The sequence below is a fragment of the Rhizobium etli CFN 42 genome (genome assembly GCF_000092045.1).
Taxonomy (GTDB): Bacteria; Pseudomonadota; Alphaproteobacteria; order Rhizobiales; family Rhizobiaceae; genus Rhizobium; species Rhizobium etli.
The window spans coordinates 288,117-345,787 of record NC_004041.2 but is presented as its reverse complement, the minus strand read 5'-3'; the positions used below and the strand labels follow the sequence as shown (position 1 = coordinate 345,787).

44 protein-coding genes and 14 pseudogenes (1 of these 58 only partly in view) are annotated in these 57,671 nt (G+C 57.1%); 36 read left to right on the top strand and 22 right to left on the bottom strand.

Features of this window, described 5'->3' with window-relative positions; all coding sequences use genetic code 11:
• Window positions 1-577: 577 nt before the first annotated feature.
• A pseudogene (locus RHE_RS31065) lies at window positions 578-1,596 on the top strand (IS3-like element ISRel21 family transposase); the annotation flags it as partial.
• A gap of 23 nt (window positions 1,597-1,619) precedes the next feature.
• On the opposite strand, the gene RHE_RS31060 reads toward RHE_RS31065, so the two are convergent.
• The 3 genes from RHE_RS31060 to RHE_RS34030 form a co-directional block, all read right to left on the bottom strand.
• The gene (locus tag RHE_RS31060) at window positions 1,620-3,683 is read right to left on the bottom strand and encodes a recombinase family protein (protein ID WP_011053488.1); all 2,064 of its coding nucleotides are present in this window, start codon (window positions 3,681-3,683) and stop codon (window positions 1,620-1,622) included.
• The gene (locus tag RHE_RS31055) at window positions 3,673-3,870 is read right to left on the bottom strand and encodes a hypothetical protein (protein WP_011053487.1); all 198 of its coding nucleotides are present in this window, start codon (window positions 3,868-3,870) and stop codon (window positions 3,673-3,675) included. Before RHE_RS31055 ends, RHE_RS31060 begins: the two co-directional genes overlap by 11 nt.
• A gap of 565 nt (window positions 3,871-4,435) precedes the next feature.
• Window positions 4,436-4,978: a hypothetical protein gene (locus tag RHE_RS34030; RefSeq protein WP_011053486.1), complete on the bottom strand. Its 543-nt coding sequence runs from the start codon at window positions 4,976-4,978 to the stop codon at window positions 4,436-4,438.
• 354 nt (window positions 4,979-5,332) lie between these two features.
• On the opposite strand from RHE_RS34030, the gene RHE_RS31045 reads away from it, so the two are divergent.
• Together RHE_RS31045 and RHE_RS31040 are read left to right on the top strand one after the other, a co-directional pair.
• Window positions 5,333-6,028 (top strand): DUF6875 domain-containing protein, encoded by a 696-nt coding sequence (locus RHE_RS31045; RefSeq protein WP_004677746.1) that lies wholly within the window; start codon window positions 5,333-5,335, stop codon window positions 6,026-6,028.
• An 85-nt stretch (window positions 6,029-6,113) separates the two neighbouring features.
• Complete coding sequence (locus tag RHE_RS31040; protein WP_004677747.1) at window positions 6,114-6,635, top strand: aminoacyl-tRNA deacylase; 522 nt, start codon at window positions 6,114-6,116, stop codon at window positions 6,633-6,635.
• 155 nt (window positions 6,636-6,790) lie between these two features.
• Here the strand turns inward: RHE_RS31040 and RHE_RS31035 are convergent.
• Window positions 6,791-7,240: pseudogene (locus RHE_RS31035) on the bottom strand (IS3 family transposase); the annotation flags it as partial.
• A gap of 100 nt (window positions 7,241-7,340) precedes the next feature.
• On the opposite strand from RHE_RS31035, the gene RHE_RS33160 reads away from it, so the two are divergent.
• Window positions 7,341-8,101 (top strand): IS5-like element ISRel13 family transposase gene (locus RHE_RS33160; RefSeq protein WP_086005067.1). Its coding sequence is split into 2 segments (ribosomal slippage): window positions 7,341-7,668 and window positions 7,668-8,101, totalling 762 coding nucleotides; the frame shifts between segments, so codons are not numbered across the junction.
• 19 nt (window positions 8,102-8,120) lie between these two features.
• Here RHE_RS33160 and RHE_RS31020 read toward each other — a convergent pair.
• Window positions 8,121-8,381: pseudogene (locus RHE_RS31020) on the bottom strand (transposase); the annotation flags it as partial.
• Between the two features lie 900 nt (window positions 8,382-9,281).
• On the opposite strand from RHE_RS31020, the gene RHE_RS31015 reads away from it, so the two are divergent.
• The 3 genes from RHE_RS31015 (at window position 9,282) to RHE_RS32795 (ending at window position 11,796) form a co-directional block, all read left to right on the top strand.
• Window positions 9,282-10,307, top strand: coding sequence for an LLM class flavin-dependent oxidoreductase (locus tag RHE_RS31015; protein WP_011053483.1), 1,026 nt, complete (start codon window positions 9,282-9,284; stop codon window positions 10,305-10,307).
• A gap of 151 nt (window positions 10,308-10,458) precedes the next feature.
• Entirely contained in the window at window positions 10,459-11,367 is a 909-nt protein-coding gene (gene nodD3, locus RHE_RS31010) for a transcriptional regulator NodD3 (protein ID WP_004677763.1), read from the top strand.
• A gap of 81 nt (window positions 11,368-11,448) precedes the next feature.
• A complete protein-coding gene (locus RHE_RS32795) occupies window positions 11,449-11,796 on the top strand; it encodes a hypothetical protein (protein ID WP_011053482.1) in 348 nt (115 codons plus the stop codon).
• Here RHE_RS32795 and nodD2 read toward each other — a convergent pair.
• On the bottom strand, window positions 11,776-12,732 hold the full coding sequence (nodD2, locus tag RHE_RS31005) for a transcriptional regulator NodD2 (protein ID WP_004677768.1): 957 nt from the start codon (window positions 12,730-12,732) through the stop codon (window positions 11,776-11,778). The two genes, RHE_RS32795 and nodD2, sit on opposite strands and share 21 nt — an antisense overlap.
• A gap of 387 nt (window positions 12,733-13,119) precedes the next feature.
• Here nodD2 and RHE_RS34025 point away from each other — a divergent pair.
• Window positions 13,120-13,286 (top strand): annotated as a pseudogene (locus tag RHE_RS34025) (IS3 family transposase); the annotation flags it as partial.
• Window positions 13,287-13,397: 111 nt separating this feature from the next.
• Here the strand turns inward: RHE_RS34025 and RHE_RS30995 are convergent.
• The 3 genes and pseudogenes from RHE_RS30995 to RHE_RS30980 all read right to left on the bottom strand — a co-directional run bounded on the left by RHE_RS30995 (window position 13,398) and on the right by RHE_RS30980 (window position 17,521).
• Window positions 13,398-14,987 (bottom strand): class I tRNA ligase family protein, encoded by a 1,590-nt coding sequence (locus RHE_RS30995; RefSeq protein WP_011053481.1) that lies wholly within the window; start codon window positions 14,985-14,987, stop codon window positions 13,398-13,400.
• Window positions 14,988-15,154: 167 nt separating this feature from the next.
• A pseudogene (locus tag RHE_RS30990) lies at window positions 15,155-16,345 on the bottom strand (IS3 family transposase).
• 261 nt (window positions 16,346-16,606) lie between these two features.
• Window positions 16,607-17,521, bottom strand: coding sequence for a hypothetical protein (locus RHE_RS30980; protein WP_010034735.1), 915 nt, complete (start codon window positions 17,519-17,521; stop codon window positions 16,607-16,609).
• A gap of 937 nt (window positions 17,522-18,458) precedes the next feature.
• On the opposite strand from RHE_RS30980, the gene nodA reads away from it, so the two are divergent.
• A complete protein-coding gene (nodA, locus tag RHE_RS30975) occupies window positions 18,459-19,046 on the top strand; it encodes a nodulation N-acyltransferase NodA (RefSeq protein WP_004679687.1) in 588 nt (195 codons plus the stop codon).
• Window positions 19,047-19,456: 410 nt separating this feature from the next.
• Here nodA and RHE_RS34020 read toward each other — a convergent pair.
• A pseudogene (locus RHE_RS34020) lies at window positions 19,457-19,915 on the bottom strand (GDP-mannose 4,6-dehydratase).
• 231 nt (window positions 19,916-20,146) lie between these two features.
• Between RHE_RS34020 and RHE_RS33150 the strand changes: the two are divergent.
• The 9 genes and pseudogenes from RHE_RS33150 (at window position 20,147) to RHE_RS30915 (ending at window position 28,252) form a co-directional block, all read left to right on the top strand.
• A pseudogene (locus RHE_RS33150) lies at window positions 20,147-21,090 on the top strand (IS630 family transposase).
• 250 nt (window positions 21,091-21,340) lie between these two features.
• Window positions 21,341-22,234 carry a nitrogenase iron protein gene (gene nifH, locus RHE_RS30955; RefSeq protein WP_004675840.1) on the top strand — a complete coding sequence of 298 codons (894 nt, stop codon included), beginning with the start codon at window positions 21,341-21,343 and terminating at the stop codon, window positions 22,232-22,234.
• Between the two features lie 107 nt (window positions 22,235-22,341).
• Complete coding sequence (gene nifD, locus RHE_RS30950; RefSeq protein ID WP_011053477.1) at window positions 22,342-23,832, top strand: nitrogenase molybdenum-iron protein alpha chain; 1,491 nt, start codon at window positions 22,342-22,344, stop codon at window positions 23,830-23,832.
• Between the two features lie 123 nt (window positions 23,833-23,955).
• The gene (nifK, locus tag RHE_RS30945; protein ID WP_004677342.1) at window positions 23,956-25,497 is read left to right on the top strand and encodes a nitrogenase molybdenum-iron protein subunit beta; all 1,542 of its coding nucleotides are present in this window, start codon (window positions 23,956-23,958) and stop codon (window positions 25,495-25,497) included.
• A 58-nt stretch (window positions 25,498-25,555) separates the two neighbouring features.
• Window positions 25,556-25,858, top strand: a pseudogene (locus tag RHE_RS30940) (nitrogenase component 1); the annotation flags it as partial.
• A 33-nt stretch (window positions 25,859-25,891) separates the two neighbouring features.
• The gene (locus RHE_RS30935; protein ID WP_009991126.1) at window positions 25,892-26,380 is read left to right on the top strand and encodes a NifX-associated nitrogen fixation protein; all 489 of its coding nucleotides are present in this window, start codon (window positions 25,892-25,894) and stop codon (window positions 26,378-26,380) included.
• Window positions 26,381-26,404: 24 nt separating this feature from the next.
• Window positions 26,405-26,608, top strand: coding sequence for a CCE_0567 family metalloprotein (locus RHE_RS30930; RefSeq protein ID WP_009991124.1), 204 nt, complete (start codon window positions 26,405-26,407; stop codon window positions 26,606-26,608).
• On the top strand, window positions 26,605-26,922 hold the full coding sequence (gene fdxB, locus RHE_RS30925; RefSeq protein WP_004677870.1) for a ferredoxin III, nif-specific: 318 nt from the start codon (window positions 26,605-26,607) through the stop codon (window positions 26,920-26,922). Before RHE_RS30930 ends, fdxB begins: the two co-directional genes overlap by 4 nt.
• A gap of 874 nt (window positions 26,923-27,796) precedes the next feature.
• Window positions 27,797-28,252 (top strand): phasin, encoded by a 456-nt coding sequence (locus tag RHE_RS30915; protein ID WP_011053475.1) that lies wholly within the window; start codon window positions 27,797-27,799, stop codon window positions 28,250-28,252.
• Between the two features lie 13 nt (window positions 28,253-28,265).
• Here the strand turns inward: RHE_RS30915 and RHE_RS30910 are convergent, their stop codons facing one another.
• Complete coding sequence (locus RHE_RS30910) at window positions 28,266-28,496, bottom strand: NAD(P) transhydrogenase subunit alpha (RefSeq protein ID WP_225880318.1); 231 nt, start codon at window positions 28,494-28,496, stop codon at window positions 28,266-28,268.
• Window positions 28,497-28,974: 478 nt separating this feature from the next.
• On the opposite strand from RHE_RS30910, the gene hemN reads away from it, so the two are divergent.
• Window positions 28,975-30,327, top strand: coding sequence for an oxygen-independent coproporphyrinogen III oxidase (gene hemN / locus RHE_RS30905; protein WP_011053474.1), 1,353 nt, complete (start codon window positions 28,975-28,977; stop codon window positions 30,325-30,327).
• Window positions 30,328-31,292: 965 nt separating this feature from the next.
• On the opposite strand, the gene RHE_RS30900 is transcribed toward hemN, so the two are convergent.
• Together RHE_RS30900 and RHE_RS34015 are read right to left on the bottom strand one after the other, a co-directional pair.
• The gene (locus tag RHE_RS30900) at window positions 31,293-31,736 is read right to left on the bottom strand and encodes a pseudoazurin (protein WP_004674399.1); all 444 of its coding nucleotides are present in this window, start codon (window positions 31,734-31,736) and stop codon (window positions 31,293-31,295) included.
• Window positions 31,737-32,042: 306 nt separating this feature from the next.
• Window positions 32,043-32,760 (bottom strand): annotated as a pseudogene (locus tag RHE_RS34015) (cyclic nucleotide-binding domain-containing protein); the annotation flags it as partial.
• Window positions 32,761-33,001: 241 nt separating this feature from the next.
• Here RHE_RS34015 and ccoN point away from each other — a divergent pair.
• The 10 genes from ccoN (at window position 33,002) to RHE_RS30845 (ending at window position 41,933) form a co-directional block, all read left to right on the top strand.
• Window positions 33,002-34,624 (top strand): cytochrome-c oxidase, cbb3-type subunit I, encoded by a 1,623-nt coding sequence (gene ccoN, locus RHE_RS30890; protein ID WP_004674403.1) that lies wholly within the window; start codon window positions 33,002-33,004, stop codon window positions 34,622-34,624.
• Between the two features lie 8 nt (window positions 34,625-34,632).
• The gene (gene ccoO / locus RHE_RS30885; RefSeq protein ID WP_004674404.1) at window positions 34,633-35,367 is read left to right on the top strand and encodes a cytochrome-c oxidase, cbb3-type subunit II; all 735 of its coding nucleotides are present in this window, start codon (window positions 34,633-34,635) and stop codon (window positions 35,365-35,367) included.
• 8 nt (window positions 35,368-35,375) lie between these two features.
• Window positions 35,376-35,528 (top strand): cbb3-type cytochrome c oxidase subunit 3, encoded by a 153-nt coding sequence (locus RHE_RS30880; protein ID WP_004674411.1) that lies wholly within the window; start codon window positions 35,376-35,378, stop codon window positions 35,526-35,528.
• Between the two features lies 1 nt (window position 35,529).
• Window positions 35,530-36,393, top strand: a complete 864-nt coding sequence (gene ccoP / locus RHE_RS30875; RefSeq protein ID WP_004674413.1) for a cytochrome-c oxidase, cbb3-type subunit III — start codon at window positions 35,530-35,532, stop codon at window positions 36,391-36,393.
• An 11-nt stretch (window positions 36,394-36,404) separates the two neighbouring features.
• The gene (locus tag RHE_RS34810; protein WP_004674416.1) at window positions 36,405-36,590 is read left to right on the top strand and encodes a hypothetical protein; all 186 of its coding nucleotides are present in this window, start codon (window positions 36,405-36,407) and stop codon (window positions 36,588-36,590) included.
• Between the two features lie 167 nt (window positions 36,591-36,757).
• Window positions 36,758-38,332, top strand: a complete 1,575-nt coding sequence (gene ccoG, locus RHE_RS30865) for a cytochrome c oxidase accessory protein CcoG (RefSeq protein WP_011053473.1) — start codon at window positions 36,758-36,760, stop codon at window positions 38,330-38,332.
• Window positions 38,329-38,814, top strand: a complete 486-nt coding sequence (locus RHE_RS30860) for a FixH family protein (protein WP_011053472.1) — start codon at window positions 38,329-38,331, stop codon at window positions 38,812-38,814. Before ccoG ends, RHE_RS30860 begins: the two co-directional genes overlap by 4 nt.
• Window positions 38,811-41,081, top strand: a complete 2,271-nt coding sequence (locus RHE_RS30855) for a cation-translocating P-type ATPase (protein ID WP_011053471.1) — start codon at window positions 38,811-38,813, stop codon at window positions 41,079-41,081. The genes RHE_RS30860 and RHE_RS30855 overlap by 4 nt, the downstream gene beginning before the upstream one ends.
• Window positions 41,078-41,236: a cbb3-type cytochrome oxidase assembly protein CcoS gene (ccoS, locus tag RHE_RS30850; RefSeq protein ID WP_011053470.1), complete on the top strand. Its 159-nt coding sequence runs from the start codon at window positions 41,078-41,080 to the stop codon at window positions 41,234-41,236. Before RHE_RS30855 ends, ccoS begins: the two co-directional genes overlap by 4 nt.
• A gap of 31 nt (window positions 41,237-41,267) precedes the next feature.
• Window positions 41,268-41,933 carry a Crp/Fnr family transcriptional regulator gene (locus RHE_RS30845; protein ID WP_011053469.1) on the top strand — a complete coding sequence of 222 codons (666 nt, stop codon included), beginning with the start codon at window positions 41,268-41,270 and terminating at the stop codon, window positions 41,931-41,933.
• A gap of 275 nt (window positions 41,934-42,208) precedes the next feature.
• Here RHE_RS30845 and RHE_RS30840 read toward each other — a convergent pair.
• Together RHE_RS30840 and RHE_RS30830 are read right to left on the bottom strand one after the other, a co-directional pair.
• A pseudogene (locus RHE_RS30840) lies at window positions 42,209-42,394 on the bottom strand (hypothetical protein); the annotation flags it as partial.
• A 688-nt stretch (window positions 42,395-43,082) separates the two neighbouring features.
• Window positions 43,083-44,069 (bottom strand): nodulation protein NodZ, encoded by a 987-nt coding sequence (locus RHE_RS30830; RefSeq protein WP_010025697.1) that lies wholly within the window; start codon window positions 44,067-44,069, stop codon window positions 43,083-43,085.
• 1,627 nt (window positions 44,070-45,696) lie between these two features.
• Between RHE_RS30830 and nodB the strand changes: the two genes are divergently transcribed.
• From nodB to RHE_RS30795, 7 genes and pseudogenes are all read left to right on the top strand, one after another.
• On the top strand, window positions 45,697-46,356 hold the full coding sequence (nodB, locus tag RHE_RS30825) for a chitooligosaccharide deacetylase NodB (RefSeq protein WP_011053465.1): 660 nt from the start codon (window positions 45,697-45,699) through the stop codon (window positions 46,354-46,356).
• A 7-nt stretch (window positions 46,357-46,363) separates the two neighbouring features.
• Window positions 46,364-47,695, top strand: a complete 1,332-nt coding sequence (gene nodC / locus RHE_RS30820) for a chitooligosaccharide synthase NodC (protein ID WP_011053464.1) — start codon at window positions 46,364-46,366, stop codon at window positions 47,693-47,695.
• A gap of 15 nt (window positions 47,696-47,710) precedes the next feature.
• Window positions 47,711-48,328, top strand: coding sequence for a nodulation methyltransferase NodS (nodS, locus tag RHE_RS30815; protein WP_011053463.1), 618 nt, complete (start codon window positions 47,711-47,713; stop codon window positions 48,326-48,328).
• 35 nt (window positions 48,329-48,363) lie between these two features.
• Window positions 48,364-48,567 (top strand): annotated as a pseudogene (locus RHE_RS30810) (carbamoyltransferase N-terminal domain-containing protein); the annotation flags it as partial.
• Between the two features lie 480 nt (window positions 48,568-49,047).
• On the top strand, window positions 49,048-49,998 hold the full coding sequence (gene nodI / locus RHE_RS30805) for a nodulation factor ABC transporter ATP-binding protein NodI (RefSeq protein ID WP_016737487.1): 951 nt from the start codon (window positions 49,048-49,050) through the stop codon (window positions 49,996-49,998).
• Between the two features lie 3 nt (window positions 49,999-50,001).
• Window positions 50,002-50,790 carry an ABC transporter permease gene (locus tag RHE_RS30800; RefSeq protein WP_011053461.1) on the top strand — a complete coding sequence of 263 codons (789 nt, stop codon included), beginning with the start codon at window positions 50,002-50,004 and terminating at the stop codon, window positions 50,788-50,790.
• Window positions 50,791-50,996: 206 nt separating this feature from the next.
• Window positions 50,997-51,413 (top strand): cupin domain-containing protein, encoded by a 417-nt coding sequence (locus RHE_RS30795; protein WP_010020624.1) that lies wholly within the window; start codon window positions 50,997-50,999, stop codon window positions 51,411-51,413.
• Between the two features lie 352 nt (window positions 51,414-51,765).
• On the opposite strand, the gene nodD1 is transcribed toward RHE_RS30795, so the two are convergent.
• The 7 genes and pseudogenes from nodD1 to RHE_RS30755 all read right to left on the bottom strand — a co-directional run.
• The gene (gene nodD1, locus RHE_RS30790; protein ID WP_029532439.1) at window positions 51,766-52,704 is read right to left on the bottom strand and encodes a transcriptional regulator NodD1; all 939 of its coding nucleotides are present in this window, start codon (window positions 52,702-52,704) and stop codon (window positions 51,766-51,768) included.
• 168 nt (window positions 52,705-52,872) lie between these two features.
• Window positions 52,873-53,205: a nodulation protein NolE gene (gene nolE, locus RHE_RS30785; RefSeq protein WP_010022281.1), complete on the bottom strand. Its 333-nt coding sequence runs from the start codon at window positions 53,203-53,205 to the stop codon at window positions 52,873-52,875.
• A 388-nt stretch (window positions 53,206-53,593) separates the two neighbouring features.
• Window positions 53,594-54,269: pseudogene (istB, locus tag RHE_RS33135) on the bottom strand (IS21-like element helper ATPase IstB); the annotation flags it as partial.
• A gap of 7 nt (window positions 54,270-54,276) precedes the next feature.
• Window positions 54,277-54,571: pseudogene (locus RHE_RS33130) on the bottom strand (transposase); the annotation flags it as partial.
• Window positions 54,572-55,058: 487 nt separating this feature from the next.
• Window positions 55,059-55,844: pseudogene (locus tag RHE_RS35230) on the bottom strand (IS5 family transposase).
• Between the two features lie 59 nt (window positions 55,845-55,903).
• Window positions 55,904-56,299 carry an FkbM family methyltransferase gene (locus tag RHE_RS30760; RefSeq protein ID WP_011053455.1) on the bottom strand — a complete coding sequence of 132 codons (396 nt, stop codon included), beginning with the start codon at window positions 56,297-56,299 and terminating at the stop codon, window positions 55,904-55,906.
• Between the two features lie 194 nt (window positions 56,300-56,493).
• A protein-coding gene (locus tag RHE_RS30755; protein WP_011053454.1) for a carbamoyltransferase family protein crosses the window boundary here: on the bottom strand, window positions 56,494-57,671 show its 3' portion. It continues 880 nt past the right edge of the window; 1,178 of the gene's 2,058 nt are visible here — the last part of the coding sequence; its start codon lies beyond the right edge, outside the window; its stop codon occupies window positions 56,494-56,496.

Here is a 57,671-nt window from a genome sequence, read left to right as displayed (position 1 = left end):
GATCTTTTACTTGACACATCCGGCCATAGCATCTGCCAATAGGGACAAGGCCACGCCCTGGTAAACGTGAAATACGGCAGGATGCTAGGCCTTCAGGCCTACAGCCAGGTCTCGGATCGATACGGGTCGATCCGTCTGTCGTCCTCGTCGATCAGACGCTTGAGCCATTCCAGCGCCGCGATGGCGGACCCGATGTGCTGCATTGTTCCGGAATTCGAGCAGGCTCAGCAGCCTCGGCAACATGCGTGGATAATGAAATGCCGTAGGAGGAACGTGGCACCGCCTGGGCTCGCTGCTTAGGAACCGCCAGTCTCGTATTTGCGGACCAGAGCCGAAAGTATCGCCTGTTCGGCAATTTCGGCACCGCTCCGTCGAGGGCCTTGATCGCGGACCCGGCGATGCGAGCCAAAAGGCGCTCCTCGCTGGCCCCTTTTCAATTTCTTGGCGATCGAGGCGACGACCCTACGTTCCCATTCGCCACCATCTTGTGCACTTTGATCTGAACCCTTCAAACTGGACCAGTTTTGGTTAGAGTTTTCCGGTGCATTTTCCTGGCTGGGAAAGGGACCAGAAGACGATGAAAGCGTCGCAGTTTTCGGACGCTCAGAAGGCGTTCATTCTGAAGCAAGGTGATGAAGGCGTGTCGGTTGCTGAAATCTGCAGGAAGGCGGGGATCAGCCAGGCGACTTATTTCAACTGGAAGAAAAAATACGCGGGCATGCTGCCACCGGAGATGAAGAGGCTGAAACAGCTCGAGGACGAGAATTCGCGCCTGAAGAAGATCGTCGCGGATCTGACGCTGGACCGCGAGATGTTGCAGGATGTCATCCGCCGAAAGCTCTAAGGCCTGCTCGGAAGCGGGAGATGGTGAAAGGCATGTGCTGCGATTGGGCGATCTCGATCCGACGTGCTTGTGGAGCGTTGAACTTCGATCGATCAACTCACCACTATACCTCTCGCCGTGCTGATCAGGCCGGTCTGGAACGTCGTATTCGCGAGATCTGCGAGATCCGTGTGCGGTACGGCTATCGCCGCGTGCATGTGCTGTTGGAACGCGAGGGTTGGGGCACCAACATCAAGCGAACCTACCGCATTTACAGGGACTTGGGGCTACAGTTGCGGAACAAGACACCGAAGCGGGGGGTAAAAGCCAAGCTTCGCGAGGATCGGCACATGGCCGTCGGACCCAACGACGTCTGGGCGATGGACTTCGTTCACGACCAACTCGCAACGGGTAAGAAACTGCGCGTGCTGACGGTGGTCGACACCTTCTCGCGCTACGTGCCGGTGCTTGATCCACGTCATAGCTATAGAGGCGAAGACGTTGTGCAAACCCTTGAACGGGTGTGCCAAAAAGCCGGCTATCCGAAAACGATCCGTGTCGACCAAGGGACCGAGTTCGTGTCGCGCGACTTGGACCTGTGGGCCTATTCCAAGGGTGTGACGTTGGACTTCTCACGCCCCGGCAAGCCGACTGATAATGCTTTCATCGAAGCGTTCAATGGCCGCTTCCGTGCAGAATGCCTGAACCAGCATTGGTTCCTGACCCTTGCGGATGCCCGCGAAAAGATGGAGGATTGGCGTAGATACTACAATCCTGTTTCATAACTCCCATCTTCCTATGTCATCGAAAGGAATAGATTTTCCTGATCTGGAGGCGATCCCGCGGGGTGGCGAGGGTTCTTCCGTACACGATCGAGAATCTGACGTGCTTGCGGGGTCGCGAGTTTGGAACGGCTGAAGATCCATGGGCCATCGGGTAGCGGATGAGCCCCCTTAATATCGCCAGCCTCGGCCGCCAGACGCAGCGTCTTTGGCGATATCCCGAGTAACTTCGCCGCACCGCCCAGATTAAGCCATGGCTCAACCCCGTCGATCTGCGGACGGAAGACCGGAATCTTGCGATATGACCTCAGCGCGGTGACCCGCTCCCGTGTCCAGCGATTGCCATTGCCGGTCGTCAGTCCGTTGCGATTGAGGACACCGGCAATCACATCATCATTGGCGATCAAGACGAGCTGTTTCACAGCGTCGACAATGTCGTCAGGGGTCGCATTTCTTTGGCCACGGTGTCGCTTCGGCAGGCGCAGTTCGGTGTGGACGCCTCCAACCCAATGAATGACGAGGACGATCTCAGAGGTTCCATCATCGAGATCGGCGACCACTTCATTGATGAGCGTGCGCACGATGCGCTTCTTCAGCCTTGCATCGGTTGTCGGCGCCGTCCAGACGGCGCGAAGGTTTCCCGCAAGTGCGGTTACCTGTGATGCGGACATGGGGAACGGATGCGGCGTAACTGTCCGATGTTTGGCAATCTTGGCCTCGATCTCACCGACGCCAGTCAGCGCCTTGTTCCAGCGTGCTTCCAGCTCCGACGTCACCAGCCTATTCTCCGGATCAGCCGCGTCATATTGCCGGAATGCCCGGTCGGCTACATAGCGTGCTGCCTCGAGGTCGCGCATCAGGGCATCCTGAACCTGATCGCGTTGGTTGGCCATATTGCGTTCCGCCTCGACGGCGGCGGCAATGGCTCCTGGCTCGACCACGCCGAGAAGTGCCTCTTCGATCGCGTCATCGACCCGCAGACCGCCGAAGGCGATGCAACGTGGTTCGCCGTTGTCGAGCAACCCTCGCCAACAGGAATAGCGCGGGATGTTATGGTTGGCTCCTGTGTAACGAACCGTCAGCTTCCGGCCGCACCTTTTGCAGCGGAACAGGCCGGCAAGCAGAGCGCCGCCATGCTTCGGCGCTCCATGATGGCGACTGGCCGGTACATTGTCGCTGACCATCTTGCGGATCTCCTCCGCCCGTTCCCAACTGATGTAACCTTCGTGCGCATCCGGGATCAGCGCCAGCCATTCATCACGCGCCTTGCGGCGAATTCCAGATCGGCCATCGTATCCTGGTACGGAACGACTCTTACCATAAGCATAAGCGCCGCCGTAGATCGGGTTCGCAATCATCCGGTGGATGGTGGCATAATTTGGCCTGCGCCAGATGACGTCACCGTTGGCGCACCTGACGGGCAGGTCCAATCCCTGCTCAAGGAACCATAGCAAGGCCTGCCGGGCACTCCCGAGTTCGGTGACCTTGTCGAAGACGAGTGCGATGGCTTCCTGGATGCGCCGATTGGGATCCTTCTCGATCCTGTCACCGGCCTTTACGAAGCCGGCCGGAACAGTGACGACGAGTTCACCGCGGCGAGCCTTCTCATAGCGGGCGGAAAGGGAACGCTGACGCAAGAGATCGAGTTCATACTCGTTGAGGCTGCCCTTCAAACCCAAGAGCAGGCGGTCGTTGCCCTGGCGGGGCGCATAAACTGCTTCCTGGTCGACCAGGACGGTATCGACAACGCGGCACATCTCGATGAGTTGCTGCCAATCGCGGCTGTTCCGGGCGAAGCGCGATACCTCACGCGCGGCCACGGCGCCTACCTTGCCAAGGCAGACTTCCGCCACCATCCGATCAAATCCAGCGCGGGTCACGCCGCCGGCGGCCGAACGACCAAGGTCGTCATCCACCGTCTCTATATGTGACCATCCAAGCGCTGCCAGACGGTCGCGCATGGCGTACTGGAGGGCGCTGCTCTCTCGATTGTGCAGAACCTGGTGAGCCGAGGACTGCCGAACATAGAGGATGGCCTTCCGCTCCAGATGATGCGGCGCGATCTTCTCATGCATCATGACCGGCCTCCTTCTGTTGGCAGGCATGTCCGCACTTTGCGTGATCGACGAACAGCCGCACGATGAGCACCGTCAACGCTTGGCGGGTCTCCTCCGGCAACTCCGACCATTGCGGCGTCCCTGCCGTCTTCCCCCGCTGCGGGGCCGAGAACAGATCGAACTGGCATGTCATGGGCTGGCGAGGCATGAACATCTCTCCGACTCGTTTCGTGAGAGACCAATGCTGCGCCCATTACCGAAGATTGCGATGAGGCATCAGCGTCCTTCAGCAATCTTGCCAAAGAATGCAGGCTTGCGAGATCGACGTGCGGGACCGCCAGGCTGCGCCAACAACCACTCACTGATCGGTCGAACATCCACGACGGGACCTCAAGAAGTCGACCAGAAGAAGAACCAGAAAGGCTGCAGCGGAAAATATGCGTCCCTTTAGACACCGCCTCATGCACGTGAACAAGCCGTCCGGACCAGGGATGCCACGGATACAGAAGCTCGCGAACCTCGGTCCCGTGGGTGTTCTGTCGTCGTGTTGTACAATGAGGAAAGACCTCATGCCGCCGAACTTCCCGCGCAGTTTCTTGGCCGAAACGACGATACAGCCGCTCCCCCTAGCAGCGCCTGCACCGGCCGTCAGGCCGGTTAAGCGAAGCGGGTTACCTCGATGAAGCTTGTTTACGGAGGAAACATTTGATTGATGAAAGGATAAACGCGCGCGAGACCGGCTTCTTACTTTTGCTTTCCCACAATAAAACTCGCTAAAATTTCCTGGCTTTTCGATCGACTCTCTTTTGAGAGGAACCCACAGGTGCCCCAGAAGACGCTGGCGATTTATCAATAGATGAAGAACTTGCCGTTGCCATCCCTTCCTCAGGAAGCGTAGCTACTTGAGCGGCACTGTCAATCGCTCTACGGCAGTCATCAAGGAAGTCAGCTATATATTCATTGACATAGACAACCAACGGCTCCTTTGGAACAACAATCAGACGCCGTTTGTCCGTTTTATCCCGAGTGATGTCGATGAACCCACGCAAATGCGCTGCCTCGACATACTTTTGGCAAACAGTCTGGTTTTTGAAAGGCAGATAGCGACACGCCTGCATCTTCGTCATGGGTTTGTTATTGGCGTCCATATGATATACTTTAAGCATCAATCCAAGAATATTCCTCAGGAATAGTTTTTCTTCGGAATTTTCGCTAAAGAGATCTGACAAAAACGAGTCAATTTTCTCAAGCTTATGCTTTACGCCGACGTCGATCTGTTCTGGCGTATATATTTTTCTTCGTGTTGTCTTCGCCACGGCCACGCCTCTGCGCAATGGGTCGTTCTGTTTTCACCCAAAGCCTGTTACCGGATCCCATCGCGGCGACATTTATCATATGTATGTCTTCATAACTACGACGAATATAAGAATTTGCGGGCGGTCGTGAGACTAACCTTCATCGTGCACGAGCCCCCGCTCTTGTTTTCACATCCATTTAAAAAAACAGTTACACAAGTGTAACTACGAGTGCTATCAAAAATTCGGGAGCTTCGCTTCCGATGGAAGGTCGGTCTCTTGATTGGCCCCCGACCAGCTCGCCCGCCGCCCGAGCTGGCATGCAAGAGCCCGACCTTCCGTTTTGCACGTGGCTTTTCGAACCAGGGATCCGAAATGAATAAAGAGATTTGGAAAGATTACAGCCAACCTTTCGGGACGATTGGTCCATTGATGACAGTGGGCGAAATTCTGGAAAAGAATATTGATGCGGGATACAACGCCTATGATGAGTATGCAAACGCAGCTCTTCAGAAATTTGCTCGGTATGCCTCAGAATTCCTCTCCAATCCACATCCTCATTTAGGTCGGGACGGGAGCGTTTGCCCTTTCGTTCCCGAGGCTCTGACGAAGGGGCTTTTACGGGTTGCCGCGTCGCAAGCTGTTGCAGTTGACGAAATCGAAAACGATTTGGCGCGTATGCTCGCCGTCTTCAGCCAGATGAAACCCGTAAAGTCCTTCAACGATCGAACGGGCGACTGGATCTATAAGGCCATTATCATTGCCCTTCCTGGAATACAGGATGAAGGAGAGATCATCAGGATTGGTCAACTGCAAAAACGGCTGAAGCCCGACTTCATTCAGGAAGGTTTCATGATCGGTGAATTTTATCCAGGTTGCCCGGAGCCCGGTTTGCACAACAGGATGTTTCGACCGCTCGACACAACGGTTCCAGCCTTGGCTATTCGGCATATCACCAAATATGATGCTCCTTTCATGCTCGATAGCGATAAGTGCCTGGAGGCTTACTTCAGTATTTTTGGGAACGAGGGTCGCCGCCGCATTAGGCAGCTTTTGGAGCGAACCGCCTGAAACTTACTCGCAAGAGGGCTGTACTCGCAGTCGCTGAAACAGCTATCCTCGATCGTCCTACCAGGTGAACCGGAAGGAAACGACTATGTTGGACGTTCATCCGAACGTACTTGCTGAACTGCACCAGATCGGAGCGTCGACGGTACGATTGTGGCGCTATAGTGAGTTCGCCACCCCTATTACATCTCCTTCCGATTTAGCCTCTGCTATCGGCGTTCCCGTGGGGCGCGTTGCAAAGACGATGATTATTGCCGAGCAGAAAGCGAACGATGTGATGCGCCGGTCTCATCCTGCGCGCCACCTTTGTGCCGTTTTGCTGCCATCACCTTCAAAGATTGACATGAAAGCGGTTGCTGGCACGTATGGATGGAAACGAGCCGAGCTTGCTCAGAAAGAACAGGTACTCGATCTCTTCGGCTACCCGTCAGGAAGCGTATCACCATTCGGTCTCCAGAAGATCGCTGTACTGATCGACACCGCCCTTTTTTCTTATCCTACCGTAGTCACAGGTGCGGGCAAGGTTGGAGTCGAGCTTGAGATCGACACAAGCATGCTTTGGAAGATCGGGCAGCCGTTACAGACGCGTGGACGGGCCAGTCAAACCTAACGCCTCGTCACCTTTCATAGAGATGCCGTGAGGTAGGTTATTTCTTCGGGAAAGGAAATGCGGTTCCACGTAACGGCGCCTCGATTAGAGAATGAGGGTTCAATACGTATGTTGCGTAATCGGACTCATAGTGCGCACTATAACGAAAATCGTCACACCCGTCCCAACGTCTGCACGACATCTTCACCTCGATAGCTGTGAGGCGGATCAAGCGCGGGAACATAGCGTGAGAAGGTGGCGACCACCGTCAGGACCCGCAGTTTCTTTCCGGTTGCGAGCTGGTCGTGCACGAAGTCCATCGCCCACACGTCATTTGGTCCGACAGCCATTTGCCGATCCTCGCGAAGTTTCGCCTTAACACGGCGCTTCCGAGTCTTATTCCGCAGCTGCAGTCCCAAGTCCCTGTAAATGCGATAGGTTCGCTTGATGTTGGTGCCCCAACCCTCGCGTTCCAAAAGCACATGCACGCGACGATAGCCGTAGCGCACCCGCGCTTACAGGTCTAGACCGGCCTCGGCGCGGCGAGAGATGTAGTGATCGGTCGACCGATCGAAGTTCAACGCGCCACAGGCACGCCGGATCGAGATCGCCCAATCGCGGCACATGACACCACCTCCCGCTACCCCTCAGGCCTTAGGCGGTGTGGACTCTTGGGATTCCCAAGGCTGAGCAAATCAGATTCAAGACTGTCTTTTGGAGGCAGTCATGGGTGTTTTGGATCGTCTGATCCTTCGGGACGAGCAGTGGGAGCGGATATCGCACCACATCATTGGTGACGAGCGCACACGCGGTTCGTCCGGCCGCGACAACCGCATGTTTATGGAAGCGGTGCTTTGGATTGTGCGAACGGGCTCGCCCTGGCGCGATCTGCCAGAAGTGTTCGGCGAGTGGAACAGTGTCTTCCGTCGTTTCAGCCGCTGGAGCCGGAAGGGCATCTGGTGGCGCATATTCGAGGCGATGGCGGACGATCCAGACTTCGAGTACTTGATTGTTGATTCCACCATCATCCGCGCCCATCAGCACGCTGCCGGCGCAAAAAAGGGGCTGAAGATCAAGCCCTTGGCCGCTCCCGCGGCGGATTGAGCACCAAGATCCACATGGCCGTGCGGGGTCTCGGTTGCCCGGTCCGCTTCACATTGACCGCAGGCCAGAAGGGCGATGCGCCGCAAGCCGACGCCCTGATCGAGGGCCTACCCGCCGACATCATCATGGCCGATACCGCCTATGACAGCAATCACCTGCGCAATGCCATCGCCGATAAGGGCGCCGTGGCAGTGATCCCCAACAATCCTTCGAGTGCGCGAAAATACCCGCTCGACAAACATCTCTATGCTCAGCGACACCTGATCGAATGCTGCTTTTCTAAACTCAAGCAGTTCAGAAGGGTCGCGACGCGCTTCGAGAAAACCGCCGAAAACTACCTCGCCGTCGTCACTATCGCGGCGACAATGCTATGGATCAGATAACTGTCCACACGACCTAGAGCTTTCGGCGGATGGCGTCCTGCAGCATCTCACGGTCCAACGTCAGATCCGCGACGATCTTCTTCAATCGCGAATTCCCGTCCTCAAGCTGCTTGCGCCTCTTCATCTCTGGCGGCAACATGCCGGCGTACTTTTTCTTCCAGTTGAAGTAAGTCGTCTGACTGATCCCCGCCTTGCGACAAATCTCCGCGATCGAGACGCCCTCATCACCCTGCTTCAAAATGAACGCCTTCTGAGCGTCCGAAAACTGCGATGCCTTCATCGTGTTCCGTTCCTTTTCCCAGCCAGGAAAATGCACCGGAAAACTCTAACCAAAATTGGTCCAGTTTGAAGGGTTGAGAGCAATTTCCCTATCGTAAAACCTGTGATCCTATGAAGTTAAGATGGGGAATGTTAAGGACATACAACAGCGTGCACGAAAGACGCGGAAGCCAACTGCGTCACATCTATTTCTGGTATCGGCGCTGTTGCGCTGCGGCCAAAACCGCACTGGCTCCTGATCCTTCCACCTTCGGAAGGGGCCGTGATCTCGCCTGGGTCGACCGTATGCTAGTTCGATCAGCAACCCTTTGACGGTGAAGATTCCTGGTTATTCACCTGGTGGATCAATGCCATACAAACAATCAATTTTACGAAGCCATGGGATGTTATTAAACACCTCGATTATGAATTGGGGACCCCATGATGTTGCTCCACCGAGAGCAGCCGAGGGCAAGGTCACAGACCTGGCCGGTAAATGGAGACGAACATGGCCAACGTGGAACTGCAGAAGGCGCTCTCGTCTGCCAATCAAGCGCCGAGACATAGCTCTGGGTCCTTTCTTCGCCTACTGCAGGAGCCTCGTCGCATTAAACCGAATACCAGCTTTAACACATTTGGGTCGCCACAAAAGCTGAACAACCACTATCCGATCTTGCCAATCCTTGGCTTCTCAAAAGTGAACGGAGCTGTGGGTATGCGAGATGGGGTGTTACCCACCGCGAAGTCATACATGAATACGAATGATTCAATGTCATTTCAACGTGAGCATTATGATTAGCTCATCGGCGTCAGCATCGTTTTTTAGAACCAGCAGCTTTTCGATGATTCCTGGCGAAAGACATCGGGGCCACCCTCCGGTCTTGGTCACCGAAAATTCGCCGCCAAACTTGGAGACATTTAAATGACAAACTCTCTTCCCGCAAAGCTGATGGTTGGTATCTTCGACCATTTGGACGAAGACGGAAGGGAGATTGGGCGCCAGTATGAAGATCGGATGAAGTTGGCAGAGGTCTGCGATCGCCTTGGCTTTTATGGATATCACGTCGCAGAGCACCACTGTACTCCCCACGGCAGAGGACCTTCGCCGAATCTATTTCTAGCAAGCGTAGCTCAGCGCACGCAGCATCTTCGTCTCGGTCCTTTGGTTATGCTGTTGAACCTTTATCATCCGTTACGTGCGTTTGAAGAAATTTGCATGCTGGATCATCTGAGCGGTGGCAGGCTCGAGTTGGGCATGGGGCGCGGCTCCTTACCAATCGAATGGAGCTTTTTCGGTATTGATGAGGAGGTGGCGACATCGCGCTATCTCGAAGCCAGCGAGATCGTCATCCAAGCGATGAAGGAAGGAGCTCAGGCTCTTTCCTACAAAGGCGACCACTTTGAACTAGACAAAGTCCCGTTGATGTTGCGGCCACACCAACGTCCTCAGCCTCCGAGATGGATTACAACCAGTCGTCCTGAGGTTGCGCGCTGGGCGGCTGAGAACGATACAAATCTTGCCTGCGGGGGCCCTGCTTCTGCTGTTCGCCAGATCACTGATGCCTACCGAGCACACGAGAGACGTACCGCCGGGGGCAGGAAACGGGCGCCGTTCCTTGGGTTGGTCCGAATGGTGGTGGCCGGCAGCACGACGAAGCATGCCATTTCGCTCGCGGCCCCGGCTTATCAACGGTGGCTTCGGAGCTTTAGGTTTCTGTACGAGATTAACGGGATACAGACTCCTCAGAACCTCCCGCCGGATTTTGATGCAGCAGTAGACTGTCAGTTGTGCGTAGTTGGTACTGCTGCTTCAGTTAGGCAAGATCTTCTCGATCATGTCGAGGAAGCAGGTGCTAATTATCTTCTTTGCCAGCTGGCGTTTGGTGATTTGCCATTGGAGGCTTCCTATTACACTGCAACGAGCGTTCACTCTGGAGTTATGGCTTAATCTGGACTGGCCTCAGGTTGCTTTCCGATCACAGAGATTAAGTCTCTGTGGCCGCGCCCTCAAATCGATTGAGGAGCGTCAAGGCGAATTCAGCCATCGCCGTAGGAACAGCCATTGTGGAATGGGCTGCACTATTGGATAGTTAAAAGATATGCGATTTAAGGGCCTCGATCTAAATCTCCTTGTCGCGCTCGATGCACTAATGATTGAGCGCAACCTTACTGCGGCGGCACGTAGCATTAATCTGAGCCAGCCCGCAATGAGTGCAGCTGTCCGCCGGCTCCGCTCCTATTTCCGCGATGAACTATTTACGATGCGTGGTCGTGAGTTCGTTCCAACTCCGCGTGCGGAAGACCTCGCGCCTGCGATTCGTGAGGCTTTACAGCATATTCGGCTCAATATCATACCCTGGGATAAATTTACTCCTGATCAATCAGATCGTCATTTCCGAGTAAGCTTATGCGATTTCGTTACAGTTGTTCTTTTTCAGAAGATACTGGAGCGTCTTGCGCGGGAAGCACCCGGCATTAGTTTTGACTTGCTGCCTCTTACTGACAATCCAGACGAGCTTTTGCGACGCGGCGACGTAGACTTCCTTATTAGCCCACCGCTATTCATGTCGAGCGCGCACCCTAAGATAGATCTATTTCAGGAACGACTGACTTGCGTCGGCTGCAGTAATAACAAACAACTTGAGGAAGCCCTTACTGCCGAGGAGTATTCTTCAATGGGGCACGCGGTAGTTAGGTTCGGTCGGACGCAGCAGCCTACCATAGAAGATTGCTTCTTGCAGGAGCATGGCCTCAAGAGGCGGGTCGAAGTCGTTGTTTCAAGCTTTAGCATGATCCCCGCCGCCCTAATGGGCACCGATCGCATCGCAACCGTTCCGTTACGACTAGTTGGGCTTTTTGAGGACACGATACCATTGCGGATGACTGCGCCCCCGATAGCGCTGCCGACATTCACCGAGGCAGTCCAATGGCCGGTACTTCACGACAAAGATCCGGCAAATATCTGGATGCGAGATATAATGGTTCAGGAGGCAGCGCGATTGCCGTGACCATCCTGAAACCTAGGAAGCTGGGCTGCATTGGGAGCGACGACCCGCGACGCGGCCGATTAGCTGAAGACGGCACCACCTGTGAGTGACCCGCAGGCCATTTTATCGACGAAGCTGAGCGCTACGCCCGTCGCCGATCGGCCGCCCTTCGGACGATTGCGCGACGTGCTGTCTAGCACCTTCGGCGGCAAATCGAAGGGTGCTGGGGGACCACAATTGCTCCGCACCGCAACCCGCCGCTACCGCCGCAAATACAGCAACCTAAAACCGTCGGAGCGAACTCAAAACTGGATAAAACTTGGGGGCAAGGTCAGCGGCCTTCCCCGGATGGATACCTTTGAAAAGCCTCTTTGGTGGCTGTTGAACTTATTCGGGCTCGGGCGGATCTTACTCAAGCAGGAACCTTGGTCAGGAACCGGATTGTTGTAGCAACCCATGTATTTTAGGTGCGTTGGAGGACATCATACGGGAAGCTTCCTCAACCAATATCTCCCTGAACCAGATGCTCCCTGGATCGGCATTATGGAGCGCTGGCCATTGAACAGCTTCTGTGAAGACGGGGAGCGGTAACGGAAGGTTGATGATCCGCAAAGGGAAAGTACTTTCGTAATGCTCGACTAAGCGAAGCGGTAGGTTAGCTATGCGGTTCGTGCCACGCAGGACTGGTGGTATTAAGCTAAACCCTTGCACGACGACCTCCACCCGCCTCTGAATACCATTCTCGAGCAAGAACCAGCCCTCGACCGATGGCTTCAAAAAGCGCCCAAACGCGGCAGCGACGTGTCCCGTGGAGACATATTGCTCGATCGTCAGCGCTGAAGGTAGGTCCACATTTGTCGAACAGGCTACACATACAAACTTCTCTGTGAACAGTTTTGCGCTCGGGTGTGCTCCCGAGAGAAAAAATTCAGGCACGATGAGGAAGTCGACGTCACCGCGGCTAAGCATCTCGTACGGATCACTATCCAAAGGCAGCAACTCAAAGCTGACTGCGGGCGCTTCTCGAGCAACTCGCTCAATGATTTTATTGAAGTATATCAGCATCATGAAATCGGACAGAACTATTCTAAAGCATCTGTCAGACTTCGACGGGTTAAACGGCTCCCAAGAGATGATTGAGCATTGTACCTGCAAGAGAGTTTCACGCACTGCCGAGGCAAGTCCTTCGGCACGGGGCGTCAGCCGAAGTTCTCGACCATTCATTGTAAACAATTCGTCGCGGAAATAGTCCCGAAGCCTACCAATGGCGGCACTCATTGCTGGTTGACTTAGATTGATACTACGTGCGGCAGCCGTTAGGTTGCGCTCGGTCGTGAGCGCATCCAATGCAACGAGCAGGTTTAGATCAAGGCCCTTGAAACGCATCTTTAGTCACATCCAAACAACGGATATTTTATATCCAAACAATCGATTTTTCCAGTACAGAACCTTCCAGCATAGATCCAATGAAGGTTCGTCAAAAAGGCTTAGGTTAGTTTGGTGATCAATTAAGTAGGCCGCATAGTTACGATAGACGTTATAGTTGCAGATAATCCACTTTAAATATCGAATGGCACCTTAGCAATAGGCGATGTGGAGCGGCGTCACCGAGCGACATGAAATGCTAGTGAACGGATGGGCGGAAGTAGGTTCATCATATCGCGATACCGGAGAGGCTTTGCCGTACGCTGGCTATCGACTGGCGGGCTCCTTCTGTTTGGAAGCATGTTCAAGATATTGGTGGCGTGCCAGTAATTTGTGATGAAAAGATCAACGCGCCTGAAGGCGCTTGAGGAAGAGAACGCCACACTGAAGAGACTGCTCGCCGAGCAGATCCTGGATACGGCCCCACTTCCCGAGCTCCTTAAAAAATAGAAAGGCCCGCCGCCAAGCGCGACGCCGTCGCACGCCAGAAAGCCGTCGTGGGCCTTTCGGAACGAAGTAGGTCGCCCGACTGCCGCCTTGCGTTCTCCGCTATCGAGATGCCGTCATCCGGTCGGCGTCCGCGTTACTCGCCTCGGGATCGTCAAAGCGGTTGCCGTCATTAAAAGCTAAGAATTCGGCCGGACTTGCCTAAATCGTCTTTCATAAGCCTCTATGAAGGCTTCCGGAATCGGGTCGCTAAACAATGGGAAATCAACCGGTTTGCGTAAGCCGGTGCTTGGCCGGATAGTGCCGCCATCGAGCCCCGGCCGCCATCCGGCTCCGAAAAAGAAAGCACCATACCGCGCCGCAAGCATCGGGGTCACAGGATTAAGAAGGCTTAGAAATACGGAAACTTCCGCTGCGCTGACTGAGGTATCTGCCCTTGAAAAAGACGCAACGTCGAAAAAGGCGTCTATGGCGTCCATGGCATCCCAGACGCGCAAGTCCTGCACCGCTTCGGAATATCGTTTAACATTGTGGTTCTGCTCGACTGTCAGCTTGTCGGCCGTCAGCGTCTCGTTACATCCGGCGTACTTGCGCAAAGCCGTTTCGAAAGCACGAATTCTAGCCGCGGTCTGAAGCAGCCCCTCGATCAGAAAATCGTTGTCGTTTGCGCCAAATGGCTTGGCGATGCTAGCCAAATAGTAGCGCAGCACGTTCGTGTCGATATCTGCTGCCACCTCGTCAGCCCACACAGCGTGGTCACGGCTAGTAGAAAATTTCGCGCCTTCGAGCTTATAAAAGTCCTGAATTGCATGGTTGTATGGAATCGCATAACCGCGCGAGAACAAACTAGCAGTAACGCCGATCGTGTAATAAAACCGGTTATCCTGACCCATGAAGAATACGAGTCTCGTGCTCGCGTTGCGCATAGTGTCATCGAGATCTGCGCCATTTTGCTTGCAGAGGCGTTCGATTCCTGTCTCATAGCACCACAATCCTTCAAACCAAGTCATTAAAGTTTGGCCTGCCACCTCCACCGGGGAGTTCAAAGTCACACCACGGTCGAAATGCCGCGACATCGGCAATGCCATCAGTTTTGACCGTAGCCAGTCAAGTTCTTTGCGCTTTATGGATTCCGGCCATCCGCTCGCCTCAATGGCGTGATCGAGCCCCGGAGCAAATTTTTCAAGCTCAAAATGAACCTGTCGAATCGGGCGCAAGATAAGGCTCTGGCCGCATGTCGTGTGAATCGGGTTGCGTAGTAGATTGTGTTGCAGCGCCGAGCCGCAATCTTCGCAAAGGTTACTATCTGTTGGCGCGTTACAAGCTGGACACTCTCCGACCGCGAGTGAGTCTGCGGCGAACTCTTCGCACGTCCCGCAATACAGTTGCTCTCCGTCGCGCAGCTCAACGTAGCCGGACGCTCTTAGTTGGTCGTAGATCGCCAAGCTGCGGTCTTTGTGGTCTTCGCTTGAAGTCCTTACAAATACGTCCGGTTCAATATCAACTGACCGCAGACACTGCAGAATTTCTTCAATGTGCATGTGTGCGACGTCATCAACCGGCCTGCCAAGCTTTCGGGCTTTCACCAGCGTGTAAGTGCCATGTTCGTCCGCACCTGTCACGTGATAGGCCGCGTTGCCTACCATGCGGTGGTAGCGTACGAACACGTCGGCGAGAAGGTACACGCCACCTATATGCCCAAGATGCAGCTTGCCGTTCGGGCACGGCGGCGCCGAGCAGGCAAAAAAAGTATGTTGGTTTGCTCTCAATTCAATCCCACCATATCGAAAGGAACTTTAAGCTGGTTTGAGGGCTGCTATTTTTGATCGCGTGTTTTTGGTGCGGCGCTATATAGACCATCGTGTCCCCACTGACTGCGGAGGTTTCTCCATCGGATTGAAACACGCCGCTGCCCGAGTGACCTGCCACGGTACTTTCACCCAGCAGCGACTAGAGCCCCGGCGGTTTTGAGTACGCCAAGTGGCGCGGTGTGAGCAACCGGCGGAAACGCGAAGCTTTCATCTTGCGCAGCGTTGGAGCCGGTTGCGGCGATGGTCCCGGCAAAGTCTGCCGGGGTTTTGTATCCAAGCGATGAGTGCGGCCGGAAATGGTTGTAATCGTCCGCCCATTCAGCAATGGCGCTGCGGGCATGATCGAGGCCGAAGAACAGGCTTTCATTGAGTAACTCGTCGCGCATCCGACCGTTGAAACTCTCGACATAGCCGTTCTGCATCGGCTTTCCCGGCGCGATGTAGTGCCACTCGACCTTGTGATCCTTCGACCAGGCAAGGATGGCATTCGACGTTAGTTCGGTGCCGTTGTCGGAGACAATCATTCCTGGCTTGCCGCGTCGTTCGATCAGCGTCGTCAGTTCTCGGGCGACACGTCGACCGGAGATGGATGTGTCCGGGATCGCCGCCAGGCATTCGCGCGTTACGTCATCGACGATGTTGAGCACGCGAAACCTCCTTCCGCAAGCGAACTGGTCGTGCACGAAGTCTAGCGACCAGCGGGCATTGGCCTTCGCCTCGACCAGAAATCGGAGCACGCGTGCGGACAGCACGGCGTCTGGCTTTCCGCTTGCGAACGGAAAGACCTTCCTCGCGATAGAGCCGGTAGATGCGATTGACGCCGGACGGCTCTCCGTCCCGCCGAAGCAGGACGAACAGTCGCCGGTAGCCGAAACGCCGTCGCTCATTGGCGAGGTCGCGCAGCTTCGCTCGCAATTCTACCTCCGGCGGTCGGCAGGACCGATATCGCACCATCTTCCGATCCGCAGATATAATCTGGCAGGCCCGCCGTTCCGAAAGACCCATGACGGTCTTCAGATGCGCGACGGCGTCGCGTTTGGCGGCAGGCCCTACCATTTTTTTGCAAGAAGCTCGCGAAGTGCGGCTGCATCCAGCATCTGTTCGGCCAGCAGCTTCTTCAGTCTCGCGTTCTCGTCTTCAAGCGCCTTCAGCCGCTTCGCCTCGGAGACTTCCATGCCGCCGTATTTGGCTTTCCAATTATAAAATGTTGCTTCTGAAATTCCGTGCTTGCGGCAGAGGTCGGCCACCTTCGCGCCAGCCTCCTGCTCCTTCAGCACCGCAATAATCTGCTCTTCCGTAAATCTCTGCTTCTTCATTCATCCGTCCTTTAATGGGCCGGACTCTAATCCATTCTGGAGGAAATTCGCAGTGGCAGGTCATTTGGTCTCGATGTTGCACAAGGAGCCAATTCCAGCGGCCACGAAGTACTTGGTATGCACCCGTGGGAACAACATGGGCGCTTCAATTGAACGGAAACTCAAATTTATGGCTGGCTCTGACAAATTACGGACGATCAGCGATAGTTCGGGTCTCCAGCGGGATTGCAGCATGAGGCCGGCAGTCAATACCAAAGGACATTACTGCGACTTCGCCGAATGCCGGTAATAGACATCCGCCAGAATGTGGTGGTCATGGCGGTAGACTTCGGCCATGATATTATAGAGGCTTGGATCGTGAGCCTCGAAATCTTCTGATGTGGCAATGGTGAGATTGCCTCGGCTGTAAGCCAAGTTCGTATTGAACCAAAATCGCGTGCCCTCGGCCCAATACTCATCGACGTTGTTCTCCATATAGGAACACGCCCAGAGGCCTTTCTCGTAGGCGTGCGAATAGGCACGTTCAACTCGTGCAACGAGATCAGGATCTACCGTGCGCAGCGCGTTGAAAATATTATGTGAGAATTCGTGAACAAGAATGTTCCCGCCGTAATACCGCGTGCCCGGCACGCCCATCAAATTCTCCACAGCTCCCGTCGTGTAGAGCCCGCCCATGCCGCGCGCCCTTTGTGCCCAGTAGTCTCGGGCAGTCATCTTGCCGATCGTGTTGGCGTAATCCCGCCGCTCGTCAGGGGTGAGACGTGGATCATCGGGAAGAGGCTTCTTCCAATCCCGCTGCTCGGGAATATCAGTCGTCGTCTCGTCAATTGCCATGACGCCCACCCGCGCTCCAGCCTGGATTAAAGCATCGCGGACATCACGGCGTTCTGACAACATGTAGAGGACAATGTCACGTGAGATCAATAGTGCCGTGTCTGGAACCTTGTTTGACGAAATAATAGGTATGCCCGCTGCGTCAGCATATTTGGCATAAAATGGATCCAGATTGAGTGATGTCGGTGGGCTGCGAACTATGAAAGTCTCGAAACTCGATACATCAGCCGCGGACAAAGGCGAGTCAGATAAGACATTCTCAGCGCCGCCGAGTCTGCCTGCGGATGCAGCAAGAAGGTACCCACCGCACAACACCATCCCCATCGAGCATACATCCATCATCGTGACCTCTCGTTAACGGCTGTCTTTCGTGAGACGACGCAACAACCGTGCCAGTCACTAAGTATTTCCTCGGGGGCTCATCGGCGCCGCCGGCTCTGTACCAGACCATGTGCGTGACGATCGGCATCCGGTGACCAGGGTATGACGATCACCTCATACCGTTATCTAGGAGAAAATTGCGATCTCGCGGCCGCCTCGCCAGTCCTGGGAGGCGTTTGCTGTGTCCGGGGTCCTAAAAGCTTGCACCGGAAACGCACTGATCTGCGAATCCATTCCTGTACCCATCATCTTCTCCCGAGGTCGGGATCGCCAGGCAAGTATGTCCTCTGGCAATCTTCGCCGATACCCAGCGTGCCGGTCCATGGGCTGCGATAGCCAAAGCGAACCAGGGCGTTTTGCGAGGGGAACCCCTTTCAGATTCAACAGGAGAATGCTGCTGCCTATCGCCGCGTCCCATTTTGTGTGGAATCAGACTGTCGCAAACCGAACATTCCGAAAAAACCCCTCCGCCAGGTCGGGTCGTTCGACGACTTTCGACGCCGGGATAGACCAGCCCGGTTCCGCCGATGGTTCTAATGTGATCTCGACAATTTGCCTGATTATCGCCGAAAACGTCTTTGGCTTGCTTCTGCCTGAGTAGCGAGCCTCTCAGTCATGGTCAACTTTTCAGTTCAATGTCCTGGATGCCTGATCAAGATGATCCAGCATGATGGACAAGGCGGCATGTTCACGAAGAAGTTGGAGCCCGGCCGCTTCATCTGGCGTCGGCAGCCGATGGCAGGCCGATTGATTGGAACGCATCCATTGGACGGATGAGTTCCATCCAAACAAATGATTTCACCAGCTTATACCAGTGCCATTAGAAGCGCCCCAACGAGTGCGTATCAAGTAGTTGCTCTGTCGACGCCTGGACAGAGTATTAAGTGGAGGTTTAGGTATGAGCCCTCAGGTGCGGTGGAAAGTGTGCTGGGAAAACGAGTTGGAGCTCTCTGACCACACGGAGCTCGCAGATTTCTTTCGGAAGACCTATGGGCCAACTGGAGCTTACAACGCCCTTCCATTCGAAGGTGCTCGTAGTTGGTCAGGAGCTAGGCCCGAGCTTCGCGTAATAGGCTATGATGCGCACGGTGTGGCCGCTCACATGGGGTTGTTGCGTCGTTTCGTTCGGGTTGGCGAGGTCGATCTACTCGTATGCGAGCTTGGATTGTGGGGCGTGCGTCCAGATCTTGAGGGGTACGGCATTAATTCGATGCGCATTGTTTACCCAGTGCTGCAGCAACTTGGCGTTCGGTTTGCGTTCGGCGGTGTTCGGCAGGCGTTGCGCAACCTTGTTCTCAGGCTCTGCCGAAATGGTCTTGCGACGGTTTTGGAAGGGGTACGCGTGCGATCCACCCTTGCCGATGTTTATCTCAACCTCCCGCCGACGCGCTGTGAAAACGTAATTTTGGTAGTATTCCCAATAGGATGCTCAATGAGTGATTGGCCATCGGGGACCTTGATCGAGCGGAATGGCCCTGAGCTATGAAAGAGCATGGTCCCATAGCTGAAGTTATCCGAAGAGACGGTGGCGGCCCAGTGATCGGTGCGTCTATTTAACCCTCGATGACGGACCGACCCACACGATGACACATCCCGCACCTTTCGATCTGCGAACGCTTAGACGTCAAGCGTGAGATATTCGAGACAAGCAGGACCATCAGGAACATATGCCCCGAAGCCTCGGTACCGCAATCCGGGCACCTGGTGGAAGTATGAACATCATCGGCTAATGCCGTATTTTTGCGCGCTCGCGGGTTCACGATCCGCGCTCCTCGTTCGACCCGCTAACTGACGCCACTGCCGCAGAGCACGGCATCGGAGCCTGCGCACAAGCGCACTGCCGACCATACTGCGATGGCCGACAACCCAGATCTTCTTGTTGGACAAGTCGTACACTCAGAGCTCTTCCCGGCTGTTCAGGGCCTTCCAGTGCTTGACATCCTCGCGCACCATCTCGGCGACGAGCTCCTGAACCGGGGCCTTGTGTTGCCAGCCCAGCTTCTGGCGGGCCTTGGTCGGATCACCGGCAGAAGATCAACTTCCGTCGGGCGGAGGTATCGAGGATCGACTTCAACAAGGCAGGCACCGGACGCGGAGTCGTAGCCAGTCGACGCCGGACGCCTTCCATTCCAAAGTAATGTTCACGTCGGCAAAAGCCCGCTCGAGAAATTGGCCGACACTCGTCGTCTCGCCGGTCGCCAAGACGTGGCCATCCGGTTTGTCCTGCTGCAGCATGCGCGACATGCCCTCGACATACTCACGTGCGTGGCCCCAGTCGTAGCTCCTGGCGCTGTTTTTGGCCAGCTGTCGGGCGCGGCGGGCCTGCGCGATCGAAGTTGGCTTGTTCAGCCACAAGGCGAAGCTCTATCACCTGGGCGCTCGCAGCGTCTCCCGTGCGATACGCCATTTCTCTCTTGGCTACAGGGATGTGCGATTGTCTCCTGTTTTCAAAGCTCTTTGTCCTGCTGATGGTCGCGGTCGCGCTGGCGCGCGGTCGACCTAGACATGTCCTGCGATTGATGAATCGATTGTGAGGTGACGAGAGCGACCGAAGCTGATTCAACATCCACAGCGGAGAAGTGGATGATGGGACAGGCCCTGAGCGATGATCTCCTAATACGGGTTTTGAAAGCGTCTGCGGCGGGCATGTCGGCTCGACAGGCTGCGGCTCGTTTCGGAGTTGGGATTTCGACGGCGATCCGCTGGATTGAAGAGCGAAAGAGGGTGAGTTAACTGCTCTGCCACAGAGCTGGAGACGACCTTCGGCAGTGGATGCACACGAGGAATTCGTTGTCGCGTTGATCAACGAGCGTAGGGATGTGACGCTCGATGAGATGGTTGAGCGCTTGTCCGTCGAGCGGCAGGTGAAGATCAGCCGCAGCGCACTTGGCGCCTGGCTTCGAGGCCGTGGGTGGACCTTTAAAAAAAGACCGCACACGCACTGGAGCAGGACCGACCGGACGTCCTGAAGCGCCGGCGCGCCTGGTTCGATGGTCAATTGGACCTCGATCCGGAGAAACTGATCTTCATCGACGAAACCGGCCTCTCGACCAAGATGTCACGTCTGCGCGGACGTGCATTGCGAGGTGAGCGTTTGCCGTGCCGGCGTGCCGCACGGCCATTGGAAAACAACGACTTTCACCGGTGCGTTGCGCCTCAGCGGAATGACCGCCCCATTCGTCTACGATGGCGCGATGAACGGCAACGTCTTCCTTGCGTATGTCGAACAGGTGCTGGTGCCGCCCCTGGAGATCGGCGACGTCGTCATTATGGATAACCTGCCTGCACACAAGATAGCCGGTGTCCGCGATGCCATCGAACGTGCCGGCGCCAAGCTCATGTTCCTGCCGCCCTATAGTCCGGACTTCAATCCAATCGAGAACGCATTCTCGAAGCTGAAAGCCATGTTGCGAGGCCGAGCCGAGCGAAAGATCGATGCTCTATGGGATGCGGTCGGGGCCTTGATACCGCGCTTCACTGCGGCAGAATGCGCAAACTACCTTAAGGCCGCTGGATATGACCCAGATTGAGCAGGATTTGCTCTAGCGGTGCAAGTGATGCCATCACGACACCGTCTGTCGGCTTTGTCTGATCGGCGACATTAGGTTTGTTTGGCAGTTTCCTGTGGTGGTTCGGAGTAACTTTCTGAAACCCAACAAAAGGATCTTTCCTTTGGCTCGATCGGCCCACATGGCACGGGTTTTGAAGATTGCCATGCGAGGCGGCGCGAGCTGCCTGCCTTTTACTCAGCGATGGATGGAACGAAAGAAGGAAGGCGATATGTCAGATTTGCGTCAAATCGCATTTTACGGCAAAGGGGGGATCGGCAAGTCCACCACCTCCCAAAATACGCTCGCAGCGCTTGTCGACCTCGGGCAGAAGATCCTGATCGTCGGATGCGACCCGAAAGCCGACTCCACCCGGCTGATCCTGAACGCCAAAGCACAGGACACGGTTCTGCATCTGGCAGCGCAGGAAGGTTCGGTGGAAGACCTTGAGCTCGAGGACGTGCTCAAGGCCGGCTACAAAGGCATCAAGTGCGTGGAGTCCGGCGGTCCGGAACCGGGCGTCGGCTGCGCCGGGCGCGGCGTCATCACCTCGATCAATTTCCTTGAAGAGAACGGTGCATATGACGATGTCGACTACGTCTCCTATGACGTGCTCGGCGATGTGGTGTGCGGTGGCTTTGCGATGCCGATCCGTGAGAACAAGGCCCAGGAGATCTACATCGTGATGTCCGGCGAGATGATGGCGCTCTATGCCGCCAACAACATCGCCAAGGGCATCCTGAAATATGCCCATTCCGGCGGCGTGCGGCTCGGCGGCCTGATCTGTAACGAGCGCCAGACGGACCGCGAGCTCGACCTCTCCGAGGCGCTGGCTGCCAGGCTCAATTCCAAGCTCATCCACTTTGTGCCGCGTGACAACATCGTCCAGCACGCCGAGCTCAGGAAGATGACGGTGATCCAGTACGCGCCGGACTCCAAGCAGGCCGGGGAATATCGGGCGCTAGCCGAGAAGATCCATGCCAATTCGGGCCAAGGGACCATTCCGACCCCGATTACCATGGAAGAGCTCGAAGACATGCTGCTCGACTTCGGCATCATGAAGAGCGACGAGCAGATGCTGGCCGAACTACAGGCCAAGGAGTCAGCGGTGGTTGCGGCTCAATAACTGCCGCTGTCGACAGGACGCGCTGGCCCTTGCGCCAGCGCGTCCTTCCAAGAAAGCCGCTTCGGCGACGACGACCTAACCCGAACCTTGAAAGGGGGCAGGGGCCCATGAGCCTTGATTACGAGAATGACAGCGTTTTGCATGAACAGCTCATTGCGGAAGTATTAGCGCAATATCCAGACAAGGCGGCGAAGCGCCGCAAGAAGCACCTCAGCGTCGCAACGAGCGGCGACGAGCCGAAGGCCCTTTCCGAATGCGACGTCAAATCGAACATCAAGTCCATTCCGGGCGTGATGACGATCCGCGGCTGCGCCTATGCCGGTTCCAAAGGCGTGGTATGGGGGCCGGTCAAGGACATGGTCCACATCTCGCACGGGCCGGTCGGTTGCGGTCATTATTCCTGGTCGCAACGCCGCAACTACTACGTCGGCCTGACGGGCATCGACACGTTCGTGACGCTGCAGTTCACCTCAGACTTCCAGGAAAAGGACATCGTGTTCGGCGGCGACAAGAAGCTTGAACAGGTCATCGACGAGATCGAGGAGCTTTTCCCCCTCAACAACGGCATCAGCGTGCAGTCGGAATGCCCGATCGGGCTGATTGGCGACGACATTGAGGCGGTGTCGCGCAAGAAGGCCAAGGAGCACGAAAAGACGATCGTGCCGGTACGCTGCGAGGGCTTCCGCGGCGTCTCGCAATCGCTCGGCCACCACATCGCCAACGACGCCATCCGTGACTGGGTTTTCGACAAGAACGAAGTCGAGTTTGAGACCGGCCCTTACGATGTCAACGTCGTCGGCGACTACAATATCGGTGGCGACGCGTGGGCTACGCGCATTCTATTGGAGGAGGTGGGGCTGCGCGTGGTCGGCAACTGGTCGGGTGATGCCACGCTCGCTGAGGTCGAGCGCGCGCCAAAGGCCAAGCTGAACCTCATCCACTGCTACCGCTCGATGAACTACATCTGTCGGCACATGGAGGAAAAATACGGCATCCCGTGGATGGAATACAATTTCTTTGGTCCGTCCCAGATCGAAACCTCCCTGCGCGAAATAGCCAAGCACTTCGGTCCGGAAATCGTCGACAAGACCGAGGCTGTCATCACCAAGTACCGGCCCCTGGTCGATGCTGTCGTCGACAAGTACCGGCCGCGCCTCGAAGGCAAGACGGTGATGCTCTATGTCGGCGGCCTGCGTCCTCGCCACGTCATCACGGCCTATGAGGACCTCGGCATGCGGATCGTCGGCACCGGCTACGAGTTCGCCCACAACGACGACTATCAGCGCACCGGCCATTATGTGAACAAGGGTACGCTGATCTATGACGACGTGACCGGTTACGAGCTGGAAAAGTTCATCGAAGGCATCCGCCCCGACCTTGTTGGGTCCGGCATTAAAGAGAAGTATCCGGTGCAGAAGATGGGCATCCCCTTCCGCCAGATGCACTCCTGGGATTATTCCGGCCCGTATCACGGCTATGACGGCTTCGCCATATTCGCCCGCGACATGGATCTGGCCATCAATAATCCGGTGTGGGATCTCTACGACGTCCCCTGGAAAAAAGAGGCCGCGCCAGCTGAGGCGGTTGCGGCCGAATGAGAGCCTGGCCTGTCTTGGGAAGGGGCAGGCCAGGCTCTTCCCATCGGACTTGATCCGCACTCGTGACAGATGACATCCCATTGCCGCCACCGGTGCGGCGCGATGAAAAGAAAGGTGCTTACTATGCCGCAGTCGGCGGAAAAAGTTCTCGACCATGCTCCCCTGTTCCGCGAGCCGGAATACAGGCAGATGCTCGCCGAGAAGAAAGCCAATTTCGAATGCCCCCACCCGGATCAGGTCGTTGCCGATCAAAACGACTTCACGAAGACCTGGGAGTATCGCGAAAAGAACCTGGGCCGCGAAGCCCTGGTCGTGAACCCGGCCAAAGCCTGCCAGCCGCTCGGTGCCGTCTTCGCAGCCGCAGGCTTTGAGCAAACGATGTCCTTCGTCCATGGCAGCCAGGGCTGCGTCGCTTATTACCGTTCGCATCTGTCGCGTCACTTCAAGGAGCCTTCATCGGCGGTCTCGTCCTCGATGACGGAGGACGCGGCAGTGTTCGGCGGGTTGAAGAACATGGTCGACGGGCTCGCCAATACATACAAGCTCTACGATCCGAAGATGATCGCCGTCTCGACCACCTGCATGGCCGAAGTCATTGGAGACGACCTCCACGGCTTCATCGAAAACGCAAAGAACGAAGGGTCGGTCCCGCACGACTTCGATGTTCCTTTCGCCCACACGCCTGCCTTCGTCGGCAGCCACGTCGATGGCTATGACGGCATGATCAAGGGCATTCTGGAGAACTTCTGGAAAGGCAACGAGCGGAAGGAGGTTGCTCAAGCCATCAACATCATTCCCGGCTTCGACGGCTTCTGCGTCGGCAACAACCGCGAACTGAAGCGCCTGCTCGACATGATGGGCGTATCCTACATCTTCATCCAGGATGCCTCCGACCAGTTCGACACGCCGTCTGACGGTACGTACCGCATGTATGACGGCGGCACGAAGATCGAGGACTTGAAAACGGCGTTGAATGCCGAAGCGACCCTGTCGCTGCAGCACTATAACACGCGCAAAACGCTGGAATATTGCAAGGAGGTCGGTCAGGTTACGGCTTCGTTCCATTATCCGCTGGGTGTTCAGGCGACCGACGAATTCCTGATGAAGGTCTCGGAGATTACCGGCAAGGAAATTCCTCCGGCAATCGGCCTGGAACGCGGCCGTCTCGTCGACGCTATGGCAGATAGCCAAGCCTGGCTGCACGGGAAGAAATACGCGATCTACGGCGATCCTGACTTCGTCTACGCCGTTGCCCGGTTCGTCTTGGAAACCGGCGGTGAGCCGACCCACTGCCTTGCTACCAACGGCACGTCGGCCTGGGAAGCCGAGATGAAGGCGTTGCTCGCATCCTCGCCCTTCGGCAAGGATGCCCAGGTCTGGGCGGGCAAGGACCTGTGGGCGTTGCGCTCGCTGCTCTTTACCGAGCCGGTTGATCTTATGATCGGCAATTCCTATGGCAAGTATCTCGAGCGCGACACCGGCACCCCATTGATCCGGCTGACCTTTCCGATATTCGACCGGCACCATCACCACCGTTTCCCGCTCATGGGCTACCAGGGCGGCCTGCGCGTCCTGACGACGATCCTCGACAAGATCTTCGACAAGCTCGATCGCGAGACGAGCGAGCCGGGTGTGACGGACTATTCTTACGACCTGACCCGCTAGGAGCGGCGGCGGTCGGCCTTGTGAGGCCGGCCGCCTTCATCTGAACTTGGAGACCGCAATGCCCTTGCTCAATGCTAAAGTCCAGGATGTCTTTGACGAGCCTGCCTGCGAGAAGAACCGCAGCAAGGATTCCAAGGCGCGCAAAAACGGCTGTTCGAAGCCGCTGATCCCCGGGGCGGCAGCCGGCGGATGCGCTTTCGATGGCGCCAAGATCGTGCTGCAGCCGATCACCGACGTCGCGCACCTGATCCATGGGCCTCTCGGCTGTGAGGGCAATTCCTGGGACAACCGCGGATCGGCTTCTTCAGGTCCCACGCTCTGGCGCACGAGCTTCACGGCGCTGACCGAAGCAGGCGCCATTGAAAAGAAGCCTTTCGATGAGGAGGACTAAGAAATGGGTACATTGACAGGAAGTACGAATGGCCCTGCTGTCAACGAAGATGGGGATCTCGCCACCCCTTTTCTCAGATGCCTGATAAGGCTCATCCGCGCTCAGGATGCCCATGGGGCGTGGGAAGGCAAATCGGACACTGACCTGCTGGCCGACTTCATCCTCACCAAGGAGCAGCGCCGTAAGATCCCGATCATAGGCGATCCGGATCCTGATGTGCTGTGGAGGCTACAGAACTTTTACAGTTGCGTGGGGCTTGTGATCGAAGAGTGCACAGGCCTGTTGGCATCGCCGATCATGACGATCGGCCATGAGGGCTTCGGCCGCTTGCTTTTGACGACTGGACGGTTGGTCGTTCTGTCGAAGACCCTGCGCGATGTCCACCGGTTCGGCTTTGAGACGCTAGGCAAGCTCGCCGAGACCGGCACGAAAATGGTCGATGACGCTATTGAAGTTATCGAAACCTATCCCGACGTGGCGCGGGCATCATGAAATCAATTTTCGAGGAAAGAGATCATGTCAGACATTGTGGAGCAGCTGAAAAAGGTCCGCAAGCTGCAGTCCCGCGCCGCCGCTGCGAAGATGGAGTTGCACGATCTTGCCGAGGACCTTCCGATTAATTGGGCTAGAATCAAGACCATTGCAGGAGAGACGTTCGACGCCTTCGCCGAGTTGAACGCTGCGAAGGAAGAGCTCGCTGCATTGGAGAATTCACGATGACTGGCCCTTTCGTCACGCGCGACGGCTCCAGCTGGGTGCCGGAGTACCTGACCTGCATCGATGCTACAACCTGCATCGGCTGTGGCCGATGCTTCAAAGCCTGCTCTCGCGAAGTCATGCACCTCTATGGCGTCGGTGAAGCGGGTGAAATCCTCGGCATCTGCGACGACGAGGAGGAAGACTTCGATGGCGAGCTCAATCGTATGATCATGGTTGTCGATGAGGCCGGCCGCTGCATTGGTTGCGGCGCCTGCGCGCGCGTCTGCCCGAAGAACTGTCAGACCCATGTCGCGGCAGACAAGGTTACTGCGTGATCTCGCGAACAAGTCAACGCTGTTACCTTCAGATCGTTTGTTGTCTCCTGCTGCTCGTCGTCTGCGCAAACGAACGAACGTAGTTACTTCGTGTGGCATTCCATCCACAAAGTTGGCGCTGCGATGGTGGCTAGTTCGTCGCTTCTTTCAATAGGACTTTTTTAAAAGCGCGAAGTGGCGATCGCTGTCTCGTCGCCCTCGGCGATGAACTTATCCGGTTGCCAAGGCAGATGCCCCGCGATTGGATCGCCACAGATCGTGCCGTTCGTGTCCCATGCCTGATCCGCGGATGCGGCGGTTCTAATCAATGGCGGCCGGTGCAAAGAAGGCACTGCAATTGCACGCAATGTCTCGCGCAAGCTGACCGTCGAGGTAAGCACCAGTGCGCAGCTGACGGAGGCACTTGCGGCGAGGACCGCAACGCCACTTTCCACCCCGCAGGCTCAATACGATCCGACACAGGACGATCCTGAGCGCGGTTGAATTACATGCTAATTCCCTTGTCCCCAGCGCAACCGTCGACATTTCTCGCAAATGTCGGGCATCCGCCACTTTTGTCAGGTTTGTCGTGATTGGAACGTTTTGTTCGCCGGTCTCTCCGTCAAATACACATCAACCTGCCCTCAACCCGCCCATTGATAAAAGAAAATCATCTTCTTGGCGCGTCGGAGCAGTTGGCATGGTGTTTGCTGATCCCTGGTTACAAGCGGCAGAAAGCAGTCTGCATGATGCCGGTTCATGAAACGAACGGAACGGAGGCCACCTGACCGTTCGTCATCGGATCCGCGTTCTACCAAGCGGCCATGCATCCGCCGGCGGAAGGGTCAATCCCGATGTCACAGCTTGCAACCAACTCAAAGAGAAGGAAAATGCAATGACCAAGATTTCCGAAAGATCCTTTGAAACGATCGAAAACCCGGGGTCATCGTCGCTCAAGGTGCCAGATCAGTTCGGCGCATCTGTTGAAAAGGGGAACAAGAAGGTGACAGAGGCTTTTTTGAAACTTGCGTCCGGCGCTGAAGCGACACAGAAAATGCTGCCTCCGATCCTCGAAACGACAAGTCTATTCGGCAACGAATTGTGGTGGAAGACGATCGCTGCACTGCAGGCCGACGCCGAGGCCAGCTTCTCACATTTGCAAGCTTTGCTGGGCGCGAATTCGCCGTCGCAGATCCTCGAACAGCAGTCGACCTTTTTCCGCAAGCGCGTTGAGACAAGTTTGCAGCACGCCAAGGAAGTCCGGGTGCTCTCAAGCAGGGCGGTGGAGGAAATCTCAAAGCCGGTCAAGGATGCTTTTGACAAGGTGCTGACGGACCTCAAGGCGACGTAAAACTGAGGAGACCCTAGAAATACCGCGCGGTGATCTGCCCGGTGAAGAAACACCTGAAGTTCGCACTCGCTTCGATGACCGCCCGGTAACCCCGATCTTTCCCATTCATCTTCTGTGCACGGCTGATGCGCGGGACCATGTCTATGGCGCTTATATTCGCGCCCGAATGCAGAGCCCGCTTGAGCAACTCATTGTTGGCTGCGGGATAGAAGAAAGCGATTAGCGTCTTTTCAGGCGACAGCAGGGCGACCTCATTGATCGAGGCGCACCTTGACGATCACGTCGGCGGCCGCGGCGAGGGCCTGTGGAATTGGAAAACGACCACGACTTCCGCGTTTCGGTAGGCTTCGCTCGAGATTCCCGCCGTTAGGCCGGCACCAGTTCCACTGGCGATCAACAAACTATCGCCGGGGGCCAGCGCATGGAGCGAGCCGAAACCGTGGGATGGCTCGACCGGCGACAGCACGCGGACACCAATTTGTTTCACCCGTTTTGCGTATCAGTCATTCTTGCTCATTTCCTTGTGGCACGTCTCTTCGAACAGCCGGGACCGCGGCTCGACCCATGTCAGAACGAGATGTTAGGCGGGTTCGAAAGTGCTGACTTTCACAGCGGACAAAGATCCGGCTGATTCTGGCCTGAGACGTCATCATTGATTTGGGACAAGGAAGCCGGCGCGGCCGGAGATCATAAAGCATCCTGTTTTGAAAAGGGATGCGAAAATGTCTGATGATCTGATCGCCAAATACGGCGATGCGCGGGTTCCGCGTTATACGAGTTACCCGACGGCGGCGGCTTTTTCTGCAGCCGTGGGGCCGGATGAATATGCCGGCAATCTCGCCCATATCGCCGCGGCTGGCCCGGTTTCGGTTTATCTCCACGTCCCGTTCTGCCGTTCGATATGCTGGTACTGCGGCTGCCACACGACCATCACCCGGCAAGACGCTCCGGTCGCCGACTATCTCGACGTGATGAAGGAAGAGATCGAGCTCGTCTCTTTTGCGGCCGGAAACGACGTGCCCGTCAAGTACGTGCATTTCGGCGGCGGCACGCCGTCGGTCATGAAGCCGCAGGAATTTTCGGCTCTAATGGCAAAGCTCAGGAGTGCCTTCACGTTTGAAGCGAAAGCCGGCGTCGCAGTCGAGATCGACCCTCGCACATTGGTCGCCCCCGTGATCGATGCGCTCGCCGAAAACGGCGTCGACCGCGCAAGCCTCGGCGTCCAGAGCTTCGATCCGATCGTGCAGGCCGGTATCAAGCGGCTGCAATCCTTTGAGCAGACGGAAAGGGCGGTCGCCGGGTTGCGCTCAGCAGGCGTCAGCAGCATCAACTTCGACCTAATTTATGGCCTTCCGAAACAGACTGTCCAATCTTGCATCGAGACGGTCCGGCTGGCTGCAGAACTGCGTCCCGAACGTTTCGCCGTTTTCGGTTACGCTCACATACCCGCTTTTAAGAAACATCAGCGCCTGATCGACGAAGCATCGCTGCCGGACGCAAAACAGCGGAACGAGCAGGCGGAAGTGATCGCCGAGGAGCTCCAGAAGGCCGGATATCTGCGCATTGGGCTCGATCATTTTGCACTGCCGAACGATCAGTTGGCGCTCGCCGCGCGCAACAGAACGCTGAGGAGAAACTTCCAGGGCTATACCACGGATGATTGCGATAGCCTGATCGGCCTCGGCGCATCTGCGATCGGGCGGCTGCCGGCCGGCTATATGCAGAACCACGTGCCTCTCGGCCTCTATGCCGAGCGAATTGCCTTCGGGGTGCTGCCGACCGCCAAGGGATATCTTCTCAGCGAGGAGGACAAGCTTCGGGCGAGGGTCATCGAGAGGCTGATGTGCGATTTCGAAGCCGATCTCGGCCAGTTGAGCAGCGGATCGGGTTTCGACACCGGCTTCCTTGTCGAGCGCAACGACCGTCTCGGCGAGCTCATGGCCGACGGCGTCGTGACGATCAGCGGTGAGCGGATTGTCGTATGCGAGGAGGCGCGCTTCATGGTCCGTGCAGTCGCGGCGGCATTCGACGCCTATTTTAGCTCGCACGGGCACACGCACAGCAAGGCAGCCTAGTACTTGTCGCCGGAAGTGTGCATCGGTTCCGGCGACACGAAACGCATCAAAGGCCGCGCGAGAAGACATCGAGTTCCCGTTTCTCGATCGAGGACCCTGCAGTTATCTTCCCAGGAGTCCCGTCGACAACGGCACGTCGAGGAGGATCGACGTCGCAAGTTCGTGTGAAGCAGGGCGGGCGCACTCACAAATACGGTCATCGGGCCGCCCTGTCACAAGTAGATGGGCGCCCGTATCACCGCCTGGACGTCGAGGTCGTTATCGTCGAGCTTTTCGGCTCATTCAAATACAGCTCGATCTCGGCAGGCCCTGGCCCAGGGTATCGTTGGCGACTGACGTCGAACCTTTAAGGTGGCGTGGGCAAGCGCCGGTCCGCAGAGTTGTGCCCATCGCGATTATGGCGGCCGCGCAGGCGCCTGAAGGAGCCTTTTCGCGAGGTGAGCTACCGAGCGCCACATGATCGACGGCTCTCGCCCTCTCACGAACGCGGTTGTTCGAGCACGTCGAAGGACGAGGCAGGGGTCTCCTAGTTGTAGGACTTGCCTGCCGCGGGGATTTCGATCAAACGTTCGACGGCGCCTTCCGTGCAATTCTTGGGTAACCAGAACGAGACCCCGGGTTTTGGCTGGCATCTCCTTCGCGACTGCCGCGCAAAAAAACGACCTCGTTATATTCGTCGTCAGCGAGATTGCCGCCGGGCTAGTGATCTTGCCCACGCGTTCCTTCACAGGTCTGCCGTGCAGATCATAGCTCTTTTCACAGGCCACATTCACTTTCTCGACGGTCCCACCAGGTTTCGGCATCGGCTTTGCCGACAACCGTGTCCGACCACTGCCTTGGACGTCTTGCCTGACAGCGCCTGGCTCTGCTCGATGCTCACTGAGCATCAGCTGCTCCTGGCGAGGCAAACAGCTGCCACGAAAGCCATCGTCATGGGCTGCGCGGTCATCCGCACCTGCTGTGTCTCACTGGGTGATGTTTGTGAGGTCGGCATCGAGCCGCTTGCGCACCATGTTCGGCACCTTTGCAGTCTTGATCGCTTCGAGATTGGGCGGACTGTCACCCACCTGGATCAGGGCAACCATGCCCATGCCGGAATGTGGGGTGCATTTCAGGACATAGACGCCTGGAACATCGAATTTCGCGCGATATAGCTCATTCGGCTTTGACTTGAAGTCGGCAACGCCATCCGGAATGAGGCCTTTGAAGGTTTCGACGTTGTGGCCCTTGTCGGTGGGGATGAAGGTGACGGTGTCGCCGGGGGCGATCTTCAGGAAGCCAGGCTCGAACACCATCGCGCCTTCCGTGCCTTTGTTGAGCATCCGAACCTGGTGGTCGGCCGCCATCAACGGCGCTGCCGAAACAATCAAGGCTGCCGCTGCAGCGATCAGACCGAATTTTAACCGCATTTGCAAGCTCCTTTTCTGCGAGACCCAATCAGCCTCATGAATGTGTCTTAGCAGATGCCGGAATTGGGCTCTTTGACGCCCGTCAAATTCGGGGAAAAAAGGCAGAAGGTCCCAATTTTTGCCTGCTTGCCCAGCGCCCTTGCGAGGGACATGGCAGCCTGCAAGCGATGTAGGAATCACCGAAGGACAAGCACGCTCGGCGAACGTCGGCGCTGCTGAACAGCTTAGGATTGCCGTGACTGAGCTCATATCGCGTCGAGAAGTTCGCGGAGGGCATGAATGTCGATCCCGCGGCTTGTCGCGTGTGTTGAGGTTTACCCTCTGACAGAAATCCTCGGAAAAATCATCAGTGTCGCCCGATAACCGTACCAGCGGGCAAGATTGACGTTCCGCAGGTCGTGCCTGCCCTCGGGAATAACGATGTTGCGCGACGCAAGTTTCGTAACGGTGTGGGCCAGGGTCTCAATGGTCAGGCCGAGATGATCCGCAATGTCTTGACGATTCATGGAAACGCGCAACGGACCTTGGCGGACGCGGGTTGCGCCGGAATGCAAGCTTCACGATGAAGCTGCAGGGGCGCTCCTCGGCGTTCTTCTTCGGCAACAGCACCATCTGTTCATGCGAAGCGGCCGCCTCCTGCCAGAGCAACGAGAGCTAGGTCGAGCGAGCGCATTAGACCGAGCGACTTCCCCGTGGAAACTCATGTGCGATATCCGGCGGATCTTGCATTTCGTGACGGCCTCAGCCGTAAATAGGAAATCGTTTTGCAGCGACGCGCCGTTGAGATCGCCGGCGAATTGAAGAGCGATTATCACCCGACGATCTTTCGCCGATGATACGAAGCAGGCGCACGACACCTTCTTCCACCTGGACAAGATGGTTGCTTATCACCCTCCCACCAAATCGCCTTACCGGCTGCGACGGCCTCGGCCGCCGAGCCTACGAACAGCGAAGAGAGGGATTGGCCGGCATGTATGGCTTCGCGCCCCTTCGCGCCATTGTCGAACGCGTGGTTGTTCTGCACAGCATCTTCATCGCCCCTTGTGGCAGTGGGTGCGGTAGAAAGCAGCTGCGTCACACGGGAGTAAGCGGGCGGTGCCAAAGGGGGAAGTTTGCAACAGAGTGTAACAACGTCGGTTCGTCCACCGCTTCCAGTCCGCTTGTTGATGTAGATCAAGGAGCCGTTCCCGTCTTCGTGACAGTCCTGCCTCGAAATCCGAGAAAGCCGGCCGCGAGGCGGTCGTCTGCGCACTGGAGACGACATCATGAATTACACGACAGAAACGATGGTGATCGCGGTCGCAGCGTTTCTGGCGCTGCTCGCGGCCGCATTCGCGCACGATCATCTGTTTGCAGTCCATATGGGTATACTTTGCCTCTGCCTGGTTGCGGGAACGCTGCTGCTTGTCAGAAACGCAGAGTTTTCGCCGACGGGCCAACAGCGCAAAACAGAGCTTACGGGCTATTGCGACGAGGTAATCCGCTACGGCCTGATCGCTACGGTGTTCTGGGGCGTCGTCGGCTTCCTCGTCGGCGTGATCATCGCGCTGCAGCTCGCCTTTCCCGACCTCAACATCGCGCCCTATTGGAATTTCGGAAGATTGCGGCCGGTTCACACATCGGCGGTGATCTTCGCCTTCGGCGGCAACGCGCTGATCATGACATCCTTCTATGTGGTGCAACGCACCTGTCGCGCGCGTCTCTTCGGAGGAACACTCGCCTGGTTCGTCTTCTGGGGCTACCAGCTGTTCATCGTGATGGCTGCGACCGGCTACGTGATCGGCATCAATCAGTCGCGCGAATATGCCGAGCCCGAATGGTACGTCGACCTGTGGCTTACCATCGTCTGGGTCGCCTATCTGGCCGTCTATCTCGGAACGATCCTGAAGCGCAAAGAGCCGCATATCTACGTGGCAAACTGGTTCTATCTCAGCTTCATAGTCACCATTGCGATGCTGCATGTGGTCAACAACCTCGCTGTTCCGGCGTCGTTCCTCGGCTCCAAGAGCTATTCTCTCTTCTCCGGCGTCCAGGATGCACTCACCCAATGGTGGTACGGCCACAACGCCGTCGGCTTCTTCCTCACCGCCGGCTTCCTGGGGATGATGTACTATTTTGTGCCGAAGCAGGCCAACCGGCCGGTTTATTCCTACCGGCTGTCGATCATCCACTTCTGGGCCCTGATCTTCATGTATATCTGGGCCGGCCCGCATCATCTGCATTACACGGCGCTGCCTGACTGGGCGCAGACGCTCGGAATGGTCTTCTCCGTCATGCTCTGGATGCCCTCCTGGGGCGGCATGATCAACGGTTTGATGACCCTTTCGGGCGCCTGGGACAAAATTCGCACCGACCCGATCATCCGGATGATGATCGTCGCCATCGCATTTTATGGGATGTCGACCTTCGAAGGCCCGATGATGTCGATAAAGGCGGTCAATTCGCTCAGCCACTATACCGAATGGACGATCGGTCACGTGCATTCCGGAGCACTTGGCTGGGTGGGTATGATCACCTTCGGGGCGATATACTACCTGACGCCGAAACTGTGGGGGCGCGAGCGCCTCTACAGCCTGCGGATGGTCAACTGGCACTTCTGGCTCGCGACGCTCGGGATCGTGATCTACGCCGCGGTGCTCTGGGTCGCGGGCATCCAGCAGGGGCTGATGTGGCGAGAATACAATTCCCAGGGCTTCCTCGTCTATTCCTTCGCTGAAACGGTCGCGGCGATGATCCCCTATTACGTGCTGCGTGCCGTCGGCGGAGCACTCTACCTAGCGGGTGGCCTCGTCATGGCCTGGAACGTGTTCATGACGATCCGCGGCCACCTGCGCGACGAAGCGCCAATCCCGACCAGTTTGGTGCCCCAGGCACAGCCTGCCGAGTGAGGTGAGACATGGCATCGTTACTTGATAAACATAAGACCCTCGAGAAGAACGCGACGCTTCTTCTGGTCGGCTCGCTGCTGGTCGTCAGCATTGGCGGCATCGTTGAAATCGCACCGCTGTTCTACCTGCAGAACACGATCGAAAAAGTGGAAGGCATGCGGCCCTACACGCCGCTAGAGCTCGCCGGACGGAACATCTACATCCGTGAAGGCTGCTATCTCTGCCACAGCCAGATGATCCGGCCGTTCCGTGATGAGGTCGAACGTTACGGCCATTATTCGCTCGCCGCGGAATCGATGTACGACCACCCGTTCCAATGGGGATCCAAGCGGACAGGGCCCGATCTGGCCCGCGTCGGGGGGCGTTACTCGAACGAATGGCACGTCCAGCATCTCGCAAATCCGCGGGCCGTGGTGCCGGAATCAATCATGCCGAGCTACGCCTTCCTCGAAGAGAAGGAGGTGACGGTCAGGAGTATCGGAGAGGACCTCAAGGCCAATGAGGACGTGGGCGTGCCTTACAGCGACGACATGCTGGCGAATGCCGAGGCCGACATGAGAGCCCAGGCCGATCCGAACGCGGACACGGCGGCTCTACTCAAGCGCTACCCAAATGCGAATGTCGGCGATCTCGACGGCGATCCAACCCGGCTGACCGAGATGGACGCGCTGGTGTCCTACCTGCAGATGCTCGGAACGCTGGTTAATTTCTCGACCTATGACGACGCGACCGGCTACCGGTGAGGTGATCCATGGAAACTTACACTGCAATGAGACACTTCTCCGACAGCTGGGGCCTCCTGGCAATGGCCGCATTCTTCGTCGGCGCGGTCATGCTCACCCTTCGCCCAGGTAGCAAGCAGACGGCCAAAGATGCCGCCGATATTCCCTTGAAGGACGATTGAGATGTCGCAAAAGCATATCGATGAACTGAGCGGCGTCGAAACGACGGGTCATGAATGGGACGGCATCCAAGAGCTCAACAATCCCATGCCGCGCTGGTGGATCTGGACCTTCTACGTGACGATCCTCTGGGCGATCGGCTACGCCATCGCTTACCCGGCCATCCCGATGATCACTTCCGCCACTAACGGCTATCTCGGTTATTCAACGCGCGCCGAGCTGCAGCAGGACCTCAATCTCGCTAAGTCATCGCAGACGGAGTTCCATGACCTGATCGCTGCCAAGACAGTGGAGGAGATCGACGCGGATCCTGCTCTTCGTAAATTCGCGATCGCTGGCGGCGCATCCGCTTTCAAGGTGAACTGCGCGCCCTGCCATGGATCGGGAGCGAGCGGCGGTCCGGGGTTTCCGAATCTCAACGACGACGACTGGCTGTGGGGCGGGGATCTGAATGCCATCCAGGCCACGATCTCTCATGGCATCCGCTTCGACGGCGATACGGATAGCCATTCCTCCGAAATGCCGCCCTTTGCCGGTGTTCTGGAGCCCATCCAGATGAAGCAGGTCGCCGCCTTTGTCTGGGGGCTGACCAATACGCCCTCGGATGTCGGTCTGGCGGCGGCCGGAAAACAGGTTTTCTTCGACAATTGCGCCCCATGTCACGGCGAGGACGCCAAAGGAAAGGTGGAAATGGGTGCGCCGGATCTCGCCGACGCAATCTGGCTGAAGTCGCGGGGTGAAGACGCCATCCTTCGTCAGGTTGCCTCTCCCAAACATGGCGTAATGCCTGCCTGGGCAGCGCGCCTGGGGGACACAACGGTAAACGAGCTTACTATTTTCGTTCATGCGCTCGGCGGCGGCACGTAAGGAGAAGAGACATGACAGCCCACGACCGCAATCCGATCCTCCCTCTCTACGGCGCGCCGCGTGCTGTTATCCGATCGCGTGTCTCAGCCCGCGCCCAACAGATGCCTGCGTCTTCGGAGCAGGACGACCCTGCAAAAATCGGCAATTCGATGGTGAGTTTGATCTGCCTCAAAGACCACAAGCAGACGAGCCGATAGTTTCAGCTCCTGTGGAGGACGTCCCAGCGGTTTCTCCGCCGCTGTCCTCCGGCCACGCCCTTACTCTGGGGCGTGGCCTTTTCGCTTCTGCACGGTCGTTCTTGATCTGCATCAAGGAACGGATCCGCCACGGCTGGGAAAAGAGTGGTGAAAATCGGACAGGTCCTATGAATCTCTATACCCGCCCTAATCTAAATGACATTGACCACGTTCGCGTCGAACCCGTCAACGCCCGGCGCAACCGCCAGCCTCTCTATGCGCCGCGCAAGAAGATCTTTCCGAAACGAGCCGAAGGGCCCTTTCGCCGGTTCAAATGGGTCTTGATGCTGCTCACGCTTGGCACCTATTACCTCGCGCCGTGGATTCGCTGGGACCGCGGTCCCTATGCGCCCAATCAGGCAATCCTCGTCGACCTCGCCTCGCGGCGCTTCTTCTTTTTCTTCATCGAGATCTGGCCGCAGGAATTCTACTATGTGGCGGGCCTGCTCGTCATGGCGGGCTTCGGCCTCTTTCTCCTCACCGCCGCTGTCGGCCGCGCCTGGTGTGGCTATGCCTGTCCGCAGACCGTCTGGGTCGATCTCTTTCTCGTCGTCGAACGCGCTGTCGAAGGCGACCGAAACGCTCGGATGAAGCTCGATGCCGACCCCTTCACTTTCGACAAGCTCAGGAAGCGGGTGATCAAGCACGCGATCTGGCTGCTGATCGCCATCGCCACGGGCGGAGCATGGATCTTCTATTTTGCCGACGCGCCGAGCCTGGCGGCTTCACTGTTTGACGGCAGCGCTCCTGCCGCTGCGTATGCCACGATCGCCACCCTGACCGCGACGACCTATGTGCTTGGCGGCCTCATGCGCGAACAGACATGCACCTATATGTGTCCGTGGCCGCGCATTCAGGGCGCGATGCTGGATGAGAATTCGCTTGTTGTCACCTACAACGACTGGCGGGGCGAGCAGCGGTCGCGCCATGGCAAGAAGGCTCAGGGTCTGCCGGTGGGCGATTGCGTGGACTGCAATGCCTGCGTCGCCGTCTGCCCGATGGGGATCGACATCCGCGACGGCCAGCAGATGGAATGCATCACATGCGCCCTCTGCATCGACGCCTGTGGCGGCGTCATGGACAAGCTCGGGAAGCCACACGGCCTGATCGCCTATGCGACGCTCAAGGAATATTCGAGCAACATGTCGCTTGCTACTGACGGAGGACGGACAGCCATCCAGCCCTCCAATGTCCGAAACGACGACGGAAGCTTCATGCCAGCTGTCCGGAATTTCGACTGGCGCATCATCTTCCGCCGAAGAATTGTCTTCTACGGTGTCGTCTGGGCATCGATCGGCGTCGCCATGGTCGTCCATCTCGCCTTACGCGATCGGCTCAGGCTCAACGTTATCCACGACCGGAACCCTCAATATGTTCTGGAAAGCGACGGCTCCATCCGAAACGGCTACACGCTGCATGTCCTCAACATGGTGCCGAAGCCGCGGGACGTGACCATCACCCTCGTCGGGCTGGAGGGGGGCACAATGCGCATTCCCGAGTTCGGCGGGCAGGATGCCCGCAGCTTCACCGCTCACGTCGAACCCGACGCGGCCACGACGCTCAAGGTCTTCGTCACGCGCGCCCCAGACGGGGCAGAGATCAACGAATTCCTCTTCGTCATCGAAGATATAGGTCAAGACGCAGGTCAAGCCGACCGGGCGAGCTATCGCGCGGCGTTCAACGCGCCGGGAGACGTGAAATGAAGACTTCTACTCAGGGCTTTACCGGCTTGCACGTGCTGCTTGCCACCTCGGCATTCTTCGCCGTAGTGATCGCCGTAAACGCCACCATGGCCTTCTATGCTGCGTCCAGCTGGAGTGGCATCGTCGTGGAAAACACCTATGTGGCCAGCCAGGAATTCAACACCAGGGCGGCAGCGATGAAGGCAATGGCCGCCTCCGGCGTCGAGGGCGCGCTCGTCGTTAAGGGCAGCCAAATCCGTTACGACATCCACGACCAGGCCGGCACGCCTGCGATCATCGATGATGTCACGCTGAACTTCAAACGGCCCGTCGGCGATCATGAGGATTTCCGCGTGACGCTCCGGAAGACGGGCGAAGGGCGGTTCGAAGCCGATCACCAGGTTGTCGCCGGCGACTGGATCGTCGAGGCCATATCGAGAATGAACGGGGCGGTCGTCATGCATGAGGCCAAACGCTTCGACACCGCGGAGTTCCGCCAATGACCTGCTGCTCGATGGATGCGGAAAGCGTTCTCGGCCTCAGCGCGACATCCGCCAGCGCCGAGGAGGTATGCCTTGCAAGCCACCCGCTCGGGGCTGGGTTACGCCAGGTCGACCTCAGCGTGCCCGACGTCCACTGTGGCGACTGCATATTGACCCTCGAAAAAGCGCTGTCGGCGCTTGCGTTCGTCAGGAAAGCCCGGGTCAATCTCACCGCCAGGCGTGTCACCTGCGTCTATCAGGAAGAGATCGAGGCGAAGGCGACCGATCCCTCCGAAATCCTCGCCGCGATCACCTTGGCCGGATACCGCGCCCATCTCATCACGTCGACAGCACCCGAAACCGACAGGATCCGGAACCAGCTACTGCTGGCGATTGGAGTTTCCGGCTTTGCGGCCGCCAACATCATGATGCTCTCGGTGTCGGTATGGTCGGGCGCCGATGCGGCCACGCGCGACATGTTTCACTGGATCTCGGCGATGATCGCGGCGCCGGCGCTGGTTTATGGTGGACGCTTCTTCTTCAAATCGGCCTGGAGCGGGCTCAAGCGTAGGCGCACCAACATGGATGTTCCGATCTCGCTTGCAGTGACGCTGTCCTATGCGGTCTCCCTATGGGAAACCATGCACCATGGCGAACATGCCTGGTTCGACGCGTCGGTGTCTCTGCTGTTCTTCCTGCTGATCGGCAGAACCCTCGATCATGTGATGCGGGAAAAAGCCCGCGCCGCGATCAACGGGCTTGCCAGACTGGCGCCGCGCGGGGCGCAGCTGATGATGCCGGACGGGTCGCGGCACTACATCCCGGTCGAAGAGATCGCCGTCGGGGATAACATCGCGATTGCCGCCGGCCAACGCATTCCCGTCGATGGCATGATCGTCAGCGGCGAGAGCGATGTTGACCTCTCCATCGTCACCGGTGAAAGCAGCACGGTCGCCGTCGCCGCAGGCAGCGCGCTGAATTCGGGTGCGATGAACCTGACCGGTTCGCTCGTCCTGCGGGCGACCAAAGTGGCAAGGGATTCGCTTCTTTCCGAGATCATCGGCCTGATGGAAGCGGCCGAGGGCGGCAGGGCTCGTTATCGCCGGGTCGCCGATCGCGCCGCAGCACTTTATTCTCCCGCCGTGCACCTGTTGGCGCTGGCCTCCTTTCTCGCCTGGGGCTTGCTTGGGGGCGATTGGAAACAGGCCATGCTGGTCGCGGTCGCGGTGCTGATCATCACATGCCCCTGCGCATTGGGCCTTGCTGTACCGGTGGTCCAGGTGGTCGCCGCCGGCGAACTTTTCCGCAGGGGCATCGTGGTGAAGGACGGTTCGGCGCTCGAAAGACTGGCCGACGCGGACATCGTGGCCTTCGACAAGACCGGCACCCTGACGATGGGCCGGCCCCGCCTCGTCCGAATCGACTCGATCGCGGGCAATAGAGCCATCGTTTGCGCAATGGCGGCGCATTCACGGCATCCGCTTTCCCAGGGTCTGGTGCGGGACATAGACATCTCTTACCCCTTCGCCTTCGACAGGGTCACGGAAATCGCCGGCGGGGGGCTGGAAGCCTGGCAAGGAGCGGACTTCTATCGGCTCGGCAACCGGGCCTTTGCCTGCGGAACCGGGCTCACGCCCGCGGGCGATACTCCGTTTTCGGAGGTGGTCCTGTCGAAAAACGGCGTCGATCTCGCCCGTTTCCTGTTTGACGACACGCTTCGTCCGGGCGCCGCGGAGACTTTCCGCCAGCTCGCTGCAGCCGGTATCGAAACGTTGATAGTATCCGGCGACAGGCAGGCCGTCGTCGACAACACAGCGCGGGCTCTCGGTATCGGCAAAGCTCTGGGCGACCTGGGGCCGAAACAGAAGGTCGAGGAACTCCAGAGGCTGGGCGCCGAGGGCTATCGCGTGCTCATGGTCGGCGACGGGATCAACGACGCACCGGCGCTGGCCGCCGCGCAGGTCTCGATGGCGCCTGCAACCGCATCCGACGTCGGCAGGCAAGCCGCCGACCTTATCTTCTTCAACGATCGTCTCGATGCCGTTCCTGAGGCAATCGCCGTTGCACGAAGATCCGCCAGCCTCATTCGCCAGAACTTTGCTCTCGCCATCGGTTACAACGTGCTTGCGGTACCGATCGCAATCGCCGGCCTGGCAACGCCGCTGATAGCGGCGGTGGCCATGTCGACTTCGTCGATCATCGTCGTGACGAATGCGCTGCGATTAAATGCCTTCGGCCTACGGAGCGAGCCGCTTGCCGGCGGACGTGCGGAAGTTGAAACCGCATGAACATGCTGATCTATCTGATGCCGATCGCACTGCTGATGGGGGGAATGGGTCTCCTGGCGTTCCTCTGGTCGCTGACGAGCCGCCAGTACGAGGACCTTGAAGGAGCAGCTTGGCGAATCCTCGTCGAGGACGAAACCGATTGCAAAAGACCTTGAACCGCTCACGGCCGAAACGAAAGGAAGATCGATGCTATCGAGACATCCCATACTTTTGCGATCTGACCTGTTTCACGGCCTGGACAAAGCAAGGATAGAAGAACTGGCCGACACGGCTCAGTTCCAGATCTTCGCACCGGACGAGCGGATCATCGCCGAGGGCCAGCAGGCGTCGTTCGTCTATTGCGTGATGCGCGGCTTCGTGCGACTTTCGAAGTCGGAATCCGCGGGGCGCCAGGCAGATATCTGCATCTGCGAACCGGGTGAGACGTTCGGTGAATATCTCCTGTCGGCAGGCGGCTCCTACACCTACAGCGCATGGTCCGCCGACGGCGCAGAGGTCGCGTTGTTCGACCTTGTGGAGTTGCGGGCGCTTGCCGACCGGGACCCCGTCATGCGTCGCAACGTCATGCGCATCATGGCCCGGCATCTGCTCGGTGCCATGGATTGCATAGCGGGAGACCGGCTGCACACGGCTGCACAGCGTGTTGCGAATTACCTCGTCAGCCGCTGCCCGGCCTCAGCATCGCAGGCCACCTTTCGCCTGCCTTACCGGAAAAGAATTCTGGCCGGCAAACTCGGGGTTGCGCCCGAAGCCCTTTCGCGGGCTTTCGCTGCCCTCGGTCCTGCAGGGGTCGAAGTCAGAGGCAGGGTCGTCGTGGTTGACAGCGTCGATCTGCTGCGGAAGGCGTGCTGACCTCGGGGCAGGGCGATAACCGCGCCGGAATTCGACAACCGTCAATATGGCGATCGCTTGCTCCGTTATGGCCAGGCGCAAAAAAGCACCAGGACGGATTGTTTTTGTGATCTCGACTGTCTTCATCGCTTGCTTCAGGCCTTGTCCGCATCAACGGTGGCGCTGACGACACATGCGGATACCGTCGGACTGGCGGGCTTAATAGGGAAGTGCAGACGAACGGGCGCAACGAGCACCAACATGCGACGGAGAGCGTCCGGCGCTATTCTTCGAGGGGCCGTCGCGAGATAACCCATGCTGATGGTGCTTGCGAAGAGGTAGATGAACAGGCCCTTCGCGAGATAATTCTCAAGCGTGCCTGCCGCGGCAAATCCATTTTGCCAAACGAAGAAGCCCACGGCGGATCCAATTGCGAACCCCGTCGCCAAACGCGTGAGTATGAACCTGATCATGCGAGGCATGGCACCACCTCAGACTTAGTCATTACAAATGGCCGGGCAACGGAAATGCTGGCTGGCCAATTGAGTTTTGTCAACGACTGGCGCAAGCCGTCATGCAAGCAGCGGCGGGAGCCGGAGACTACAACAGTGCATCTTCTGTCTTTCGCAGCCGGCGTTATCACGCCTGCGAATGCGTCGAGGCTGAGTGAGTTGCGAGTTGCAAGGACGATGGGCGCTAAGGACCTAGCGCGGCGGCGGCTTCTGTGGTTGCGCGGTTTGCCAGACGTGTCGGGATGCGGGAATAAAGAACGGCACCGGCCACGCCCACGACCGCATAGAGCACGAAATCAGCTTGATGGCGATCTGTCGACCAAGCCCGACGAACGCCCTCGCATCAGGCAGGGCGTCGGCTAAGGCGCCGACGAGGCTGTGGCGCGCGAACGTCCTCATCCCATCGGAATCGCCGACGTGCGAGCTTGCTATGCCAATGGTGCGGGTCGAGCGCACGGTGCCGTTTCCATTCACCGAAGGCGCCCAATAGCTACCCTTCACAACAATGATCCGGCAAGCCTTTGGACGCGCGAGACGCTAGGAGAAGATGCGCCCCGGCCTTGTCTCGTCGGGTGCTGCGCCCACATCGCGATCCAGTGAACACCTCTCCTCAATCCTGCGAGGGCGCCGAGAATTTGTTCAGCGGAGTGCCGGTTCATCAAGCCGGCTCATGCTCGGACGATTCATCAGTCAAGATCAAGCGAGTCGGATTTTTCAAGTCGAACTCAATAACACGTGGCACGAAGAGACGGGCATAGCGCGTAAAGGCGCTGGTCGGCGGAAAGCGAATTACCGTATCGCATCGGGCGAGAAGGTACATCTCTGTAAGAGCAGAGATACCACCGTCCACTCCCAGCGATGCACTGTGTAATGGCCCGGCCTGGGCCGCCTGGAAGCATTTCGGGATAGTGATTAGATCGGGGAACACACCGAGTAAATGGTCCCGTACCTGCGCGCTGTCCGTACACAAGAAAACCATCACAGGGCGTCGATGCGGTAGCGCTTTGGCCTTCTCGATGGCAGTGCACACCTGGCGTAAGGCCAACTCCGGATCGGCCCAGTAGGGCGTATGGTCCATTATATCTTCGCCATTGCCATGCCGTACGTGCACACCGATGATACTGCGCCCCTTGAAGTGCTCCTGATAGATGGCGTGAATACGAGCCTGAATTTCAGGTCTAAGGTTGAGGCTCTGAAATATCTGGCGTTCGGCAGCTTGGTCGCACCGCCACATTAAACAGGCATCACAGACTACCGTGTTGGCATCAGTATCGTCCTGGGCTTGAAGAAGCTCGGTCAGTTCGTCACGTTCCCGGAAAATTTGCTCATCGGGGCGGTAAACGCTCTCGATTGAGGGCTTGTTCCACCATGATGGGAAGAACGGTCCCGGAAATGAGAACTGGTTGATCTGGTCATCGCAAATAACCCGTACGCCAGCAATATCTTGAATCGGCTCGAAGAACACCGTAAAAGCGTTCGTGAAGGGTTGATTGAGATAGCAGGAGCCACGCCAATCGATGGCCAGCGTCCGCCCCGTTCGCTGTGCATAGCGCCAAGCTGCCGCCAGCGACCAGAGACAATCACCGAAACCAGTCCGCCGTCGAGAAACAACATACCGATCCCTCTTCAGGTCGCCAGCGAGCATGTTCGTTGCCTTGTTCTGGAAAAGCGCATCGGCTTAAATCCTGCTGAAATTTTGCATATCAATTCCCGGACCTGCATCAACGCTCGTGATTCTCGCCAATTTTATGCATGACCCTTCGTCGCACAGATTTACCATTTTACGCCAGACTGGAAGTTGCGGCGCCATACGCCTTTTCAGTCCGGGCATTGAAGCCGCCGCATAGCCCTCCGTCATCGTTCAGTCGTTTATCTCGCACCCGATCCAACCCATCGGCATCGCACTTGGCTCGGAGCGAGAGGCCGGAGCTTACGTTGCGGTACGGCTCATGTTGGCGCGCTTCGCCGATTCATCGAGGGTGGCGCCGATCTAGCCAATTCCCGTCCTTTCCCGCTACCTGATCTCTATTTCATGCGTCTTCTGGAGCATCCTGGGGAATCCGTAAAATCGATTGTTTGGATAATCTCCATCCGCTTGATGGATAAGTGTGGCCACCATTGCGTCACGGCTGCCACCGTGGCGGCGATGCTGGCGAGTCTCACAACTGCGGCTCGCTGGACAAGCAGTCGATGATCGTGCCGCGGCCCAGGTTGTTGATTCAGACGAGCTCGGTTACCTCCACTTGGAGGCCCATCGCGCCCGTTTGTTTTCCAAATGTGTTCCGCGCTACGACAACAGCTCGATCCATAGTCGCGTGGTCGTCACAGCATTATTGGACCGCCTGCTTTCACCTCTCGACGGTGGTCACCATCCGGGCGACAGTTATCGGCTTAGCCAAAAGCGACGCTCCGACCGTCTGCGGAAGATTGGGGCCAGTGCTCGGATCTAACGAAACGCAAACCGATGGGGTCCGTTCTTCAATTCGGCAAGTGGGACTAGTTCCTCGAGTCGTTTGACAGCCATAGCCGATCAATTCTATCCGGCGCTTTCAGGCTTCCGGAAGGTTTCAATCTGCTCCGGAGCTTTACCCAGAGTAGGTTAGAAAGCCGCCAATGCCGAGCCATGATAAGTTCGTCAAGGGAGCGACGACGGAAATCCGGCGTCAGCCACGACAACAGGCTCGGTCCGTTAGCAGGAACTGTGGCTCGAATTTTATCTATGGCGTGGATGGGTATCATCCAAACAATCGATTTTACGAATTGAATGGCATGATCCATTAGACGAGCATCTTGACGGAAATCAAGTCGTCGATGGCGCGCCAGTGGTGTAGAGGGGTCAAATGTGTGGCTTTGGAATGTAATGCTAGCATAAGCGTTCGATCAGCCCATTGCATCATCTTGCAATCGTCGATAGGTCGGGGTTCGCGACCAATCGTCACTTTGATCGCAAGATCGATCGTTTTGGCAAATCGGCAAAGATTATGAGGCCTTTGCATGCGATTTACGTGCGTTGGGAACCGTTGCGGAAAAGGAATCGCAACTCCGACCATGTCGAGGGAATTTACATTCGCACTCGGTACAGTCCGCAACGAGCCGCGTATTGACAGATTCAAACGAGGCGGTCTGGTGACCGCTATTTTGGGAAACGGCGTACGCTACACGCTGCCACACGCGCGTTTCGACCTGCGTCCACGCGCGGCGTCATCATCCTACCTTTGGGCGGCCGGTCTCCGAATGGCCACCAGGATAATTTACCGGAAAGGACGAGAGCAATGACGCACCTCGATTGCTCGTGCGAAGTGCACGGTGAGCGCGATGACGGCACTGGTCGTCACAGCGTTTATTTGACGTTCGACGACGGTCCGCATCCATTTTGTACACCGGAGATTCTCGATATTCTGGCTGAACACCGGGTGCCGGCAACATTCTTCGTCATCGGCGAGTTCCTGGCCGATCAATCGAAATTGATCCAGCGAATGATTGCAGAGGGGCATGAAGTCGCCAACCACACAATGACGCATCCAGACCTGTCTGACTGCGAACCCGACGAGGTGCAACGTCAGATACTCGAGACAAACAGAGCCATAAAAATGGCGTCGCCTCAGGCGGTGGTGCGGCACATCCGAGCTCCTTACGGCATCTGGACCGAAGAAGTGCTCAAGGCTTCGGCGAATGCGGAACTCACTGCCGTGCACTGGTCGGTAGATCCGCGAGACTGGTCTCTTCCCGGGGCCGACGCCATTGTTAATGATGTGCTGCAGTCTGTCCGGCCGGGGTCAATCGTGCTCTTGCACGACGGTTGTCCCTCCAGTGAAATGCAGCAAGGAGCTGACCACAGTCTGCGCCACCAGACTATCATGGCGTTATCTAGCATAATTCCAGCTTTGCATGATCGCGGCTTTGTATTTCGCTCGCTTCCTCGGGAGTTCTGAAGATCCGATGGATATGCTTGACACAACCAGCACTGTCGCCGTCTCGCTTTATGCACTTCTCTCGACTGCATATAAAAGCATGCAGGCCGTTTATTCTCTGCCGACCGATGTTTCATTGGCGTCCCACGGCTTGGGCGGCTTTGACGAGCTGCCCAGCGTAGATGTCATCGTGCCAAGCTTCAACGAGGATCCCCGCACGCTTTCGGAGTGCCTGGCTTCTATTGCGGGTCAGGAATACGGGGGAAGGCTGCAGGTTTACCTAGTTGATGACGGTTCCGAAAATCGCGAGGCTTTGCGACTTGTGCACGAGGCCTTCGCGCGAGACCCCAGATTCAATATTCTCCTGCTTCCCCAGAATGTCGGCAAACGGAAGGCACAGATCGCTGCGATACGCCGCTCTGCTGGAGATATGGTGTTAAACGTCGACTCCGACACGATCCTCGCATCTGATGTCATCAGGAAGCTCGTGCCTAAAATGCAAGATGCGGCTGTCGGCGCGGCCATGGGACAGTTGACGGCCCGCAACCGAAACGACAGTTGGCTGACCCGTTTGATCGACATGGAGTACTGGCTGGCTTGCAACGAGGAGCGTGCGGCACAAGCTCGCTTCGGTGCCGTTATGTGCTGCTGCGGTCCATGTGTTATGTACCGTCGCTCTGCGCTCGCTTCGCTGCTTGACCAGTACGAGTCACAGTATTTTCGGGGAAAGCCAAGCGATTTCGGTGAGGATCGGCATCTCACCATTCTCATGCTGAAGGCAGGCTTTCGAACAGAGTACGTGCCGAGCGCCATCGCAGCGACAGTCGTTCCGAACAAGCTAGGACCGTATCTGCGCCAACAACTACGCTGGGCGCGGAGCACGTTCCGGGACACGTTGCTTGGGCTGCGCCTGCTGCCCAACCTCAATCGCTTCCTTACGCTCGACGTCGTCGGACAGAACCTCGGACCGCTGCTTCTGGCACTATCAGTGCTGACGGGACTCGCACAGCTTGCATTGACGGGCACCGCGCCTTGGTTGGCAGCCCTGATGATTGTGGCCATGACGATGATCCGCTGCAGCGTTGTAGCGCTTCGGGCCCGCCAACTACGGTTCCTCGGATTCTCTCTGCATACATTCATCAATATTTTTCTGCTACTGCCCTTGAAAGCCTACGCGCTGTGCACGCTGAGCAATAGCGACTGGCTGTCGCGCAGCTCTGCTGGCAACTCGAATCAACATCCGACGGCTGATGCACGCACTACAGAATGTTCTGGACATGCGACAGCGCCTCGAAGGCTCAAGCCCGCCCGCCATCCTGCCAGGCGAACGACGTCTGACTGCATGTGCAGCGACGAGTAAGATCTATTTACCGAGGTGAACGAGTTGACACAGAGCGACAATTATCAATTGCTGAATCGGGAACTGGCTGCACCCGATCCATGGGGACTCGACGCCAATCCATTCGAGCGTGAGCGTCACACGCAAATGCTCCGCTTGGCGCTTGCCCAGGGATCCATCTCAAGTGCGCTCGAAGTGGGATGCGCTGCCGGCGCATTTACGGTGCAGCTAGCCCCCCACTGCAAACGGCTCACCGTGATCGATGTTGTGCCTCAGGCTATAGAAAGATCGCGTCGACGCATAAGGGGTTCTCCGCACATCAGCTGGATAGTCTCTGATGTTCAACAGTTTTCACCTGACGAGAGGTTTGATCTGATCGTTGTGGCGGAAGTGCTCTACTACATCGGAGGAATAGCCGAGATGAGAGGGGCTGTTCGGAATTTAGTGCGGATGCTTGCGCCAGATGGATATCTGGTTTTCGGATCGGCGCGCGACGCCAACTGTCGTCGCTGGGGCCACGTTGCTGGTGCTGAGACGATCCTCGGCATGCTGAACGAAACTTTGCTCGAGGTAGAGCGGCTTGAGTGTCGGGGTGAGTCGGTCAACGAAGATTGCTTGCTCGCCTGTTTCCGAAATCCGTTTTCTGCCTCCTAACGGCTCAACCCTCGACGTTCAGACATGGAGACACTATGCGCATCTGTGGTATCAAATTGACCCATGACGGAGCGGACGCGCTTGTCGAGGATGGGTGGCTCGCCTTCTGCGTCGAGCAGGAGAAGCGGGGCAGCAACCCGCGATATGAAACTGTCGACAATCTCGACGCGATTGGCGCCGCTTTGGCGCAACACGGTCCGGATCCACGCGTTCTTGATCAAATCATCATCGACGGCTGGGGTGCAATGCTGAAAGTTCTCTCGAATCCGTCGAGGGCTCCGGTCTCGTTCCAATGACAGGGCATTTCCCTGCAAGAACTATCCTCGTGATAGGTGCCGCGCGGCCACCGCAGCCCGTGGCTCCGCCTCGTGGCGCCGATCTGCCTGGAGGACCCGTGCGCCTTATATAGTCAGCCCTCGAACTCCGGATTGCGAAATGTTGTTTAACCATCAGACCCGGATGAGATGCCAGGACAGAATTCCGGCTGTTGTCCATCTCGATGAATCTGCACGATTTCAGACCATCCCAGGCACTCTCTCCGTGAAGGCGCCGAGCTACTCTTCGAATGTAACAAGCTCAGGGACATTCGGCTGCTCTGCAACACGAGTGCCAATTACCACGGACGAGGCGTTTTCCCGGATTCTGCTGCAGCCCTTTAATGGAGACGCAATGAACACATACGGTGCGATGGACCAGGAAGAACCCAACCAACCGAAGAAATGCCGGTCAACGGCGCCCGACGGTCAGATGAGCGCATGTTCATGACCGCAATAGATTTTTCCGACGTAAGTAAGACATATGGCGACAAGGCCGTGGTCAGCGCGCTATCGTTCCGCGTTTCCCCGGGGGAATGCTTCGGGCTGCTTGGACCGAACGGCGCGGGCAAGAGCACGATCGCACGCATGATCCTTGGCATGACAGCCCCTGATGCGGGGAAGATTACCGTGCTCGGCGTGCCGGTGCCTGCCCAGGCTCGCTTGGCGCGAAAGGGTATCGGCGTGGTGCCGCAATTCGACAACCTTGAGCCTGAATTCACTGTGCGCGAGAATCTGCTGGTCTACAGCCGCTACTTCGGCATGAATACACGCAAAGTCGAGGCGGTCATGTCGTCGCTCCTTGAGTTTGCACGCCTAGAGAGCAAGGTGAATGCGCGTGTGTCTGAACTTTCAGGCGGCATGAAGCGGCGCCTGACGCTAGCGCGTGCGTTGATCAATGACCCGCAGCTACTTGTCATGGACGAGCCGACCACCGGTCTCGACCCGCACGCGCGCCACCTGATCTGGGAGCGCCTGCGTTCCCTGCTTACGCGCGGCAAAACGATCATCTTGACCACCCATTTCATGGAAGAAGCCGAACGGTTATGCGATCGACTCTGCGTACTCGAAGGAGGTCGCAGCATTGCCGAAGGGCGTCCGCATGACCTGATCGATGAACTGATCGGGTGCGAAGTCATTGAGATCTACGGCGGCGATCCGCATGAGTTGGAATCGCTGGTCGGGCCATATGCCGATCGCATCGAAATTAGCGGCGAGACCCTTTTTTGCTATGTGTCCGACCCGGAGCAGGTGCGTGTGCGGTTACGGCAGCGCGCGGGCTTGCGCATTCTGCAGCGTCCGCCGAATCTTGAGGATGTATTTTTGCGGTTGACCGGGCGCGAGATGGAGAAGTGAACGATGGATGAAGGTTGTGCTGCGGCTCTGCCCGCCAACGCTTTTAACTGGATTGCGATATGGCGACGCAACTATCTGGCATGGAAGAAAGTAGCACTTGCGTCAATTGTTGGAAGTCTGGCCGATCCTATGATCTACCTGTTTGGCCTCGGCCTTGGCCTCGGAATTATTGTGGGTCGCGTTGACGGCACAACCTACGTTGCATTCTTGGCGGGCGGCATGGTGGCGACAAGCGCGATGACGTCTGCGACGTTCGAGACGATTTACGCGGCCTTTACGCGAATGCACGCCCAACGCACCTGGGAAGCCATGCTCTACACACAAATGACACTTGGGGACATCATCCTGGGTGAGTTGGCATGGGCAGCGAGCAAGGCATTTCTTGCCGGTACGGGAATCATAATCGTCGCCACCGTGCTAGGCTATGCGACGTGGCCATCAGTCGTCTATGTGCTGCCAATTATCATGCTCACTGGATTTGCATTCGCGAGCCTTGCGATGGTAGTCACGGCGCTTGCGCCCAGTTACGAGTATTTCATTTTTTACCAGACGCTCGTCCTCACACCAATGCTGTTCTTGTGCGGCGCGGTGTTTCCAATCACGCAACTGCCCCAGACTTTTCAGCAGGTAGCGCAGTTCTTGCCTCTAGCGCATGCGATCGACCTCATACGCCCGGCAATGCTTGGGCGCCCCGCGAGCAGCATGGGCCTGCATATAGGCGCGCTTTGCATCTACGCGCTTTTGCCGTTCTTCCTGTCGGCAGCGCTGTTGCGTCGGCGCCTGATGTCTTGACGCCACTCGCCACCACGCCAGGAGGGGTATTGCGATGCAGTGTCTTGAAAAGACCCGCAGAGCTCTGAAGATAATCATCATAGTCCGGGAACAAACGAACCCATGTCGGCGCCGGCGAGACGATGCAGGTTTTTCGCTCTGCAACTGGCCGAACTCGGAAGCAAACACCCTTCAGGAAGATCCGGCGTGTATCAGGAGAAAAGCAAATGAAGGTCATCTCAATCGCTACGGCGCTCTTTGCTCTGGCGTGTCCCGCGAACGCGTTCGAAAACAAAGCGGTCGCGGCTACGCTTATCTTAAGGACCGATCGTACGATTGCCGGTCAGCCCATCATCGTTCCACGGAAGGATGTCGAGGTCATCGCTTCGATTTATGAGATTGCGCCCGGTGCGACGTTACCAATTCATCAGCATCGCTATCAGCGCTATGGCTATGTGCTTTCGGGGGAGATCACGGTCACCAATACAGAATCTGGGAAAGAAAGCATTTTCACGGCAGGGGATTTTATCGTCGAGTCCTGGGGCATATGGCATAAAGGGGCGAACAACGGCACCGAGCCGGTAAAGCTGCTCGTGATCGATCAGGTGGAAAAGGGCAGTGAGAATGTTCTGCCGCAAAAATAAAGACGTTGAGGTATTACCGGAGGGCAATCTGGCGCCACGGCTCGGATGTGGTGAACCCGTCCCATATTAGGGGTTGGTTTGCCGCTCCTTGCTAATGTCGATTGGAGCTGCGTGAACCTTCGACTTGCGTCGTCGACAAACTGTCGAGGAGGTTGTTTCATTGGTCGGCTGAACGGCGGGCGTAGGAGAGCATCTGTCCAGTTCCTCCATACTTGGTCGTCAGTCAGCGCGGCTGTTGGGCCAGCGGCGACAGGATCATCGATCATCCGTGAGACTGTAGCGGCGGCGTTTCAAAGAGGCTCCTCATTCCGACGCCATGAATCACGCCGAACGACAAAACCACGAAAGAATGCTAGGAAATCCTGAGACGTCTCATTACCTCATGGGGCGAAGGCATGCGGGATGCTTCCTGGCATAGCACGTCCCGCATCCAGAGGCTTGCCTGATCACTATTGTGAAGCGCGGGCCATTGGAGGGCCTGTGTGAACGCGGGCAAAGGTAGCGGAAGGTCAGCGATCCGCAGGGGTATTGTCTTTTCGAGCTGCTTGACCAGGCGTAAGGGCATTGTCGCTATGCGCTCGGTCCCTGAAAGCATGAACGGAACCATGCTGAAGCCCTGCACGACTACTTCGACATGTCTCTTAAGCCCGTGCCCAAGCAAACACCATTCCTCGATGGAAGCAGCGTTCCCAAACTTCACCACAACGTGCCCCATCGACATATACCTCTCGAGTGTAAGTTGCTCCGAGAGTAGCTTGTTCGAGCGGCAGCCCACGCACACGAGGGTCTCCTCGAATAACGCCACCTTAGGATGTGCGCGCGACATGAGCAATTCCGGAAAGATGAGAAAATCGGCGTCACCGCGCCGCAAGTAATCATCGTAGTTATCGGCGATCGGCAGCAACTCGAAGCTGACGGCGGGCGCTTCTCGGGCGACACGCGTCACGACCTTTTCAAAAAAAACGAGTGCGGCGTAATCGGAAAGAATGACTCTGAAGCAGCGATCCGATTGAGCAGGGCAAAACGGATCCCAGGATATGATCGAAACCTGGATGTGAAGCAGAGCCTCGCGGACCGAAGGCGCGAGCCGCTCCGCACGCGGGGTTGGAACGAGTTCGCGACCGACCATGGTAAAAAGGTCGTCATTGAAATAGGTGCGTAACCTGCCGACGGCCGCGCTCATGGCCGGTTGGCTCAAGTTGATGCTGCGCGCTGCCGCCGTGAGATTACGCTCGGTCATCAAGGCGTCGAGTGCGACGAGGAGATTCAGATCAAGGCCCTTGAACCGCATGTCTTCATCCATAGCGAGGTGGCGAGATAAAAGGTGAAAAGGCTTGGTCTCGCAGTGTGCGGCGCCACGAGAGATCAGCAAGCAAAGGGTCGCCTAAAATTGAGAAAGTATCGATGTTCCAGCCGCCGTGGCTTTGATGGTCTTACTGCTACCTTCAACCGACACGATTCAGTGGTGCCTGATCATTCTGGCGAGTAGCAGTGTTTTCCGCGGATAAAGGTTTCGGTCTGCGACGTCGATCACTTCGGCGCCTTCAATATGTACTTCGGGGGGTAAGACGCACTCGTAGCACTCACCTTCTTCGGCAGGAGTATCTTGGCAATTGAAGTCTTGAGTGTGCTCCGCTGAATGGGCTTTGTCAGCACCATTCAGGTTTGCGCGGGGGTCACTTGCCGCCGGGCCACAATCTTGGTTACGATCATCTGCTGCAAGTGACGGCCCGGCCCGCAATGTCAATGCGAGCAACGCTGCAACGATGACGTAGTAACCAATAACCTTCATGAGACGTTTCCTTTCTTCGACTAAGGCCAGGCGATACCAGGTAGGATTGATGCCATTCCCGCCGCCAGTGCTTCGGGGCTACAGGCGTTGTTGGATTGGTTGAGAGCCTTTCAACGGATCATACCCGGTGGAGTGGAGACGGCCGTCTATGGAGCATCCGCGAAAATTGGTGAAATCTATTGTTTAAATGCGAGTCATCCATTTGATGCATGTAGACGACGTCTTGCCTGCCCGAGCCAACAAGTGTCGCCAAACCCACTGTTTTCAGGGGCGCCTTTTCACCCAGTCCTTCTATCCTCAGTGGGCTTGCGCATGTCGTTGCCGCCATCCCCTTCATCCGGGATAGCAAAGGGCGCCGCGTGCGGGAGGGACACCCCTGCGTCTCCCGTCAGGCTACGACATTTTGTTCGATCGGCTGCCTTGTATGGAGAAGACCGGATTCCTGACGTTTCAGTGTCATCGTTTGCAATGAGATAGAGGTAATGGCCGCAAGCCGGCTGGGTCGACCACGTTTAGCTTCCATCGCGGAACGTCGCCATTAGCTTTCGACGTTCATTTCGAATGATCGTAGCGTGATGAACAAGTCGGTCCACCGCGGCAAGCGTCATGGCCGGGTCCGGAAAGACGCGGTTCCATTCTCCAAAGGGCTGATTGGCGGTGATGATGATGGACCGCCGCTCATATCTTGGGAGATGAGTTCGAAGAGCACGCGGGTTTCGGCCTGGTCCTGGTGACGTAGGCCAGGTCGTCGAGGATAAGCAGATCGAACTTGTCGAGCTTTGCGACGGCGGATTCGATCTGGAGTTCACGCCGTGCGACCTGCAGTTTCTGGACGAGGTCGGTCGTGCGAGTGAACAGCACCCGCCAACCGTTCTCGATCAGCGCGAGGTCGAGGGCCGCGGCGAGATGGCTCTTTCCGCCGCCCGGCGGACCGAACATGAGGATATTGGCACCTTTCGCGACCCAGCTGTCGCAGCGGCAATGGCCATGACCTGGGCCTTGGAGACCATAGGGACTGCATCAAAATCAAAGCTGTCGAGCGTCTTTTCCGGTGGCAGGTTTCGCCTGGGCAAAATACGCCGACGCTTTGCGCAGAATCTCGTTGGCCTGACGAAGCTCGCGGCTCTCCCGCTCAAGAGCATTCATATTCTCGGCGACATCGTTCGGCCGGCCTGCTCGCTTACCGCTATCGACCTCGGTCTTCTTCACCCATTCGTGCAGCGTGCGTGGCCGGCGAGCAGCCGATCTTGGCCGCGATAGATGAAACGGCAGCCCACCGCGCGGGGTGCTCGGCTTCGTGATCCAGCACCATGCGGATGGCACGCTCACGGACTTCAGGCGAGAATTTGTTCGTTGTCTTGCTCATATCGGCTCCAATCTCTCATGAGTTGAAGCCTCCGGCAAACTCGGCGCGGTTCTTGAATCCCAAAAAGGGAACCGGCTATAGGCTTGTGTTTTTAAGCAAAACGTCACCCTCCACTCCTAGGTCCTGTTGACAAAGTCAGCAGTGATAATGCGATAAGATGGCTCCTAACGGAGGATTTGATGTCTGGAGCTGATCGGGAAATACGACTTCGACTTAGTGTGCAACGCGCCTTGCTCGGGGCCGTATCATCGACGCTCGCCGCCGTTACGTGTGGCTGGAGTGGCAACGAGATTGTCCTCGAATTCTTGGTCGATCCCGATTTCAGCGATGATGACCGCGAACGCATGGAGGTAGTCGCATCCGAGGTCATCTCGGATTTCGGTTATGAAACAATAATGACTGTCTTCACATCCCCACCATCGGATGGACCGAAGGTTCCGGTTGATAGGCGATGGTGGGCTTACAGGCGATTTGAGCCATTGCTGGGCTAAAGGCGTTCCATGAAGTGCGGCAGCCAGATTTTTGCGGCGGCCAGCAAAAGGAACGCTTCGAAGGAAGTTCGGGTCTTGTCGTAACGGGTGGCAATCCGTCGGAACTGTTTGAGCCGGTTGAACATTCGTTCGATGCGGTTGCGGTCTTTATAAACTTTGAAGTCGCAGGAAGGCGGGTCTTTCCGGTTCGCTTTTGGCGGAATCACGGGCCGAATGCCGTGGATCAGCAACTCTTCGCGGGCGGAGTCGCCGTCGTAGCCCTTGTCAGCAAGGAATGATTTAGGTTTGCCAACGGGTATGGTAAGAAGCGCTGGAACGGCGCTAGCTATAATTAGAAGCCTCGCCACCTGTCAGGACAAAGCCGAGAGGACGTCCCTGACCGTCTGCGCGGGCATGGACTTTTGTCGTAAAGCCGCCGCGTGATCGACCAAAACCCTCCTTATAAGTCCCCCTTTAGCGCCCGCAGCCTGCGAATGGCCGCGAACCGTGGTGCTGTCAATCATATGTTGCCAGTCATCGGTCAATCCAAGTTCGACAAGCGTTTCCAGAAGTGCGTCCCAAACACCTTGTTCGGCCCAGCGGCGGAAACGAACATAGACCGAATTCCACTTTCCATATCGCTCGTGCATATCGCGCCACGGACAGCCGACGCGCAGAACATGGAGCATCCCGTTAAAAAAGCGGCGGTTGTCGTGGGATGGCCGAGACTTGCGACCACGCTCGGTCGGCAATAGCGGTTCGACAATCCGCCATTCCTCATCACTCAAATCGCCTCGTGCCATAGCTGCTTCCTAAAAAGCAGTCTTGAATCACGCCTAGGCTGATTTGGGAATCCACTTTGTCAACAGGACCTAGTCTCAACCGAAATCGGAGGGTCAAACCGAACCCACTCGTACTCAGAAAGATGGTTCTTGGGACGGCGTATCGAGCCCGAGAGATCCCATTCCTTAGCGCTGTCATTGCCATTGCTGGGATGAAACTCGATCATCCCGTTTCGGTCGCTGATCGCAACCTCGGATAGCCTCATCCGATCCCGATCAGAACCCATTTTCTCCTTGAAGCGTGCAGCGGCTCTGGGGTCTGGCTCAAAGCAATAGAGCTGGGCGCTCGGAAGAAGGCGCAGAAAGCGTTGAGCATCGCTTCCGTCATTGCACCCAATGTCAAAGATTACAGGGTTAGGCTTATCGAGAAGCGAAACGATCTGTCGATGTACGTTTAACTCACACACCGGATCCATCACAGTCTCCTTAACTTTTCGAAGTGCCCCTGCTGAACGAGCTCGGACAGGATATCACTGAAATACCGAGCCATTTGGCCCTTCTTTCGACATGGTTGTTGACGCGTCGCCGTGCGATTAGGTGGGCACGGCGCATTGTCGGTCGCGGGCTTTGCTATTCGCGAGTTTGTTTGGCGTAACGACGCGACCCCAAGCTATGCTGAAAGCCCACTAGTCACCGAGGCCTCAGCGGGGACGGATACCTGTGATTTGCGGCCACGTACCGGGCTTAAGCATATGCAACGCTGCTCCCAAATCTGCCGAAGTTCATTTAGGAAAGTCTCACGACTACCTGAAACAGGCGCGATTCCATCCAAAATGTCGCCAACCAGGGCTTCTCCCTCAATCCTAATTAGCTGTTCAAACAACTCCGGTGAAATACGCACGGCCTGCAGGCTGGAGGCGCCTGTGCGGATCTCACATACAGTCTCTTGCCGATCCAGGGTGGAATATGCACGCGCCTGATGGAGACTTGCGTAAGGTGGCAAGGAAACTGCTAGTTTATTCCACTCCTCCATCGTTGAGATTCGCTTCTTGACGAGAAATGGACCGATCACAAGTGCATCCAGGTCGGTCGTCAAAAAAGTCGTTACGGCATCCCTAACCGAATCCACTACCGGCTCGGCGTTGTTGTTAAACGACGTGTTGAGCAAGATCGGAACGCCGGTTCGCTTCCCGAAAGCATTGATTAGCTCCCAATATGCGGGATTTGTCTCGCGTGACACTGTCTGCAAACGAGCCGTACCATCTACGTGCGTGATGGCGCCTAGCGAACTACGCTTGGGTTCGCGCACAGACACTACGAAATTCATAAAAGGAAATTTGCGCAAGGTACCTGGCAGATCAAAAAATTCCACGGCGTCCTCCTCCAATACCGAGGGAGCAAATGGGCGGTAGCCTTCCCGCTTCTTGACCATCATATTAATTCGATCCTTGTTTGACGCCGGCCTCGGATCAGCAAGAATACTCCGGTTGCCTAGCGCCCGTGGACCGAACTCCGAACGCCCCTGCACCCAGGCGATCACGGCGCCATCCGCAATCCATTCGGCTGCTTTGCCTGTCACGTCATCACTCCGTTCAATTTCGAGATGCTGGCCCCAAGCAAAAAGTTCCTCCTCCACGCTTCCTTCGCTCTCCAGGTCGGGTCCCCAATAGACGTTTTGCAAACGCTCACGAGGTGCCGGATGCCCCAGATCATGAGACGCCATCAATGCGGCGCCTAGTGCGCAGCCAGCGTCATGGGCAGCCGGTTGCACGAAGATGTCGTCAAACATCCCCGAGTACAGCAGCTTGCCATTCAAAGTGCAGTTGTGAGCCACTCCTCCGGCCAAAC

Coding starts and splice junctions, on each gene's coding strand:
- RHE_RS31015 (WP_011053483.1), top strand. CDS start 9,282: ATGACAAACTCTCTTCCCGCAAAGCTGATGGTTGGTATCTTCGACCAT.
- RHE_RS30860 (WP_011053472.1), top strand. CDS start 38,329: ATGAAGACTTCTACTCAGGGCTTTACCGGCTTGCACGTGCTGCTTGCC.
- nodD2 (WP_004677768.1), bottom strand. CDS start 12,732: ATGCGTTTCAAGGGCCTTGATCTAAACCTGCTCGTTGCATTGGATGCG.
- RHE_RS30800 (WP_011053461.1), top strand. CDS start 50,002: ATGGATGAAGGTTGTGCTGCGGCTCTGCCCGCCAACGCTTTTAACTGG.
- ccoP (WP_004674413.1), top strand. CDS start 35,530: ATGTCGCAAAAGCATATCGATGAACTGAGCGGCGTCGAAACGACGGGT.
- nifK (WP_004677342.1), top strand. CDS start 23,956: ATGCCGCAGTCGGCGGAAAAAGTTCTCGACCATGCTCCCCTGTTCCGC.
- RHE_RS30760 (WP_011053455.1), bottom strand. CDS start 56,299: ATGGATCCGGTGTGTGAGTTAAACGTACATCGACAGATCGTTTCGCTT.
- nodC (WP_011053464.1), top strand. CDS start 46,364: ATGGATATGCTTGACACAACCAGCACTGTCGCCGTCTCGCTTTATGCA.
- ccoN (WP_004674403.1), top strand. CDS start 33,002: ATGAATTACACGACAGAAACGATGGTGATCGCGGTCGCAGCGTTTCTG.
- RHE_RS30845 (WP_011053469.1), top strand. CDS start 41,268: ATGCTATCGAGACATCCCATACTTTTGCGATCTGACCTGTTTCACGGC.
- nodI (WP_016737487.1), top strand. CDS start 49,048: ATGCCGGTCAACGGCGCCCGACGGTCAGATGAGCGCATGTTCATGACC.
- RHE_RS30935 (WP_009991126.1), top strand. CDS start 25,892: ATGGGTACATTGACAGGAAGTACGAATGGCCCTGCTGTCAACGAAGAT.
- RHE_RS34810 (WP_004674416.1), top strand. CDS start 36,405: ATGACAGCCCACGACCGCAATCCGATCCTCCCTCTCTACGGCGCGCCG.
- RHE_RS31060 (WP_011053488.1), bottom strand. CDS start 3,683: ATGATGCATGAGAAGATCGCGCCGCATCATCTGGAGCGGAAGGCCATC.
- nifH (WP_004675840.1), top strand. CDS start 21,341: ATGTCAGATTTGCGTCAAATCGCATTTTACGGCAAAGGGGGGATCGGC.
- fdxB (WP_004677870.1), top strand. CDS start 26,605: ATGACTGGCCCTTTCGTCACGCGCGACGGCTCCAGCTGGGTGCCGGAG.
- RHE_RS30930 (WP_009991124.1), top strand. CDS start 26,405: ATGTCAGACATTGTGGAGCAGCTGAAAAAGGTCCGCAAGCTGCAGTCC.
- nolE (WP_010022281.1), bottom strand. CDS start 53,205: ATGAAGGTTATTGGTTACTACGTCATCGTTGCAGCGTTGCTCGCATTG.
- RHE_RS30855 (WP_011053471.1), top strand. CDS start 38,811: ATGACCTGCTGCTCGATGGATGCGGAAAGCGTTCTCGGCCTCAGCGCG.
- RHE_RS30795 (WP_010020624.1), top strand. CDS start 50,997: ATGAAGGTCATCTCAATCGCTACGGCGCTCTTTGCTCTGGCGTGTCCC.
- RHE_RS30980 (WP_010034735.1), bottom strand. CDS start 17,521: ATGATGGATGTATGCTCGATGGGGATGGTGTTGTGCGGTGGGTACCTT.
- nodD1 (WP_029532439.1), bottom strand. CDS start 52,704: ATGCGGTTCAAGGGCCTTGATCTGAATCTCCTCGTCGCACTCGACGCC.
- RHE_RS30915 (WP_011053475.1), top strand. CDS start 27,797: ATGACCAAGATTTCCGAAAGATCCTTTGAAACGATCGAAAACCCGGGG.
- RHE_RS30880 (WP_004674411.1), top strand. CDS start 35,376: ATGGAAACTTACACTGCAATGAGACACTTCTCCGACAGCTGGGGCCTC.
- nodD3 (WP_004677763.1), top strand. CDS start 10,459: ATGCGATTTAAGGGCCTCGATCTAAATCTCCTTGTCGCGCTCGATGCA.
- RHE_RS31045 (WP_004677746.1), top strand. CDS start 5,333: ATGAATAAAGAGATTTGGAAAGATTACAGCCAACCTTTCGGGACGATT.
- RHE_RS30830 (WP_010025697.1), bottom strand. CDS start 44,069: ATGCTCGCTGGCGACCTGAAGAGGGATCGGTATGTTGTTTCTCGACGG.
- nifD (WP_011053477.1), top strand. CDS start 22,342: ATGAGCCTTGATTACGAGAATGACAGCGTTTTGCATGAACAGCTCATT.
- nodB (WP_011053465.1), top strand. CDS start 45,697: ATGACGCACCTCGATTGCTCGTGCGAAGTGCACGGTGAGCGCGATGAC.
- ccoO (WP_004674404.1), top strand. CDS start 34,633: ATGGCATCGTTACTTGATAAACATAAGACCCTCGAGAAGAACGCGACG.
- ccoS (WP_011053470.1), top strand. CDS start 41,078: ATGAACATGCTGATCTATCTGATGCCGATCGCACTGCTGATGGGGGGA.
- hemN (WP_011053474.1), top strand. CDS start 28,975: ATGTCTGATGATCTGATCGCCAAATACGGCGATGCGCGGGTTCCGCGT.
- ccoG (WP_011053473.1), top strand. CDS start 36,758: ATGAATCTCTATACCCGCCCTAATCTAAATGACATTGACCACGTTCGC.
- RHE_RS30900 (WP_004674399.1), bottom strand. CDS start 31,736: ATGCGGTTAAAATTCGGTCTGATCGCTGCAGCGGCAGCCTTGATTGTT.
- RHE_RS31055 (WP_011053487.1), bottom strand. CDS start 3,870: ATGCCTCGCCAGCCCATGACATGCCAGTTCGATCTGTTCTCGGCCCCG.
- RHE_RS31040 (WP_004677747.1), top strand. CDS start 6,114: ATGTTGGACGTTCATCCGAACGTACTTGCTGAACTGCACCAGATCGGA.
- nodA (WP_004679687.1), top strand. CDS start 18,459: ATGAGCCCTCAGGTGCGGTGGAAAGTGTGCTGGGAAAACGAGTTGGAG.